Origin of the sequence: Paenarthrobacter sp. NPDC057355 (assembly GCF_042667405.1) — a bacterium.
In the GTDB taxonomy this organism is placed as follows: domain Bacteria; phylum Actinomycetota; class Actinomycetes; order Actinomycetales; family Micrococcaceae; genus Arthrobacter.
On record NZ_JBHVAL010000003.1, the window covers coordinates 81,651 to 137,679 of the forward strand.

Below are 56,029 nucleotides of genomic sequence, written 5' to 3' on the forward strand. Positions count from 1 at the left end.
CCGAACCAGCCGCCCGAGCCGTTGCCGGGGTATAGCCAGAGGGCGCCTGCGGTGTCCCGGGCGAGCACGTCCATGGTTCCGTCACCGTTGAAGTCGCCCGGGCCGATGACGGCGGTCATGACGTTCCAGCCTTGGCCGACCTGGGCCCGGCCGAACCAGCCGCCCGAGCCGTTGCCGGGGTATAGCCAGAGGGCGCCTGCGGTGTCCCGGGCGAGCACGTCCATGGTTCCGTCACCGTTGAAGTCACCCGGGCCGATGATGGCGGTCATGACGTTCCAGCCTTGCCCGACCTGGGCCCGGCCCAACCAGCCACTCGAACCGTTGCCCGGGTACAGCCAGAGGGCTCCTGCGCTGTCGCGGGCCAGCACATCGGCGGTGCTGTCACCGTTGAAATCACCTGAGCCGATGATGACCGTCATGACATTCCAGCCCTGTCCGACCTGGGCCCGGTCCAACCATCCGCCCGAGCCGTTGCCCGGGTACAGCCACAGGGTTCCTGCGGTGTCGCGGGCGAGCACGTCCGTCGTGCCGTCGTCGTTGTAGTCCTTCCTGGGTGTGGCCCCATCCAGCACCCTGACAGTATTGCTGAAGCTGGTCACGTAGATCTTGTTGGTCAACGGGTTCACTGCCACCGAGTGATGGCCTCCGGCGGCAACGATCGCCGAGGTATCTGTGGTCCCGTCGATCACCGTCACGGCATTGGGCGTGCTGCCATAGCTGTAGCCGGTGACGTAGATTTTGTTGGTCGCAGGGTTTACAGCCAGCGCGCTTCCACCGCCCCTTACGGTGGTTGGGGTGTTGGTGTCACCGTCGACCACTGTCACAGCGTCATCGCCGGAGACGTAGATTTTGTTGGTCCACGGGTTCACCGCCACCGCCGCCGGATGATTGGCTGTGGTGAGTTCCGCGTTGATGGTGTTGGTGGCGCCGTCGATCACGGTCAAAATGTTGCTGTCCCGATTGGCTACGTAAATTTTGTTGGTTTCCGGATTCACCGCCACGGACATCGGGTGGTATCCGGTGGTTATGGGAATGGTTGCTGTGGAGTTGGTGTCCCCGTCAATCACTGCCACGGTTCCCCCGTTCGAAGGGGCGACGTAGATGGTGTTGGTCACCGGGTTCACTGCCAGCTTGCCCACCCCGGTGGGTATGGGAATGGTTGCTGTGGTGTTGGTGTCCCCGTCGATCACCGCCACACGGCGGCCGTCACCGGCAGCGTAAACCTTGTTGGTCACTTCGTTCACTGCCAGCATCCCTGCGTCGGGGATGACTGCGAAGCCGATGTCAGCAACGGTGTTGGAGGCCCCGTCAATCACCCCCAGGGAGGCGCCGCACGCACAACCGGACCCGTCACCCTTTGTGAAGTAGATTTTGTTCGTCTCCGGATTTACAACCATCGACCGGCCATCACCGCTCCTTCCGGTCTGGATGGTCGCAGTGGTGTTGGTGGGCCCGTCGATCACGGTCACGGTGTCGTCATAGTTGTTGACGTAAATTTTGTCAGTCGCTTGGTTCACCGCTATTGCCGCCGACCTGGGCCCAGTGGGCAGAGTCGTATCTGCTCGCGCCGGGTGGGCGAGCCCTACGAGCAATAGAGAGCCCAGCATCACCGCAGAGGCTGATGACGCCACAACCCTCCGGTGGCCCAAGGCATCTTTGTGTTCCATGGCAGGTCCCCCCAGTCGCGTACGGCTTTTGCCAAATCTTGCCTGCAGACTACACCGCTGGAAGGTTGCCGTTCGGGATCCGGGGTGGACGCCCCAGGGTTGGACCCCCTCACGGATGAACGAGGATCTTCACCGCCGTGTCGTTGTGGTGGATCAGTGTGTTAAAACCCTTCTCCACCAGTTCCTCCAGTGCGATCCTGCCCGTGATGAAGGGCTTGAGGTCAACCTTTCCCTCCTGGACGAGCTTGATGGCCTCAGTGTGATCCCGGACGTAGGCGATGGTGCCGCGCAGATCGATTTCCTTCAGCACTATTTTCTGCATGTCCACCGTGGCCGGGTGGCCCCAAATGGACACGTTCACCACCACGCCGGCGGGCTTCACTGCCGTCAGCAGGGTGTCCAGCACCGCGTTGACCCCGGCGCATTCGAAGGCCACGTCCGCCCCAACGCCGTCGGTGAGCTCCAGGATCCGGGCCTGAAGATCTTCCTGGCTGGGATCAATCACATGATCTGCAACCCCGCTGGAGATCGCCTTCTCCTTGCGGGCTGCACTGAGTTCACTGATGACGGTGGTGACCCCCTGGCTTTTCAGAACGGCCGCCGTCAACAATCCGATGGGCCCGGAGCCACCCACCAGGGCGACATCGCCCGCTTTGGCCCCACTGCGCGTCACGGCGTGATGGGCTACGGACAGCGGCTCGATCAGGGCCGCTTCGTCCAGTGGAATGTCGCCGACCTTGTGGACCCAGCGGGTGTCGACCACCACCATGCTCCCCAGGCCGCCGCCTCCACCGGAGAGCCCAATGAAGCCCATCTTGGTGCAGAGGTGGTAGTTGCCGGCTTTGCAGGGCGGGCACTCATCGCAGACGAAGTAGGGCTCCACCACGACGTTGTCGCCGACTTCAAGAGCCTGAACGCCACCTCCAAGTTCCACGATGGTCCCCGAGAATTCGTGTCCCATGGTCACCGGTGCTTCTTCCTGTGACAGGGGATGGGGGTGCCCCGGCGAAGGCACAAAGATGGGGCCTTCGAGGAACTCGTGGAGATCGGTTCCACAGATACCGCACCATGCCACCTGGATCTTGACGGTGCCGGGCCGCACCTGCGGCTCGTCGACGTCGTCGATCCTTATGTCGTTCCGGGCGTGAAATCGTGCTGCTTTCAAGGCTGGCTCCTTAGCGCGTGTGGTGGGATGGCTGCAGGCTGTACACGGGGGTGGGCAGTCCCTCCATGCGGGCCTTGAGCTGCAGTGCGAGGTACTTGGAGTAGTGCCTGCTCTGATGCAGATTTCCCCCGTGGATCCAGAGGTTCTCGACATTGGTGGGCTTCCACATGTTGCGCAGTTCGCCCTCCCATGGGCCCGGATCTTTGGGGGTGTCGGAGCCGTAGCCCCAGCACTTGCCCACCTGGTCGGCGACTTCGGGGGAGACGAGGTCCGCGAGCCAACCGTTCATGGAGCCATAGCCCGTGGCGTAGATGATCACATCGGCTTCGAGTTCGTCGCCGTTGTCCATGATCACGGCGTTCCCGGTGATCTTGCTGACCTGGCCGTTGGCGAGTTTCACGCGACCGTCGATGATCAGCTGCGAAGCACCGACGTCGATGTAGTAGCCGGAGCCGCGTCGCAGGTACTTGAGGAACAGGCCTGAACCATCCACCCCGAAGTCCAGTTCAAATCCGGCGGCTTCGAGCTGGGAGTAAAAGTCGGCGTCGCGCTTTGCTATCTCTTGGTACACAGGCACCTGCGCGTCCGGAAGGATGCGGTACGGGAGCGAGGCGAACAGGAGGTCGGCCTTCTCGGTGGTCACGCCGTTGGCCAGTGCCCGCTCGGAGTAGAGATCCCCGAGGGCAAGGTCCATCAGCGATTCGCTGCGGGCGATGTGGGTGGATGAGCGTTGGACCATGGTGACGTCGGCGCCGTGCTCCCAGAGGTCCGCGCAAATGTCGTGTGCCGAGTTGTTGGAGCCGATCACTACTGCCTTTTTGCCGGTCCAGTCGCCGCCGCCAGGATGCTTGGAGGAATGGTATTGCTCGCCGAGGAAGGTCTCAGCGCCGTCGAAGACAGGGATGTTCGGATAACCGGAAACGCCGAGCGCGAAGACGAGTTGCCGGGGACGCAAGGTGACCCTTTCGCCGTCGCGAATGACATTGACCTCCCAGGTGCCGCTTTCCTCGTCCCAGCGCACCTTGGTGCATTCGGTGTTGGACCAGTAGTTGAGCTCCATGATGCTGGTGTAGTGCTCCAACCAGTCGCCGATCTTGTCCTTGGCTGCGAAGACGGGCCAGTCGTCGGGGAAGTTCAGGTACGGCAGGTGGTCGTACCAGACGGGGTCGTGCAGGTGCAGGGACTTGTACCGGTTGCGCCAAGCGTCGCCGGGACGGGCGTTCTTGTCGACGATGATGGTGGGCACGCCCAGCCGGCGAAGCCGCGCGCCGAGTCCAATGCCGCCTTGGCCGCCGCCGATGACCACCGCGTACGGCTGGTCCTCGTAGCCGAGGCGGGCGGCATCCTCCTCTCTGCGTTCCAGCCAGGATTTCCGACCTTTTTCGATATTGTGGGTGACCCCTTGTTCGCGGTTGGGGCCCTTCTTTTCTTCGAAGCCCTTGAGCTCCTGCATGGTTGTGAGGAGCGTCCAGCATTTGCCGTTGCGGAGCCGCAGGTGTGCATAGCCCCTGCCTTGCAGCGTTTCGAAGTTCACCCAGGCTTCGGGGTTGGCGGCGTCGCCCGTGGCGTCTTCGGCCAAGGTCCACTGGGCAGGCTGGACGTCTGCGAGTACGGCTTCCAGCATGTCCTTGATGGCGTCCTTGCCCTCGAGGGTTTTGAGATTCCAGGTGAAGGAGACGAAGTCGCGCCAATACGATTCGTCTTCGAAGAGTTCCAATACGGCGTGGATGTCCTGGCTGCGCAGAGCGTCGTCGAACTGCGTCAACCAGGCTTCCACCGCACCGTTGGCTGTGTCAGGCATGATTCCTCTTTCCGTTGCTGGCGAGGGGACACCATCCGGCACGTCATTGGCTGGAAAGTGGCCCACGTCACAAGTAAAGGGCGGAGGGGGTTACAAGAGGGTTACACGATGCGTCGCCTGTGGAAACTAGGCCCCAACAACCGAGTATTCACTCCTCAGTTTCGTGGACAGGCGTTCGATGTTCTTCGTTGAGGGACTCCCGGACGCGACGGCGCTGAAGTCGACCACCATCCAGTTGCTGCCCCGCACAATGTTGATGTCGCCCTGCCTGGAGCCGGCCAGGATCTTGTAACTCTTCTCAACGCTTTCCTGGTCCGGGTAGAGGTCCACCTGCACGTGCTCGGAACACAGCCGCTGGGCCGAGACCAACTTCACGCCGTCGCTCATGGGAACTACCGGATCGCCGACGGGCTGCGGATTGCACTCCAGGACGTCATCCACGGCAGCAAACGCCTCATCGATGGAGTTGAAAGAGTGAAGCTCAGAGGTGAGCTTTTGTTGCCCTGTGCACGCGGTGATGCCGGCAAGGACCAGGCACACAATTCCAATGGCCACTGAACGCTTGCGCTTCATCACGCATACCCCCCAAGGTTGTTGACGTCCTTTCAATGTAGCCGCAGGGGCGGACGTGGGTGCGGAAACGTTCGACGGCGCCAACGTACGACGGCGGTCGCGTCACCGTCCGCTGGTGCCCGCCGTTTAACCTGTGTGAATTGAGGGTGTCGCTGAGAGTTCGGCCCGATCTGTCCAACGTGCGTGGAACGCGCGATTGGATCAGGGACTTGCGGAGCTGCCTGACATTGCAGGCTCTTGTGCGCTTGTGCGTCTCTGCCTGAAGGCCAGCATGATGGCGGCGATGCCGAGAAGGCAAGCACCGAGGAGCGCGGGTGCTTGGACGGAGATCCCCACCAGCGTTGCTCCACTGGCGGATCCTGCCGCGATTCCTGTGTTGAACGCGACTACTGCGGCCCCGGAGGCTATGGTTTGGTTACCCAGGGAGCGGTCGAGGATTTCTGACTGCAAGAGCGTGGGCAGCAGCCCGAAGCACGTGCCCGCCAGTACTGCAGTTGCAAGCACAACGATGGGTGCTGAGAGCAGGGCGGCTCCAGCGAGGATGACAGCTTCGGCAACAATGACGATTAGGGCTCGTTGCAGGCGTCTGCTCCCTGCCAGCCGCCCGGACAGTGCTGTCGCAATGATGACAGATCCTCCGTAAACCCCCAGGACAAGGGACGGTTGGATTAGGACGTGGCCGGCCAGGGGCGCGATGAACGTGTAGTAGGCGAAGTGTCCAGCCAGCGCCACAGCGAGGATGAGGGCTATGGGGAGGAAGTGGCGGCTGGAACTTTCCATTGGCGTGGTCCCTGCTCGCGTCGTCGAGGTTTGCGGTCGGGGTGCGTAGATCATGGCCGCAAGGACGCCGCAGGATGCGATGGCAAGGGGGATGCGCCAGTCAAGGTAACTCAGCGATTCGGCTGCGGGTACACCGAGGGCAAGTGCGCAGCCGTTTCCAAGCAGTACCCTTGCGGTCGCTTTGCCGGTGTTATTGGGCGAGGCCGAGGCTGCAAGTGACAAGACCAGCGGGAAGAACGCACCGTGGGCGGCTCCTTGGATTGCTCGAAGGACCAGATACGTCGACATGTCCGGGGCCGTCGTCGTGGCGAGGCCAAGGGCTGCGAACGCGCAGGCTGTGAGGATCGCCGCCTGGCGGAGATCGAACCGTTGGGCGAGGGCGGAAAGGGGAAGCGCCATGATCGCCGTGCTGAGTGCGTAGAGGCTGGATCCGGCCGCAGCTGTTCCAAGGTCTGAACCAAATGCCCTGGCGATGTGTTCCAGCGAGCCGGTGGGGGCCATCTCGACTGTGACGGCGAAAAAGAGTGCGAAGGGCAGGGACCAAGCTGTTAGCAGCCCTGCCCTTCGCGTTTCAGATGGCACCTTCGCTTTCGGGCAACTCGGGAATCCTGGGCGGGAGGTTGCTGGTAACCGATTCAGGGTATGTTCTGACGCTTAGCAGGATCGTCTCCGTCTCGGCCCTCAGCGTCGCCTGTTCCTGAGCTGGTGCCAGCACCACGGACCCCGTTTCAAGCTTCCGGCCTTCGATATCGGCGTGACCGGAAAGGATGATGACGGCTTCGTGCACACCTTGGTCGCCTAGCGTAAGGCCTTGTTGGGGCGCCAAGGTCCAATGCTCGATGGTTTCTGTTTCGCTGTGCAGCATTCCGCGGCGGATCAGGCAGCTCCAGTAATCTTTCGTGTCTGGTGTATTGATGATCATGACGCCGGAGTCCTGAGCTCGACGGCAAACAGTTCCACATCGGAGTTTGCTGTCAGCCCGGCATTGGATCCGTTCGGGACCAGGAACGAGGTGGGCGCAGCGATGGTAGCGCTGGTGTCAGCGAAGGAAAGTGTGGCGCTGCCGTTATTCAGGAACCCTGCAATTTCCGTCCCCGGTTTTCCTAAGTTCAGGCTCTGTCCTTGGCTGAGGGTGTGGCGTTCGATGGCGGCAAGAGGGCCGTCAAAAGTCCCGTGTGTGCTGACGCGGGGAGTGGAGTGGAGGTCGTGGATGCTGGCCGGCATGGGTGATCTTCCTTCGAGCGGGCCGCCTTCGAGGCAGCTCTGAGTGTGTGGTGTGAGGGTTTCAATAACCCACCAGTTCAGGGTTGTTGTCCCGGTGTTACGCAAGCCGTGGGTATTTCCAGGTGTGGTCAGTGCGAGGGTTCCCGGACTGACTTGGTGCGGTGTTCCGTTGAGGAAAAACTCGCCGGTTCCATCCAGGACCAGGTAGATCTCCTCGGTCCGCGTGTGATGGTGTTCCCCGCTGACACCGCCGGGAGGGAGTGTCGCCCATTCCACGGCCTCTGTCGCGGATTCGAGCTCGCGCCGCGTATAAAAGGCTTTCCATCCGGTGGTGCCTGCAGCCCCGTGGACACCCAGGACGGTGGCGTGGCCGGAAGGAGTGCGGGGCCTCGGTGGCACTTTGGTGAGGATATTCATGCCGCGGAACCTGCCAGGTCGCGGGTCGTGGCATGGATGAGGACTTCCAGCGCAGCTTCGATGTCCCCGGATGTCAGGTCGTTGACGAAGGTCGCCGATCCGATTCCGGTGGGCAGGGGCAATCGCTGGAGTCCATTGCGGTGCCTGGTTGTGTCTATGAGGGCCGTCACCAGAACTTCGACGCTCATGGAGGGGTGGGTTACAGGCAGACCAAGCGCGCGCATGACGCTGAAGATCCGGCTGGACTGCTCGGGAGCCACGAGGCCACGGTGGACGCTGATGGCGGTCGTAAGGGCCATGTCCAAGCACACGGCTTCGCCGTGCAGAAGTTCAGGCAAGGCAGTCATTTCCACCGTGGGGGAGAAGGTATGGCCGTAGTCGACCAAGCGTTCCAGGGTCTGTTCCCAGAGGTTGGGTTCCAACTCCTCGAGCATCCCGGTAATGGCCTTGTCGATGATCTGCTGCTGGGCCTCGGTGTTCTGTTGGAACCGGCCAGTCAGTGCTTCGGCGCCATGCTCTTCGAGCAGGTTGAATAGTTCTTCGTCCTTGACCAATGCAATTTTAAGGATTTCCGCCAGCCCGTTGGAGACATGGCGCTGGTCCAGGGAGGCGAGGAAGGAGGTGTCGAGGAGGTTGCGGGAGGCGGCGAAGTAGGTACCGATTTTGTTTTTACCGGCGTGAAAGTTCACACCGGTTTTGACTCCGACGCTCGCGTCAACGATTCCGATCAGCGTAGTGGGCACTCTGACGAAGGGGGTGTTGCGGCGGTAGATGCTGCAGGCGAAACCAACGATGTCGGTGAGGACTCCACCGCCGATAGCGATGACGGGTTCCCGTCGGCGATCGAGCTTGAAGGTCTCGATGGCTTCGAGGACCGTTTCCACGGCGCTCCAACGCTTGTTTGTTTCGCCGTGTGGCAGGACCAGGATTCGGTATTCGGAGAGGTTCGCAGCGGCGTAGGCGCGGATCTTCTCGCCGTAAAGGTCGTTGACGGTGGTGTCGGTGACGATGAGCCGTCGTGAGCCGTGTTCTCCATCTACCAATGTCGGGTTGGCGGGGTCGAGGATGTCAAAGGTGGTTTCGACGCGGTACTGCACGTCCTGCTGGGCGGAGACGGTCCATGCGCGGTTGATGGTAGTCATTTCAGGCCTCTCGGGAGATGGTGGGTCGTGCGGGAAAGGGGTTACGGGAACGCAGTGCGTTGTTGGCCGGGACTTCGACCAGCCGCCACAGCAAATAGGCGCAGCCGAGGCTGAGCCCAAAGGCAGCGAGAATGGTGATGACGGCGGGCAATGGCGGAAGCGGGGCCGGACCGAGGATCTTGCGGGCCAGGGTCAGAACAATGTCGTGAACCATGTAAAACGCGAAGGACAACTCGCCTAAACGGACTGCTGCCGGGGAGGCCAGGACTGCCGGTGGGGAAGGGTCTTGTGCTGCGGCGACGACAAGCAGGAGCACGGGGATGACATAGGCTGCGTCCATTTGCCAGGTAATTGGCAGGAAAAGCGACCCTGCGTAGCCGAGGGCTGCGAGCAGGAGGGCAGGACCGAGCGGCACGGTCGGCAGGGTTTGCTCGCGAACCGCCCGGGCCGCGAGCATGCCCAGGGTGAATTCGAGCAGCCTGACCGGTGGGAGTGCGTAGACGGCCCAGATTTGCGGAATGGAGGCGCCGAACAACGGTGATTGGGCGTGGTTGGGGCCGAAGGCTTCTCCGGTGGGAAGGAGCCCGGCCGCCAACGGCGCCAAAGTGATCAGCCCGATCAGACCCACACCGATGAGAAGCACCCGGTGTCGTGGGATGCGGTTCACCATGGGCAGCACAAACGGGAACGCAATGTAGAAGAAAAGTTCGGCTGAGAGCGACCAGCTGGGGTGGTTGATGCTGAAGAAGGCAGTGTCGTCCGGTATCCAGGCGTGGACAAGCAGGAGGTTTGCGACAGCTTCACCCATTGTGGAGGCTCCAAGCCCGCCGATGGCCAGGGCAATGACAAAGGTCACGGCGTGGTTCGGAACGATCTTGGAGATTCGTCGCCAGATAAACCGTCCGGGAGTGTCCCCGGCGCGGGCAGACCACATCAGGACGAAGCCGGAAAGGATGAAGAAGAACGTGACGCCGAACCATCCGCCGTTTTTGAGAATGAACCGCAACGGTTCGACGATGTCTGAATTACCCAAGTAGAAACGACTCAGGCTGATGTGGAAGGCGAAAACAAGCAGCGCGGCGTAGAAGCGGAGCCCTGTTAGGGCGTCCAAGCGGCGTGCGGTTACCGGACGTGTTCCGGTCGGTTCAGGCAAGAGGGATGCTTTGGGCATGGGAGAACACTCCCTTCGGGTCGTAAGTGGCGCGTGCGCGTTTGAGCCGGGGCAGGTTGCCCTTGTAATAGAGGTCGAACGAGGTCAGTCCGGAGGTGTTCCAGTTGTTGTCATCCAGGTCGGTGTCCGCGTAGTTGACGAAAGCGCCATCCGCTGTGGAGCTCAGCGGGGGGACTCCGCCGGTGGAGGCGAACATGCCTTGGTAGGTGTTGCGGGTCCAGGTGATGTTGCTTTGGTCATCTTCAGGGTTGTCCCAGATGGAGACCACTTGAAACTTGATGATGGAGTCCCGTTGGGGAACAGCCGTCGCGTCCGGGGCAACGGTGTTGACGGCCCCTCCGTAGGAGGCGATCATCAGCAACGCTCCGGGGTTGGTGATGGCCGGGTCGTTCAGCCCGCGGTACGCGGCGGCAATCGCCTCAGGTGTGTAGGTACGACGCAGGTATGCGGATTTGCCTTTGAATCGTCTAGTGGAGTCCGGCCCGGTGAACCCGGTCCATTGCGTGGCCTGCATCCATGGCACGACTCGGCGCTGGACTACTTTTGCTGCAGGGACTCCCTCCGAAATGGCTGCCAGGTAGCGGTCCAGGACGCCTTTGGAATCCGGTGCTGCGGCATCGACGATGGTGTCCATGGTGATGGAGCCATTGCAGCGGTGCCAGGTTTTGAGCTGGGCAAAGAGGTTCGCCTCCGGCGTTCCGGCGGTCGCGTTCTTCTCGTGCCACTGACCGTGGTTGTTCAACAGACGGGTGAATGATCCTTCATCGATGTCATCCCAAGACCAGGAAATGGTGCTGAGCCAAACGTGACGCGGCGGTGATGGCAGAGCCTTTTCCGGCCGGCCTTCCTTGGCTGTGGGGCTGCGGAGCCAGTAGCGGGTTGCGACGCCGAAGTTCCCACCCCCTCCGCCGGTATAGGCCCACCACAGTTCATGGTGTTGGTCCTGCGCGTCCCGGGTTCCGCGGCTGACGGCGACTGAACCGTCCCGGCGGACGTGAACGGCTTCGACAGCAAGGAGGTGGTCAACGACGAGGCCGTCGCGGCGGTTCATCGATCCGTAACCACCGCCGGCGATGTGGCCGCCAGCAGCAACGGTGGGGCAATTCCCGGCAGGGACATAGACACCCCATTGCTTGTAGAGGAGTTGGTAGACCAGTCCCAGCTGCGCGCCGGCTCCTACCTCGAAGGCATTCATCTCCGGGTCCCAGCGGACTTGGTCCATGGCGGAGAGATCAATGATGGACTCCACCGCAGGATTGGCCACAAATCCTTCGTAGCAGTGCCCTCCGCTTCTGGCAGAAGGTTTCAGTCCCAGCCGCAGGACGGTGCGAAGTTCTTCGGCGACCTCGGCTGCAGTGCGTGGGAAGGCGATGCGCGTGGCCTGTCCTCTCCACCGCAGGTTTGTACCTTGTTGCAGGTCATCGAACTGTTCGGAAGCGGAGGTGATGACTTGATAGCCTCCGGCTCGGGCCTGGGTTTCGGCCGCTTCGGCGCGGGCAGGCGCGCCGCTTAGGGCGATGGCGCCCAGCAGTGCGCCGCTTGCGCTGAGTATCGACCGGCGGGAAGCGGTGAGGCTCAAGAGAACGCTCCGATCGCGATGGGGGTCCGGAGCGCGGCAGCGTCCTTTTCGTAGGGCAGGGCGCCGTCGGGCATGTTGATGATCTCGAGCTGGAGCCCGAAGGGAGAGTTGAGGTATACCCATCGGTCTCCGGCGATGGGTCCGTCGGTGATGGTCTCGGGTTCGCCCAACGTGGAGTAACCAGTGATGCTCCGGAAGAAGTTGACCGCCTGGTCCACGTCGTCGGCGTGGAAGGCAACGTGATGGCCGCCCACGTCGCTGTTTGCCGGACGGGGTGAGGGGGAGCTCCCGTGGAGTACTGCCAGCGGAAGTCCATGCTTGCTGCTGAAAAGGTAACCAGTGGCCCCGAACGCGGTGATGGCCTCGTCTTGGCCGAAAGCCAGCGTGGATGTCAGCTCGTGCTGGGCCTTTGCGAAGTCGTACCGGCCCAAAGCAACTGCTCCGAGGAGGCGCTCCACTGGTTTGTGCTGGATTGCCAGATGGATCCCGGAAGGAAGTGCGACCTCATACCCGTTGATGGGGTGCTCGATAGGGCGAACTGTCGCGTTTTCGTTGTAAAGTCTGGCGATCACGCGGTCAGGGTTCGGGGTCTGGAAGAGGAGGCAGAAGCTGCCTGCCGCTCCCGGGGGAGAGTCCCAGGAGCGGCGTTCGGCGCCAGCGTACTCGAAAAGTTCGAGGTTGATACCGCGAACGTTCATTGCGGTGACCGTCAATGATCAGGTTCCCCGTGCTCCCAGTTTCGCCGCCATCCATCCCGGTTCCCGATCAGTGATCGGGCCTTCCACGTAGCAGACCTCAGCGCCGACGGCGTTCTTAAGGTCATGGATCGCTTGGCGAAGTGATCTGACAGTGAGACCGAAATGGTCTATGCCACGAATTTGGGCACGGTTCATGATTCCCCCTGGATGTGATGCGAAAGAGGCCTAGTTTGGGCCCTGTGTGGTTGTGACGCAGATACGGTAAGCGTCTTGGTCGTTCTGGTGGGTTAGAGGTTGGTGCCGCCGGTCGCGTCGATCTTCTGCCCCGTGACCCAGCGAGCTTCATCGGACGCAAGGAAAGCGACGATGCTTGCGATGTCGTCAGGCTGGCCGACTCGGCCCAGGGCGCTGCTGGCAGCGACCCCGGCTTGGGCTTCTTCGTTGCCGCGCAGCCAACCAGCGTTAATGTCTGTGTCTACGACGCCAGGGGCGACCGAATTTACGGTGATTCCCTTGGGCCCGAGGTGCTTGGCGAGAGTCAGTGTGAAGGCTTCAATTGCGCCCTTGGTCAGGGCATAACCGATGATTTCCGGGAATGCGATGCGGGTGACGCCGGAGGAGATATTGATGATGCGGCCCCCGCTAGCGATCCGGGTCAGGCCTTCCTTGACGATGAAGTAGGGTGCGTTGACGTTGATGGCCTGCTGGGTAAGAAAGTCTTCCCGGCTGAAATCCTCGATGGCCCCGCGCAAGGTAACCCCTGCATTGTTCACGAGAACCTGAATCGGCTGGTTTAGAACTCCGGCTTCGGCAGCGGCTTTGTCGTAGGCGGCCCAAAAATCCTGTGCTGCGCTATCGCTTCCAAGGTCCGCCTGGAAAGCGAAGGCCTTGCCCCCGGCAGCCTCGATGGAGGCTGCGACATCGGCGGCTGCCTTCTTGTCCTTTCCGTAGTGGACAGCGACGATCAGGCCGGCTGTGGCAAGGCGGGCGGAGATTGCGGCGCCGATTCCGCGGCTGGCCCCGGTCACGACGGCGATGTTGTCTTTGTGTGTTTCGCTCATGGATGAGATACTTGCATACGTTTAGTGATCACTACAAGAAAGATGTCGGAAACTTATATGTGGCGCTCGCCACAGTATGAAAAACCACTCTCGTGGAGGCGGTCGGAATAGATACCGGCTGCTGGGGGCTCTTATTGAGAGGAACGACGAGAGGACGAAGATGTCAGGTAAAGCAGGCCAAGGCCGGAAATTTAGTATCGACGAAGCCCTTGAAGCAGCTACTTTGGTCTTCTGGGACAGCGGCTACGAGGGCACGTCTCTGGCGGAGCTCACAAAAGCCATGGGCATCAATCCACCCAGCCTCTACAAGGCCTTCGGTTCCAAGGAAGATCTCTTCTTCTCCGTCGTGGACCACTACAACGCAACCCACGGAAACTTCATGTCCATCGCCTTCGCAGAAGAAGACTCCGGGCTGAAGCTCATGCGCCGGCTGCTGATAGAAGCGGCCGACCACTACCCGTCAAAAACGTTCCCCGGAGGCTGTCTGGTGATCAGCTCCGCCGTCGCAGTGACCTCCGCGAACCGCCACGTCGCAGAGCGTCTGGCCAAAATGCGCAACGACAACATCATGGCCATGGCGGAAGTACTTACCCGCGACCGTGACGCCGGCAGGATCCCCCCGGACACGGACACCCATGCCATGGCTGGCTTTGTTGGAGCGACGCTGCAGGGAATGAGCCAGCAAGCCCGCGACGGCGCCAGTAAAGAGGACCTTCTCCGCATCGCCCACTACGCCATCAGCGCCATCGGAGCCTGATTAGCGACACAGGGTCGACGGCGGCAGCGTCCGACGGCGGTCGCGTCACCGGCCGCTTGTGCTTGCCCGGGGTTAGGCTGGGTTTTTGTAAGTTTTGGGGGAATGAATGAGACGTGGCTGGACGCTTTGCTGCGCAATGATCTTCCTGTTGGCTCTGTCCTCATGTGCACGGCCCAGCATCGAGGAACTGGGACGAATCGCCATCCGGGACCGCGCTGCAGAAGGCATGGACTGGTTCACCGGGTTCACCGCGGCCACGGATGTCTCCGACCGGGATGGGGTGCGCTCAATGTTGCAGGCAAACGACATCGCGTACTCGTTCGGTTGGGACGCAGATGGAAACTTTTACGCTGACCGGTACTACCGCGAACACTTAACCACCAGCGGGGGTTTGTGGGCTGAGCAGCGAACTGTCAACGCCTGTGTGCGATACACGGCAAAAGCCGAAGGTCCGGTCATGGCATCGGTTGCCTGTCCGGATGAGCCGCCGTTTACTGAGCGGGTCGACGAGCAGGTGGTCATTCCATGAGCCGGACATGTCGGGCTGCGCCGTGAAGAGGTCGTTGCCCGTCCGAACCGCGAGCAGTGACTTGGATGGGAACTCCGCCAGTCCTGGAGTGTCTATTCCCCGTCGGCCAGCTCTTGCAGACGTAGCTGCTGCTCTTCCCACTGACCCGGAGTGAGGTCGGGAATATTAGGTGCGGACGGACGCAGGCCTACGAAACCGTCCAACTGCTCGCGAACGATGTCCAGGTGTCCGGCGTGACGGTGGGATTCGGCGATCATGTGTACCAAAAGGCGTTCCACCGTAGTGTTCCGGTGCTTTATCCACCACTCCACTACGGCCGGTGAATTCAGCTCAACTTCGTCGAGCACCGCATCGGCCGCGTCGATCGTCTCGCGATAGATTTTTACCGCATCGGCAAGCGTCATACCCGGCGGCGGGAGGAAGTCTGCCTGAGCATCATCGGCTTCGATAACGTGCCTTATGACTGCGTTCTCAATCTCCCGTCCAAGACACGAAATGAAGTATTGGGATTCGGTGACGGCCAGGTGGAGCAGCAAGCCCATGACATGGGTGCCTGTTGGAGTCAGGGGAGTACGCGCCTGGGCATCACTCAGACCCTCGCATTTCCACAAGATTGCTTCCCGGGCGTCATTCAGATACTCACGAAGTTGTGCCCGTCTGTCATCCTTGCCCAGGTTTGAGCTGAAGTTGCCCGCAACCATCGCACCATCTTTTTCGGCAGTCATCTATGTCCTCGTCAGAGCGCTGGTTCCGTGTTGTCGTTGTCGTGCGGACGCTAGGTTAGCGGTTGGAAGGGGGAGTCTTCCTGCAGATTCATGGCCCTCCACAGGTCGTATGGCCGCATATGGGCGAAATAGGAAAATTCAACGAGGGTGATCATCCTACCGGTCCGTTCGGGGGTGTCGGCCGTGGATTGCAGCAGCCATGTGCCGTCCGGTGATTGCGAGACGGTAAAGCCTGGCGCTGCCTTGTGGGGACCTATAGGTACAGGTGTGGGAATGAGGTACGGCTGGTGCTCACGACGGCGGAAGAGATTGGTGAAACAATAGAGGAGTGCCAGCTCGATATCGACGATGGATTGAGACGTGAAGAATACGTCTTCTTCCCGTGATCGTTCTGCTCGGCTCACGATGAATCGGTTCCTCTGCCTGCCGAAGGTAGATCTTGACTTCTCCGCCGAGGGAGTACAGGCACCATGAGCCATCTTGTGATGTAACGATCGAATAGCCGGCGGCGTTGATCGTTTCCAGCAATCGATCAATCATGGGTTTTATGTCATTGCTCATAGATCAAGACTCCTGACTTTATGAGTTCTTCCACGGTCAGGAGGGAACGCCTGTCATCGAAGAAAAGTACTTGGACCGCGCCCCCGCTTCGTCCGAAATGGGGTGCCACGACGCAGGTTTCTACTATCCAACCATCCGCGCCTTCGGGCCAGGCGTCGGCTAGCCGGTACCGTGAGTAAGGTAATTCGAGATCACTGACCGGGAGCGAACGAGCTTCGAAGCTGTATGGCTCACCGCCGTTGAGTGCATAGAGGTGTGAACCGTCCTCGAATCCAACTCGGTCGAGAACGTGGCCGAATTCGTACCTGAATTGCAATAGGTCTCTTGTCTCGCGACGGCTCGCGCTGACGGCACCGTCATTTGGCGGATAGCTGTTCCACATGTGGGCAAAGGATCCTTTTTTAAATTGGACTCAAATATTACTATCTTCGACAAAAAATGGGCTCTTCCCATGCGGCGCCAAGCACGCTTCAACTAGATCATCGGGTGTCAATGCGGCATAGTGTGAGAATTCGACCAGATCCACATCATTTCCAAAGCTTATGGCGCCAGTGTGCTGGTCAATCAGCTGCGAGTTTCGGCCATGGCCTGTTAACACAAAGCCGGGTGCAACTTTTTCGCGAGTGACGGGAATCGGCACAGTAAGGAGCAGCGGTAGATTCTTGGAGAAGCGTGCATTCATACAAATCTGGTAGAGGAGATACTTCTCCATGTTTGATGCCAGTGATGTTACGAAGACATCATTTTCAGGCTGGCCTCTATGGGAGACGCCCAAAACGAAGGCTCCATTGCGAATCTTGAGGTGCTGACGAACATCACCCATGGTCAAGAACCAAGTTTTGTCCGAGGGGTTGGAACTCACCCCGATACCGGTGTCCCCGGCAAATTTCATGATGCGTGCAACAAGAGCTTCTAAGAAATCCATATGATACTCATTTTAACAAAACTCCTCTGCGCAATAGCTCAAGGACCGGCACCTCGACGCCCGTTGCATCACGAACCAGCACTTGGAGTGCTCCTCCTTTCGCCTGCAGCGGCGGCTTTGCTGCTGATGGACCCTGCTTTGAGGCCCGCGCCTGATCCCCCTCCGACCAGCATGGAGGCGACATCGAATGTGGTGGCGCCCGCGGCGTGCCACGGGTCGGTGCCCCATTCGTCGTAGTGGATGGTTTCTTTGATAAGGCTGGTAGTGGTTTGCAGGGCTTGGACGTCGTTGGCGGTCATGTCTTTGCCGCCGCTTGCGATGACGTTTTTGGTGGTCAGGACAGCACCGCCGAGCGCGAACAGGCTGTGCCAGGCCATGGCTTGCTTGTTGCGGTAGGTGGTGCCAAGGAGTGTGTGCAGGCCTTGGCCGGCACCGATCAGGGAGCTGACGAATCCTTGGCCCGCCGTCGCAGTGACCTCCGCGAACCGCCACGTCGCAGAGCGTCTGGCCAAAATGCGCAACGACAACATCATGGCCATGGCGGAAGTACTTATCCGCGACCGTGACGCCGGCAGGATCCCCCCGGACACGGACACCCATGCCATGGCTGGTTTTGTTGGAGCGACGCTGCAGGGAATGAGCCAGCAAGCCCGCGACGGCGCCAGTAAAGAGGACCTTCTCCGCATCGCCCACTACGCCATCAGCGCCATCGGAGCCTGATTAGCGACACAGGGTCGACGGCGGCAGCGTCCGACGGCGGTCGCGTCACCGGCCGCTTGTGCTTGCCCGGGGTTAGGCTGGGTTTTTGTAAGTTTTGGGGGAATGAATGAGACGTGGCTGGACGCTTTGCTGCGCAATGATCTTCCTGTTGGCTCTGTCCTCATGTGCCCGGCCCAGCATCGAGGAACTGGGACGAATCGCATCGCATACTCGTTCGGTTGGGACGCAGATGGAAACTTTTACGCTGACCGGTACTATCGCGAACACTTAACCACCAGCGGGGGTTTGTGGGCTGAGCAGCGAACTGTCAACGTCTGTGTGCGATACACGGCAAAAGCCGAAGGTCCGGTCATGGCATCGGTTGCGTGTCCGGATGAGCCGCCGTTTACTGAGCGGGTCGACGAGCAGGTGGTCATTCCATGAGGGTCCGCTTCACGCAGCCGATTTTGGCCTGTATGAATGTTACTGCGACCCGATTTTTCGCCTTATCGAACCTATCCGGTAGTTCGGTCGTTCGATATGCCTGTGTTGAGTGCTCGGAGTGCGGTTTCGTATTTTTGAACAGCGTCCAAAGTCCAGTTCTTCAGGACCGCCAATGTTCCCCCTCGTAGCGGGCGCAGGTCGACAAGGGGGCCTTCCGGGAGGACGTAGACAGCCTCGTTGGCAAAGTAGGTGACAACCCCAACTGGTGGATACCAGGTGGGCTGGTCCCGGTTTTTCTTGGATATTGCGGAGCTGAAGAGGCCACCCCTCTCGGGGTGCCAGAGGTCGAAGAGAAACACCAAGCAGTCTACTAGGGCTTCCCTGTTCGGAATCGTCGCCTGCCTGAAGGTGAGTTTCAGAGAGTTGCTGGAAGGGGAGTCACTCGCTCCATCACCAATCGATAAATGAAAGGGGCTTACACTGCGCTTACTCCCTTTTAGAAAAGAGATTAACTGAAGGAAGTAACCTGACCCCTGATAGAATTTTCCCGCATCATCCTTGCGGGCCCCGGATTTCACTAGGGAAGTTGCTTCATCAATGTTTCGGGGTAGAGTGTCTCCGCCCGCGGTGGCCGGAGCAGTTCGGGTGACAGTGATCCATTCCATAGGCCTTGGATCGAGCCGCTCCAGGACCGAAACGCAGGCAAGGATTGTCGCAGCAATCTCATGTGCCGAATCGGCCCTTATGCCCAACTGGAGCCTGAGACTCAGCGAGCCCAAGGCTGGATCAAAGATCGTATGACCGTCCTCTCGCAGTGTATTGCCCTCGTCGTAACCCATTGGTCTAGCCTTTCATTGGTATGAACTTTAGAGGGGTCGATGATTCCGGCTCCACGGAGAATACGTGCTGGCGGCGGTGACGCACAAGATGCCAGATATATCAAGACTTTGATTTCAAATTCAAGCCACTAGTTTGTGCGCCACCCTCCTGCAATTTCTGCTTTAGCCAATCTGGAATCATATCCTCACAGCGGGGTTCTTTTCCTGATCCCGGACGTAGGCAGCGCTACCGACGGGGAAATCCCACTCAGGCTTTTCGTCATAGATTCATGCTGACTGGAAGGCATACTTGCCATCCAAGTTGTTTTCGACGAAGGGTCTAGGGTCGTCGCTCGGCATTCAGGGACGTCATACGACTGCCCGTGATTTCAAGTCCGCGCTGCAGGGTTCCGCCGGTCAGTGAACTCCTGGATCCACTCGACAGTCTCGCTAGGATCGAAGAACTTCTTGCCGATTCATGCGAAGACGCCGGGTGGTGCCCCTTTTTACTGTCATCGCCGGCGCGAACTCAGCCCGACGCGCGGCCGTTCGGGATGCCTGCATTGACCTTCCTGAAGGCGGCCTCGTACTCCTGAACGGCTTCCAGGCTCCATGTCTTCAGGACTGCCAGGTTGCCTCCCCTCAGCGGACGCAGATCAACCAAGGGGTCTTCCGGGAGGACATAGCCGGCGTCGTGGGCAAAGTAGGTAAGCACTCCGACTGGTGGATACCAGACGGGCTGATCCCGGTTTTTCTTGGTTATTGCAGAGCACGAGATACCGCCACGGGTGGGTTTCCAGAGGTCTATGAGTGCTGCCACGGAATCAACGAGGACCTCACGCCCGGAGACCACCGCTTCGTCAAATCTGAGGGACAGGGGGTCACTGGATTTTACATCTTGCTCACCGTCGCTCGCCGAGATCTGGAATGGGCATACACGTCGGGCACTTCCCGCGAGAAAACCGAGTACTAGTATGTAATAACCCCAGCTTGGGCTGAAATGGCCCGCATCATATTTACGGGCTCCGTCCTCCACGCTCAGTGCCAACTCCCTGTGGGTGCGGGGTAGAGTGTTGTCACGGCCAAGCCGCTGGTCGGAATAGTTGACATGAAGCCATTCCATCGGGCGCCTATCCAAGCCCTCCAGGACCTCAAGGGTGGACATTAACCTCGCCGCGATGTCGTCCGGACCCGCCTCACGTCCACCCAACTGGAGCCCAAGAGAAATTCGCTTTAGAGCGGGATCGAACAAGCCAGCTGCAGCACTACCTATCGCATCGTATTCTTCGGCAATCATCTATGTCATCGTCCTAGTGGCAGGTAGTTGAGCTAGTCGGAGCTTATGCTCACTTCTTCCCGCTGTAGGCGTCGCTGCGTGGCATGCCAATGTTGACGGCCCTGAACGCTTCGCCGTACGTAAGGACGGCTTCCAAGGACCATTCCTTGAGTACGGCCAGCACCCCATGTGGCAGCTGATGCAGGTCAACGAGGTCGTCATCCGGAAGGTTGTAGCCACTGCCTGTTGCTGTGAACGTTAGAGCGCCTATAGGCGGGTACCAGTTTTGTTCCGTGCGCCTCCGCCGGCTTACTTCGTAACCGAAGATGCCGCCGTGGGTGGGCCGCCAGACCTCCACCAAAGAAGCAAAACAGCTCACGAGGGCGTCCCGACCGAGAATTTGCGCGTTCTCAAACGTCAACGTGAACGAATCGCTGGAAGGCCCGTCGTGCGTTCCGTCACTGATGGCGGCGTGAAAGGGGCTTGAACGCCGTTGGGTACCTCTGACGTAGGAAATGAGTTGCACGAAATAGCCCCAGCTTGGGTGAAAGTTCCCAGCGTCATCCTTCCGTGCCCCGGCAGCAACAAGCCGTTCCAGCTGCTCGATATCCTGCTCCACATAGACTTTCCCGGGAAACTGCTGACCGGGCTGGGGGAGCCCAACCCACTCTATTGGACGTGTATCGAGCCGTTCGAGGATCGGGAATGTTGCTAAAATTCTTGCCGCGACATCCCGAGGGGACGCCTCCCGCCCACCCAATTGCAAGTCGAGATCGATATCATCCAAAGCTGAGTCGAAGAGATCTGTCGAAACGGTGCCTGCCACGTCGCCCTCCTTATGTTGAATCAAAATTAGCCCTCCCTTGGAGCGAACGTCACGTCTACTGTGACACTAACGCGGTTACGTTCGAGGTACCGTGTCACGGCTTTTTCCATCATCAGGGCAAGTTCCTTGTTCTGAGTGAAAAGCCATTCGAGGTGGGCACCCGGAGCCTTCGCCTCCAGCACTTGGATCTGACGTCGGGCAGTATTCTGGACCCAGTCGTTGATTGCCGTTGTAACGGCCTGGTCCCGAAGATAGAGACCGTCATAGACTCCTTTAAATAGAAGGTCGTAGTTGCCCTTAACTTCTTGGAATACTTCCACAGGCGGGTGCCCGCGCCACAGGTGTCCGTCGAATTCAACCTTTCCGACTGAACCATCTGACTTGATGTAGTCCACAACATATTCGAGAAGGTAGCCCTTCGGGCCAGTGGCCGTGACACCGGTTCCGAATATTTGGTCCGGGACGCCTTTGTCGTTTCTTCCCCCCGGTTCAGCCCAGGTACCCGGTCCTCCGTCGGTGTCGCCGATGGTTGGTTGGAGGTCGGGGTGGCGTCCGGGGAGGGAGTGGTCTCCGAGGGTGTGGTCGAAGATGCTGGGGACGGGTTCTGGGGCTGGCTGGGCCTTGGCGCCTGCTGCGCTAGTCTCGTCGACCTTGGCCAGCCACGGGGTTTCTGCCGCTGGTGTGGGGGTTTGGTGGGGTATTCCGGCGTGGGCGGGTTGTGGTCCGTCGAGGGTTTGGTTGAGTTTGGCGAGTCCGGTGTCGAGCTTTTCGAGGGCGGCTCCGATGCCGTTGTTCCAGAGGGCGGTACGGGCTTTGGCCAGCTTCGCGGTGACCGCTGCGGTGGTTTCGCCAAGGGCTGCGCGGGCGGCGCCGGTGAGTTCTGCCGCGCTTTTGGACAGGACGAGGGCCTTCTCGCCGGCAGCGGCGGCTTTGCTGCTGATGGACCCTGCTTTGAGGCCCGCGCCGGTGCCGCCCGCGAGGAGTGAGGCGACGTCGAAGGTCGTGGCGCCCGCGGCGTGCCACGGGTCGGTGCCCCATTCGTCGTAGTGGATGGTTTCTTTGGCCAGTCCGGCGGTGGTTTGCAGGGCTTGGGCGTCCTGGGCGGTCATGTTTTTGCCGCCGCTTGCGATGACGTTTTTGGTGGTCAGGACAGCACCGCCGAGCGCGAACAGGCTGTGCCAGGCGAGGACTTGCTTGTTGCGGTCGGTGGTGCCCAGAAGGGTGTGCAGGCCCTGGCCGGCGCCGATCAGGGCGCTGACGAATCCTTGGCCCGCTGATCCGAGGCCTCCCAGGCGCAGGGACACGTTCGGTGGTCCCCACGGCAGGTCGGGGAGTTTCTCGTCGGTTCCGAAGAAGTGCTGGACGTGGTTGAACGCGTTGGAGAGCAGGTCGGTGGAGTTGTTGAGGTTGGACCGTGGGATCCTCGCGGCGGTGTAGCTTTGCCCGCAGGTCAGGGCGCTGAGTTCGGTGGCGCAGGCCGCGTCGGAGTCGAGGATGGCTTGGGCCAGGGCGCTGGCTTTGTCCATGGTCTCGCGGTGCCGGTCGACGATGTTCAGGTTTGATTGCCAGTCATCGTTGGCCAGGATGGTGGCGTCCAGCGCCTGGATGTCGGCGCGGAGGGTGTTGATGCGTTGTTTCAGTTCCCGGGCCCGGTCCGCGTACGCGGCCAGGGTGGTCGCGGCTTTCCCGGTCAGGGCGGCCAGGTCGCGGGATTGGGTGAACACCGGCCCGAAACCGGCCAGGACTTGCCCGGCTTCGGGGGCTTCGTAAGCGCCGGAAAGCCCGGCCCAGGACCGCGCGGCGTCATTGATCCCGGAATGGACCGCTTCACCGGAGGTGGCCAGGGCACGGGCCTGGGTGTCCAGGGCCTCGGGGTCCGGCAGGGGAGGCAACCCGTCCATGCTGATCCCCGACGGCCCCGCAGTAGAGGTGCAGACATCGGTGAAATCCACGCTCATGAGGCGGTGCCAGTGGTCGATGTTGCGGGCGCACGGGCAGGCAGGTGTTCAACGGCCATGGATTCTCCCCCAAAACGAAGTACTCGATTGGGCCAAACCGTAAGCACGGAAAACACGGTCTAGGTGCTCAAAGAGCCCACACCTAGTCCCATTCGCACCAAATTAGGTGGTGGAAGCACCAACACTTAGTCCTGGACCGGCTCATCTAGGTGGTGAACCAGTCCGGCCGCCAGGTGGCATACGACGGCGGCCGGCTGACTCCGCAGGGCGGCCGCGCCTCAGGTGCGGGCCGTCTCAGACCCGCGGGCCGCCGTCGTCAACTTGCCCCAAGGGATTGACGACAGTTTCCCCAAGCTTGTACCGTTTAGTACAAGCTGTACCAAGTGGTACAACTTGAATCTTCCGAAGGAGATCCGTCATGTCTCGTCCCCCTTTCCCTCCGTACACCGAAGAGACCGCTATTCAGAAGGTCCGTGCAGCTGAGGATGGCTGGAACACCCGGGACCCTGAGCGCATTTCCCTCGCGTACAGCGAGGACAGCTGGTGGCGTAATCGCTCGACGTTTGTGCAGGGTCGGGCCGCTATCGTCGAGTTTCTCGCCGATAAGTGGGAGCGCGAGCTCGACTATCGGCTCATCAAGGAGCTGTGGGCCTACACGGATGACGTCATCGCCGTCCGCTTCGCGTACGAGTACCATGACTCCACAGGCCAGTGGTTCCGCGCTTACGGCAACGAGAACTGGCACTTCGACAAGGATGGACTCATGACGCACCGGCACGCGAGCATTAACGACCTGGCCATTGACGAGGCCGAGCGTAAGTTCTTCTGGGACACCTCCGGACCCCGTCCTGCGGATCACCCTGGCCTGAGCGAACTCGGACTGTAATGCCACGCACCCTTCTTGAACGCTCGGATGCCGTCCGCGCCCTCGCCGGTGTTTTCCGCCGGCGAGGGTTTGAGAGCAGCTCGCTGTCTGTAATCCAGCAGGAAGCCGGCATCGGGCGGGGCAGTCTGTACCACTTCTTCCCGGATGGGAAAACAGACATGGCCAGGGCGGTTCTTGACCAGGTGAGCGACTGGTTCGAGGATGAGGTTTTCGCACCGCTTCGCTCCTCAACTGACGCCGCCGAAGCGGTCTCTGCGATGACGAAGGCGGTCTCTGACTACTTCGCTACCCGCGAGAACGTCTGCCTGTTCGCCGCAATGACACTCGGTGAAGAGAAGGAGACGTTCGCCGGCGAGGTCAGGACATATTTCGCGGATTGGGTCGACGCGTTGACCGAACTGCTTCAGCGCGGCGGGCTCAGCCCCCGGGACGCTCATGCGAACGCATTGGACGCCGTTGCGGTGATCCAGGGTGGACTAATCCTTACCCGCGCCTACAGCGACGAAACTACATTCCTGGGGGTCATGGAGCGCGTCGAGCGTCGCCTCCTCGCGCAGCTCAGCTGACCCCCGGACGCGCAGCCAGATCTCAATTCTTGTAACCAACGTGAGGGTCAGGGCCTATGAGACGGCGGACTAGGTCCTACTCTTCTTCGTTCTCCTGCGCTGCACGCTGTCGAAGAACCTGCCGATCTTCCCAGAGCCTGGCGCCCATGAAGGCGCCTCCACCAATTCCAACGAGGGCAGTCACAGCCAAGACCACCAGACTTGAATTTCCTTTTCCGAGAACCGAGAGCACCAACCACGCGGCAGGCACACCAGCAGCGGTAACTCCGGCCGCAAAAAGGAAAACAAACAATGGCTTCTTCATGCGTAGATCTCCCTGTGTCATACCAGCCATCGAGTCGCCATAGTCATGTTGTGCAGCCTTTTGGGTCGCCTCTTTAGGGAAACTCTCAGCCATCCTCTGATCGCGCTGCCCTCTTCAGCTCAGCGATCCGCAGCCTTAAGAAGATGATGGTCAAGACCAAGGCATACAAAGCCAGGACGGTTACCGCGATTGCGAAGACAACGTACAGAATGCCGATGATTCCGAAGGCTGGACTTAAATTCATTGATTCCCCCAAGAGTCGTTGGTGCCTAATGCTAGGCAGGCCACCAGTCGTTCTGCTGGACGCAGGAAGGTGTGTCAGCAGACGGCAGCCGAACGGAAGGTCCGTCCGCCCCTAAATGTTGAACGGCCGCATCACTACCAGCATGAAAATCGCCAGCACAATGTCCAGCACCGCCAGCACGATCCCGGGGGTAGCTTTGACTCCCTGGACCTCCGCCTTGCGGGCAAAGATAAAGGCCGCGATTCCCAACGGAATGCCCAGGATGAACAACCCAATGACGCCCAGGATGATCGACGTCTTCTTGTATGACCGGCCGAGCCTTCTTTGAATTTCGATCTCAGTGGAGTCTGTTGCAGTCGTCATGGTTTCCCCCTGTTTTCTTGGTATTCGGCTTGAAGAATAACCCGCGAAGCCCCAACTCATGCAGCCCGTGTCCCTAAGCAGCCTTACCACCCCCACCCAAAACCGCCCTATCCTTAATTGATGAGCCACTCCGCCGAATCCACCATCGCCTTCGAGGGTCAGTTCGCCCGCGACTTCCCCGAGCTGGCCATTCCGTGGCGCGCGGAGGAGGCCCCGGATCCTCAGCTCCTGCTGCTCAACCAGCCACTCGCCGTCGAACTTGGTTTTGATCCTGACTTCCTGCGGAGCCCGGAGGGTGTGCGGCTGCTGATCGGCAATGACCTCCCGGAGACTGCAACCCCTGTTGCGCAGGGTTATGCGGGCCACCAGTTCGGCTGGTATTCGCCGCGGTTGGGCGATGGGCGGGCTCTCCTTCTGGGTGAGGTTGCCGGTGCTGACGGGAAGCTGCGCGATATCCACCTGAAGGGTTCCGGCCGGACACCGTTCGCGCGGAACGGTGATGGCCGGGCCGTCGTCGGGCCCATGCTGCGCGAGTACATCGTTAGCGAGGCGATGCACGCCCTGAACATTCCCACCACCAGGTCCTTGGCGGTCGTTGCCACTGGCCGATCCGTCCCGCGCGAGACGGTCCTGCCAGGCGCGGTCCTCACCCGCGTGGCCAGCAGCCACATCCGGGTCGGCAGCTTCCAGTACGTGAGGGCCAGCAACGACATCGAACTGCTGCGCCGCCTTGCCGACCATGCAATCGAACGCCACCACCCGTCGTCGAGCACTGAAGAGAACCCGTATCTCGCCCTCCTCAAGAACGTCATAGCGGTCCAGGCGCGGCTCGTGGCCCAGTGGATGCTGGTCGGATTCGTCCACGGCGTGATGAACACGGACAACATGACGGTGTCCGGCGAAACCATCGATTACGGTCCGTGCGCCTTCATCGACGGTTTCGATCCCGGGGCGGTCTACAGCTCCATCGATGAGCAGGGCCGCTACGCCTACCGCAACCAGCCGCTGGTGGCCGAGTGGAACCTCGCCCGGTTCGCCGAGTCGCTGGCGCCACTGATCCACGAGGATGAGGAGCAAGCGGTGGCGCTCGCGGTGGAGGCGCTGGGCGGCTTCCGTCAGCAGTACAGCGCAGCCTGGTTCAGCGGCATGCAGGCCAAGCTTGGGCTGCCTGAGGGGATGGACGACGCCGGTGCGTCGCCTTTGGTGGATGACCTCCTTGAGTTGGTGAAGGAGGCCCGCGCCGATTACACCTCGTTCTTCCGTAACCTCAGCAAGGCTGCCCGGGGCAACGCGGAACCCGTCCGAGGCGCGGTTCTTGACCTCCCTGCCTTCGATGACTGGCTGCAGCGGTGGCGGGCTGTGGGGCCGGATGCTGATGCCATGGACCGGGTGAATCCCATCTACATTCCGCGCAATCACCTGGTGGAAGAAGCCCTTGACGCTGCGACGGCCGGCGACACAGGCCCGACGGCGGCACTGCTTGAGGCGCTCGCTTCACCTTTCGTTGAACGCCCTGGTTTGGAGAAGTTCGCGACTCCGGCGCCGGAGAGCTTTGGTCCCTACCGGACGTTCTGCGGCACCTGAGTTAAATGCCAAGGGCAAGCGTCCCGGACGGGATCGCTTGCCCTTGGTGCGTCTATTGCCTTAGCTCCAGACGGCCCGGACCACCATGTCTGCACCCGCAGCAAGGTGGTTTCCTGTGTGCCCGGCGTCGAGGACGCAGACGTCCTCGGACTCGGGTGGGCCGGTGGATACCAGGCATTCTGATGCCTGGAAGCTGAGAAGGTCTACGGGGAGGCTGTCGCCTATGTTGAGTTGAGTCATGATGCCCTTTTTTGCTTGTCCGGGCATCGCTCTGGTTCGCTGGCCCGGGATTTGGAGAGAGTTCTCCTGTGGACGCCGGACTTCATCAGCGGATAACTCCATACTGCCTTGTTGGGCGACTCACGTCCACGTGGGCTGCCACTTGGCCTAGCCGATCTCGGTTTCCCGCACGATTGCCATCAGTTCCTTGCGCAAGGTTTCGGAGTCCAAATTGACGTTTTCCAGTACTGCATTCTCCAGGCCGTGCGATTGCTCCAGCAGCTCCTTGCCCCGGGCGGTGATCGAGACCAGCTGGCCGCGGCGGTCGAAGCGGTTGGCTTCCCGGACAACGAAGCCCCGTAATTCGAGCCTCGTGAGAAGCGGCCCGATGGTCTGGGCCTGGACGCGGATGTTCTGGGCAAGTTTCCCGGGCGCGATTGGCCCCGCGGAAGCAACGGCGTCGAGTGTCAGGACCGCCGGATAGGTCAGTCCCAGTGGGCGTAGTTTCTCGTTCCAAGCAAGTTCCACCAGCCGTGCCGCAGTGGACAGCAACCGGCTGGTCGGCCAACGTTCCATATCAGGCATTCAGGCACCCCCGGCCTTGTCGCTAATGATCAGGTTGCTTATTACATTACATGAATTGCAGCCCGGGGGGAGTTGTTCAGCTCACGTATGCGCTGGTGGGCGGGGGTTACTCGGCGTCGGCCCAGCGCGCGAGCGCCTCAATCGCCTCGCGCAACGCGAGCCCGCGTTCGGTCAGCGCATAGGCGCGGGTGTTGTGCTTGAGGGGCAGGCGGGACAGGACGCCGGCAGCCTCGAGCTCACGCAGCCTGGTTGCGAGAATGTTGGTGGGCACGCCGAGGTCGCGCTGCAGATCGCCGTACCGCTGTGGCCCGTCGAGCAGTCGTTCCACGATGAGCAGGGCCCAGCGTGCTCCGACTTTGTCGAGTGCCGCGGCGAGGTCGCTCACGCGGTCGGTTCGGTTTCCGGCTTCATCCAGAAAGGCGAGTAGTGGTAGCCGTCGGGGTCATCGAATTGTCGCTGGTACATGAAGGGGTAGTCGTCGGTGTCGCCGATCCGGCCGCCGGCAGATCCGGCGCGTTCGGTGATTTCGTCGACCGCCTCGCGGCTTCCGAGGTCGAAGGATACGGTGACTTTCGACGGCGTGTCGGGTCCGCCGACCAGTTCCTCGAAACCGCCTACGCTCGCGTACATCTCGCGGCTTCCCAGCATGACGTACTGCTCGGGCGCGATCTCGAAGCATGAGACGTTGTGGTCTGACATCTTGGCGTTGAGGGTCCAGCCAAGGGCGGTGTAGAAGGCAGTGGAGCGTTCAACGCTCTCAACGGGGCAGGTGATAAAGAGGCTCATGCGGCCCATACTTGCAAAATGCAAGTGCTCCGTCAAGGGTTGGTCGCCAAAAGAAACCCTGAGTTTCCCTAGCCGCCGCCCCCTCCCGTTGGGCCTCCCCACGAGCTGAAGTCGCCGTGGATTCCTGTGCTGCGTTCGTCGTCATCCTTGCCGCAATGACGGCAACGTACATACCGGGTTCCGTCGTCGGCGTGCTCGGTATGCCATTGGTGGCGAATATTCAGTTTGCAAAGCAGGGTCTGGATCATGACGCCTCCGATTCAATCGCAGGACTCTGTACATCCAATAGTGGCCCTGCGTACACCGGAACGACATAACAATCTCAGTGTGCCCCTGGGAATCAGGACAGTTCGTACGCCGGCCGTCCGCCGTTTCGCTCGCCACTGTGCACCTGCAGCGCCCGGCGCATGGCTTGGCGGTTTTCTTCCACGGCTTCCAGTTGGCCGGCGACGCGGTAGAGGTCAGCGGCCCATTGGAACTCGTCGGCCGCGGACCGGAAGCGGGCTTCGTCAAAGAGACGACGGCCAATGTGGTGGCGTACGTACGCTTCCTCTTCAGGGTTACGGACAGTCCGCAGTGCCTTTTCGTGAAGCACTGCGGCGTCGTGCCAGTGGTACTGCCGTTGGTAGATCTGGGCAAGGACCAGGAGCAGCTCGCGGCGATCTGATGAGTCGGAGTCGGGCAGCAGCTTGAGGCCTTCGTCCAGGGCTTGGCTGTCACGTCGCAGCAGGCCCAGGTACCTCACGCGCTCCACAGGTGGACAGTCGCCTTCCAGTGCAGCTTCCAGTGCGGCGCGGTTGATCACCACGTCGCGGAATGTCGAAGGGTCAGTACGCCAAAGACTTGCAGTATCTTCCACCGTGATTTGCCCCCCATAGGACTGTTACGGAGCCGACTGGTTCGCAACCGCCGTCGACGGCAAGTTGCGGAAGTCTCCATAATCTCATGAAGTCCCCACCCCGCAAGTCAGGCGTCAGTGAAGCTGGCTGTCCGGGGGAGAAGCGCGCCACGAATGGAAGGGAACGGTCAGGCCAGCTCGCGTGGGGGCGCAGACGAGAGGCCCGGCAAATGCGGTCAGTTCAGGTGCGAAAGGCACCACACGGACCAGCTGAAGTTCGCCAGACCCTGCGGCTGCGCGGATGGTCAGGGCGTCACCGGAGCGGCTGACGCGCACGCGGACCCGGCCACCATTCCACTCCGGGACAGGTGCCAGCGACCAGTCCGAGAAGCGGTTGGTGACCACCGCGCCCAATTGAGCGGCGCCGTCGGCAAATTCCACGCCCGCCTTGACCCAATGTTCGGCACTGACGCGAACGAAAATCCCCGCCTGGTCGAACTGCTCCGAGAACGCGGCGGTGAACTCAACCTCCATGGCGCTGTCCTGCGGAAACGGGGCCAGCAGCGCGTGTTCGGTGTCGTGCACGAAACCGTAGGAGGTGACACGCCAGGCGTCGCTGCTTTCAGCTGCGGTCACCAGCAGGTCTGTTTCATGCTCGACGACGGCGGCTGGCTGGTTGGTCCACTCGCCGCGGTTCCACGGGATGTCGGTACTCACTGTGCTCCTTCATGTGCGGAATCGGGCAGGTAGTTCGCTCGTTGTCATAGGCAAAAGGTGAGTACAGGCTACCCGTGCGGAAGCCGGACAATTGCCCTTTACTGAGTTCAGTGGATCCACGCCGCAGCAGGACGCAAGGAGGTGCAGGATGGACCGGATCGAGTTGGACGACAGTGTCCTTAGTCTCGAGCACGGACTCCTGCATTTGGTGTGGAACCACGGTGTGAGCATCGACGGCGGCAATGCCCGGGCGGCCATGGATGCCGTCAATAAGCTTGCCCATGGCCGGTCGTTGCCGCTGCTGGTGGACATGGCTGCCACGGCGTTCTTGAGTCACCAGGCGCGGGAGATCTTCGAAGAACCGTGCGCCGCGTCGAGGATTGCACTGCTTGGCGAGAGCCCCGTGGACCGAACCGTGGTCCAGTTTCAGCTCCAAACCAGCCACATCCCGTGCCCCACCAGGTTCTTCAGGTCGCGGCCTGAGGCCTTGGCCTGGCTTACGGAAGCGGTGCAAGCAATCCCGGGCTAGTCCTCGAAGTTCATCTTGGCGTCGGCGCTTCCGGCCACCTTTTCCACAACTTCCTCGGCCACCGTGCGGAGCTTCTGGTTGCGGTGGCTGGAGGCCTGCGTCAAAAGCCGGAATGCTTCGTCTTGGCTGATGCGGCTTTGGGCCATGATCACACCACAAGCCAAGTCAATTGCGGTCCTGCTGGCCATCGCAGCTTTGAGGTCTGCATTGAGCTGTTCCATGGTCTCGATCCGGATGGCGAGGCGCAGGGTGCTCCCGGCAACGGCGGCGAATGCTGCTGCTTCCTTGATGACATCGTCAGTGAAGAGGCCCGGCGCCGGGGCGAAGAAGTTCAGCACGGCCTCGGACGTTTCTCCCAGCAGCAGGGGCACGCCAAGGGCACTGCGGCAGCCGTGTTGGGCAAGGAGCTTGCTGTATTCGGGCCAGTTCGTGTCAGTTTCGACGTCGGCAAGGAGAACCGGCCGCCCTTTGTCCAGTGCTTCCAGGCACGGGCCTTCCCCGATGGACTGCTCGAGGTTGTCCAGCTCCACCGCCTTCGCGCTGCTGCCGGCAACAGTTGCAGTGCGCTTACGACGGCGAAGGGTCACCGCGCAATCGATGGCAACCCCGATGCTGTGGCTGATGGCAGTTGCGGCGAATCCGGTGAGGCCATCGAGGGTCCCTTTGATGTCCGCGGAGCCGGCTACGAGTTCGTGCAGCCCGCGGATGTGCTCCCCATGATCAAAGGTCTCCATGGGGCCAATGGTAGGCCTATCTTGGCGAGAGTGAACCGTGTTGCCCTGCTAGATTGACGGGTCCGTTGGGCTCAGGAGCCCGTGTCTTCCGCAGGTGCACAGGCCGCGGGTGCGGCTGCAAACTTGAACCAGTCAGGCAAGGCTGACGTGTAGGCGGCACGCACCTCGGGATCCTTTGTCGAGGTCCAGTCCACCACGCCCTTGACCTCTACCTCGTTCTTGTCCCACTCGAACCAGTTGATCATTTTCAGTTCGGGGTAGTCCCGTGGAATCGCGGGGTCGAAGAGCTGGCCCCACCACGCTTCCTTGATGGCCAAGGGGTTGGCCCCCACTCCGGAAGCCGTGGTGAGCGCCGCAGTTTCGGGGATGGCGACGGGCTTGTTCCGCTTGGCTCCGTACTCCGTGTAGAAGTCGGGGACGGCAAGGTCATTCCCGCCGGCGCCGTTGTAATTGCCGGTGAGCTGCTGGATGAACTTCCCCGGCTCGGGAATGACGTTGGCGCCCCAAGGGTAGGTGTTGCCCCAGTGATAGAGGGACATACCAACCCAGTCCACTGCTGCGTCGCCGGGGTAGTAGGGGGCGTACGGGTCATCAGAGCCGGTGACTTCGCCGTCTTGGTCCGTGTCCAGCAGCGCATAATCCGGCGTTCCGGCCACTGCTTCGTATTTACCGCCGCTGAAGGGGTACCCGCCCCCGTAGTTCGGCGCCCACATCATGGCACTGCCCGGAGCCTTCGCATGGATTGCGGTGGCCACGCGCTGATAAGCGGTTACGTAGGCGGTGGGTTGCTGGCCCCAGGCGTACCAGGAGCCGTTCATCTCATGTGCGAACCTGACGATCACGGGAACTCCGGCCTTGTTGAAGCGTGCCAGCATCGATGCAAGTTCTTCGGCGACATCGGGCGTGACAGTGGCCAGTCCCTGCTTGGGTTCAAGGGTGAGGAGCATTGTGCCGCCGTTGGCGCGGATTTGCTCGTATGCTGCGTCCACGTTCCGTTTGTCGGTGTCCGCCATGGGGAAGTCGGTAAAGGTCACGGTGACTGCCGGGCGCTCGCCGAGATTCTTGGCGTATTGCTCCAAGGTCTCGTGTTCCCAGTCGAGGTTCACGCCGGCCAGGATGCCGTCCGTGGGCGCCGACGGTTGGGTGGGCTGGCAGGTGGGCAGCGGGGGAGGGGTGGCACCCGGCTGCGACCCGACGCAAGCACTCAAGCAGCTTCCCAGCACAATGCCCACAGCAATGACGGCACCGATCTTTTGTGGACCCCAAGTCATGGGTTTCAATGTAGCAGTGCAGCTGTAGCATCATGACTATCACCGCATTCCCGCGTAGAGGAGCCGGAAGTCATGCCTGAAATATCCGATGGAATTGCCGCCACTACCAGCAAGACTTTCAGCCGGGAAACACGGGTCGCCACTACTATCGACGCATCTCCGTCCACGGTGTGGGGGTTGTTGACTGACGCCAGGAACTACCCGAACTGGAATTCGACAGTCGTCTCCATTGATGGTGAAATCGGCCCAGGTTCCAAGATCGCTTTGGGCTCCACTTTGGACTCAAGCCGCACGTTCAAACTGAAAGTCAAGGAATTCCAAGCGCCCACCAAGCTCGCGTGGGGCGACGCACTGGGAACCCGGACGTACACCATCACGGAAACCAACGATGGCCGGTCTCGGTTCGAAATGGTCGAGAAAATCGGTGGCCCGGTCTTTCCACTCTTTGCCAACAAGATCCCGTCTTTTGATGACAGTTTTACCCAGTTTGCTGCCGACCTGAAGGCCGCTGCCGAAAAAGCTTGAGTATCACGACGGCGGTGCTGCCGCCCCGATCTCGCCGACATCTGAGGCCCTGTGTGCTAACGATGGACCATGAGCGAATATTCAAAAGAAATAGAAGACACCTCGACTGCTCGGGGAGTCCACTATGTTTATGCCCTGGTCCGAACGCCTGGTGCCTTCCGCATGGAGGACATCTTCTACATCGGTAAGGGCAAGGGCCTTCGCAGCCGTGCCCACTTCAAGGAGGCGCAGGAGGCCTTCCGAGGAACTGCAAAGCAGGCGCTACTTCGCTCAATTCTGGAAATGGACGACAGCTTGGAGAACATCGAGCGTCATGCTTATGTCTTGGTGGGCGGCCTTTCAGAACAGGATGCCTTCAATGTTGAGAGTGCGCTTATCAAAATGCTGGGCGGCCCGATGGGTCCTCAGCTCTTCAACCTCCAGTCTGGCCACAGTGGACAAGATGTGCCCCAAGTTGTCCCTCTGAATGAGGCCCGGATCTATTTTGATGCGTTGCCGCAGGTGGTGGAGAAGCTACCCGTGGCTAGTCTCGCGGACTACGAACCGATGCGGGCAGGTCGAGCTGTTGTTGTAGTGAAGGGAACGCATCTTCCTATTGCTGAGCCCATGCAGGAGTCGACGGGCGAGCAGGGACCTGTGCCGCAGTCGGAGATTTTCAGAGAAACTGAGCAGCTCAGGAATCTGCGAGGTTGGGACCCGACGAATCCGTGGACGGATGCGGAGGCAAGGGAACGTGCTTCTGTGTGGTGGGCCATATCGGCTCAAAATGTTCTTGCTCTCCAGGCTCTTGCGGCGGATAAGCAGGTCTTGATTGCTCTGTTGGTTAGGGATCCGCGGAGTGGCAGTTCGGTAGTTCGGTATGTATGGGAAATCGACCCGGTAGGCACTTGGCAATTTGCCGGAACTCAGTGGGGCATACCCCTTGGGCGTGCGGTTGAAGAGCATCCATGGCGTGGAAGCAAGCTTTTGGCGCCCAACAACAGGCAGGTCTTACATGGGCATTCCACTGGAATTGGTTATGTCTCTGAGGGCTCAGCGCCCTAGCGGCCGTTGCCTTCCCCCATCGGAGAGGACGCAGATCGACTCGCCATCCCACTTCTCATCCTGAGGGCTGTCTCCACGTACCTCGAACGGCGTACCCAAGTCAGAACCCTGGGGTGACGCGCTGCCGGCCGGGAAACGCGAGGCTGGATACAGGGCGCACGGCGCGTGCTGGAAAGGGATGCTTGAGAAGGTCAGTAAAGAAGTTGCTCGTGGCAGCCGCCGTCGTCGTCGCGGTTCTGGCAGCGGGACTGGCCACAACCACGGTGGTCAATGTGGTGGCGAGCAACTCCGAGAACAGCAGGATCGAGTCGTACGGTCAGCGGGTGGACGTGGATGGCCGGAAGATCAACGTACTCGTGACCGGCAGCGGACTCAAAGACGTCGTCCTGCTGCCCGGGTTTGGAACGGCGTCGCCTGTTCTGGACTTCGCACCCTTGGTGAGGGATCTGTCGCAGGACCACCGGGTGATTGTGGTGGAACCGCTGGGGTATGGACTGAGCGACGGCACTGACCGCGAGCGGACCACCGAGAACATCGTCCAGGAAGTCCATGGCGCACTGCAGGCCCTGGGCGTCAAACGCTACATCCTGATGGGACACTCGATTGCCGGGCTTTACGGGATCGACTACGCCAACCGCTACCCGGAGGAAGTGAGCGCGTTCGTTGGCATCGACACTTCTGTACCCGGCCAACCCGGGATGGATACGGAGTTCCCTACGGGCCTGATGTCAGCGGCGAAGAACCTTGGCCTGCTCCGACTGCTCACGGCTTTGACCTCCGCGGACGACAACCCCGCCTACACCCCCTACGCCCGTGAACAGATGCAGCTGCTCAGCAACCGGAATTCCATGTCGCCCACGTACCTCAACGAGATGGCGCACATTCCCACGAACTTCCAGCGTGCCCTGGGAACCAGCTTCCCGAAGGATCTACCCCTGCTGCAGTTCGTTGTGGCGGAGAACAAGCAGAACCCTGAATGGCTCGAGCTGCACCGCCGCCAGGCCTCAAGCGTCGCCGACGGCACGGTGGTGCCTCTCGCCGGCGAGCACTACCTCCACCACACGCACGCGGGGGAGATCGCCGATGGGGTTAGGGCGTGGGAGGTCGGGCGAGTTTAGGTCCAGCAGTGGAGCTGTAAGGAAGCGTACACGACGGCGGTGCTGCCGCCGCCTCAGACGTTGGCGGATCGTGTTGGTTCAAGAAGACAGCACACCGATAGTTTGTATGGCGCAATCTAGCTCATTCGCAACTCATGGCGCATAATGCCACTTATGTCGGACTCACTCAGGCCGCCAAAAATCCTGATCTGCTGATCACTGGGGCAGTTGCATTGGACGGCTCGGATCAGGTAACAAGCGCCGCCGTGCTGTGGCCGGATGGAAAGCCGGGAACACTGACGATCACCGCCAGGCATTCCACTGGCGCGGTCAACGCCTACAACATCACATACGGCTCACCGGTTACCAAGACCTTCAGGCAGCCGGCCATCACGCGGAACGCCAACGGCGCCGCCACCAACGTCCCCCAGATTGTGGGTGAGCTAACTATGGGCATCCTTGATGTACCCGCAACTTCACGCGCCGAGCTGAAAGCAACCTTCGCCCCGCGTGCCGGCCTCCCGGATCCTGCTGGCAAAGTAATCGGGATGCGCATGCTGGACCGTTGGTGTCAGACGCTTTCGCCCCACCGCCGACGGCTGACATACCGACCATCACTTTTGATGCCACTGGGTATGGCACTCTCGTTGCACCTAAACGCGTGGGCAATGTCTCGACGGGCGACCTGGACATGGACGGCGACACCCACTTCCGGTACTTCGGTTTTCCCAATGCCATCGCAACACCAGCGGCCCCTACCCAGTTCGTGCAGACAGAACTCAAGCCGGGTGGCGCCTCGCAGGCGGCCTCATGGCCGTTCTCCGTCGAATTCGAAACCACATCCGATGTGATCCAATTGAAGTCCCGCACAGGTTTCGCCAATCCCGATCAGGGAATCATCCTCGTCAACGGGCGCTGGGTGGCGGAAACCCGCACGCCGTCAACGACCGCCTCCGGTTCGTGGACACGGATGCGGCTGACGTTTCCCTCCACAGGGTTCCGGCGCATCCAGTTCATCGCATTAAACCCACCGAACGGCACTTTCGGCGGCGTGTAAGTAACCACCGGGCACAGCGTCATCCGACCAGCGAACGCCGTGAAGCGGCGCATCGCGATCATTGGGGACTCCTTCACCAACGGGTCAGGATTTTCGCCAGACGGCGCCACATACTCCGAGACGTACGCGCTGCGACTGGCCTACCTGATGGGCGCCGATCAGGTGATCCTTGCAGGCATCGGAGGCACCGGATGGGTGGCTCAGGCGGCAGGCGAAACCACTTCACACTTCGGCGCCCGCGTCCCAGCGGTCATGGCAATGAACCCTGACATAATCATCTTCATGGGCTCCCGGAATGACCCGACCGCCACCGGCGTTCAAGCGGCTGTGGAGTCCGCATTGGATGCCTGCGCGACTGTGCCGGAGGTTTATGTCACTGGGACCATGACAAAGACTGGGTTCACTGCACAGAACGCAGCCGTCAAAGCGGGCACAGAAGCCAAGGGACGTAAGTTCGTGGACCTTGCCGGGATTATCTACGGCAGTGGAAAGGCTGGCGCCCTCACGAACGATGGGAACGCTGACTTCGTCATCGGAACGGACGGCATCCACCCAACCCACGAGGGGCACAAGTACATCGCCCGGCGATTGTTCTAAGCCATCGCGGGCGCTTACGGGTTGTCCTAGACGGCGGAGACGCCTAGCTCTTTCAGGCGGGCCGTAAACTTCTCAGCCAAGAGTTTATGGCCCGCCTCGTTCGGGTGGATTTTGTCTGTGTAGATCAAGGGGGCTGTGTTCATGCCGTTGAACCATCCTTCGGCCATGGGATCAATGACCAGCGCTCCGATGCGCTTGGCTTCCTCAGCGTAGAAGTTCGTGAACGCGCGGAATACGCCCTTGCCTTCGATGTAGTAGGGGACGATGAGGACGATGGTGGCGTCCGGCCACTTTGCCTTCACGGCATCAAGGTAGGACGTGACAGCGGGCTTCACGACGGTGTTGAAATCAGCGACGCCATCATTGCGTCCGCCGTCGATCACGACGAGCTTGGGCGTTGCGCTGGTCTTCTGCAAGCGGTCGGCCATCGGAACGTTGGTGGCGACATTCTTCTTGCCGTCATTGACGAATCCAGTACCGCCCTGCGCGTCGATGATCGGCATGTAGCCGAGGCTCCTGGAAGTCACCGAGGGGTATGCCTGGCCAGCTTCGCGCACGCCAGTACCTTCTGTGTAGCTGTCACCCACCCAGAGAGCCATGGGAATGGGCGGGATCTCAGTGTTTGGCGGTGGGGTGAATACCGCTGTGGACTTAGCCGATTCCGTCTTAGCAACAGCCAGCCCGACCATCCCAACGGACGCCAAAGCAAGGATAGCTACCAGGATGATGGCGAGAGTCTGCTTCTTCTTCCGAGCCACGGCGTGGTTCCCCCAAATTCGTGATACGAGTCAGCTAATAATACTGGCTCCACCACACTCAAACGCATCCAGCAAGTCACAGAAGCGCACCCCTCGCGTTAGGGCAACATAAGACCGGTTTTGTTCCATCTCTAGAAAGTACTTCAACCTCAACGAGACAGGATTTCCAGAAGCCAGTCGCAAGAGATATCTGTGCTGGAACGGCCGGGCGAGCGTACGCTGAGGCCATGGAGTCCGAAGTCAGGACCGTGTCTCTAGATACCGGGATCAGCGTGCCTTGTTTTGTGCAAGGGAACCTGGAACCAACAGCCGACGACGGCGGCGCCCCACTGCTGCTCCTGCACGCCTGGGGCGAATCCTGGCGGAGTTTCGATCGCCTCATTGCGGCAGTCCCGGATTTTGTGATTGTGGCTCCTGATTTGCGAGGTCATGGTGCGGCCGATAAGCCGGGAGACGGCTACTCGCTTTTGGAAGTTGCTGAGGACGTCGCGGGCGTGCTGTCTTCACTCGGCGTGAAGCAGGCACACGTCCTGGGTTCCTCCAGCGGTGGTTACGTTGCCCAGCAACTCGCTGTCTCGCATCCGGACCTTGTTGCATCCTTGACGTTGGTAGGCGCACCCCTGACGCTCCACGGAAGGCCACCATTTGCGGCCGAGGTCGAGCACCTCACCGAACCGATCTCAGAGAACTGGGTTCGCGAATCATTGGCCTGGTACAGAATGCTGCACGCAGTGCCAACCTCATACATTGAAGATCGGGTACAGGACGGTCTCGCTATGCCAGCCTCGATTTGGAAGGCTTCACTGCGGGGATTCTACGAGGCCGCCCCTCCAACGGAGACCGGCGAAATATCGGTCCCTACTCTCATGCTTTGGGGCGCCCACGATCACCTTGTGCCGCGAATGCATCAGGAAACCCTGGTGGACCGTATTCAGGGCGCACGACTGCAGATCTACGAGGGGACCGGCCATCTGGTGCTATGGGAGTGCCCAGAGAGCGTCGCCGAGGATTTGACGCATTTCCTCAGAGGGCTGTTCAAACGCGCGTAACTTCGCCGATCGTCTCGACGCAGCACTCGGTTGCTTCCCCGCACTATCTCCACCACACGCACGCCGGGGGGATCGCCGACGGAGTGCCGGCGTGGGAGGCTGGCCGGGACAAGGTTCGTGCGCAGAAACGAACGGAACCGCACGACGGCGGTGCTGCCGCAAGTCTGCTTTGAAATCCTCAGGCCAAGGCGATCCTTACACGACACGAGGGCAGCGGCGCCCAAGACGCTGTCTTACGCGTGAATTCCAGCCGCAGCCTTGGCCGCGACCTGTATGCTCTGCCATCCCCGTCTGGCAGCCGCCATGGTGGTGCCCTGGACAAAGATGCCCTTGTTGAGCAGGATGGCCACAAGTGTCGCATTGACTATGTCTTCGCGAATCTCGGTCAGCCAAGGGCCACGGATAGTCGGCATTACTGGCACTCGTGCCATCACGGTGAGGTAATGGCCCCCGACGAAAGCAGCGATCAAACAGACGGCACCCGTGACTACAAGTTTGACGAGGTCGTTTTGGTTCGTGCACACGATGTATGCCGGCGGAGCGATCAAGGCAATGATGAGTCCAACACGCAACAGAAGGATCTTGCGTGCACGTCCTGAAGCACGTCTCCGACCCGTCGTAGCTGCCAAGCGCTTATCGCGAATGCCTTCCGCTTTCAGCCGCCACTGACGTTGAGTCCCCAGATGCACGTTCACGAGGGCACGCGCGGCAGCCAGCTCCTCTGGATAATCATTCCTGAGTGCCGTTACTGAAGGATCTGGGACCTCTGCCCAGGCGCTCTCCAATCGGCGGTCGATTGCAGCAGCCATATCATCCAGACTCAAGCGCGCTGCGCCCTCGGCGGCTTCTTCGACTCGGGCTGCCGCACCTGATGGGCCCTCTCCAGGAGTAAACGCACGATCCCCATAGCGCGGTGGTCCATCGGGTAAATGGTAATCGTTGCTCATAGATGTCCTTGCCTCGATCGCCAGGATCCGAAGAGACGAGAGGTGACCATGGCGCGCGGCACCCTGCCGGCCATATACATTGTGAGCTACACGGCCAGCTGTAGCGGGAATCGACGAAGTCGTTACGGCCGCCCCGGAGTGTGCCCTACGCCCGTGCCGCCAACCGCGACTTCCGGCCCTCCATCGCATTGTTCAGTTTGGGCCCGCTATGCCGACAGCCTTGTGCTCTAAAGGAGCTACCCGGCGGAGGTGAGTGCATTTGTGGGCATCGCCACCTCCATTCCCGGGCAATCGGGCACCGATACGCAGTTCCCCACGGGCGTGATATCAGCGGCGAAAAACCTCGACCGGCTCCGGGTGCTGGCCACTATCGCATTCGCGGACGGTAACAAGCCCGCTTAGTCGGACCATGCAAGTGATCAAATGCAGATGCTCACCGACCGGAACTCGACGTCGCCCACGTACCTCAACGAGATGGAGCACATAGGCACCAACTTCTAGGGCGCCCTGAGAACCTGCTTCCCGAAGGAACCGCCGTTGCTGCTGTTCGCGGTGGGGGCAACCGACCTATCTGGTTGAATACACCAAGCCGCGTAGACGGCGCGTGTACGTTCTCAATGTTCGGGCGGCGTCCCACAAAGGGGCCGTCCTAACGGTCCACTTTAGGGCCTTAATTAGTTCCTTGTCGTTGATGCCGCTTGCTTTCATTGCTTCAAGGTTTTGCTTTGCGAAAACGGCCGAGCCGTGTTCAGCTCGAAATGATCGGAGGCGCTGAACGTCAATTTCGTCGGGAAGTGTACGGCACCTTCCCAGGGCATCCACAACGCGGAGGTTCACCATCGTGCGGATGCACTTCTCGCACGTTCCACAATTGAAAGCACCACCCGGGTTCTTCCAACAGATCCGCAGATGGTCCATGGCTGCATCGTTGCCAGCTATTCTCGCGACCTTTTCCGGGCGCGTGGCGAACTCCCCATGATGCTCGAAAGTAACCACTGATGAACTCCAAAGCGCATCAAGATCCGGGTGTGAGCCCCAAGGGAAAAGGTCGTCGACGTGGTAACTAGCCGGGACAATCACCCGCTCAAGCACATCGCCCAGCAGGAGTCCCACGGTAGCCATTGCTGCGCCGTGGTAGTGGGTGCCCCAGTCGAGAATACCTTCCGACATTTGGCGGATGTTAGTCCGCACTTCAATGAGTTCCTTGCCGAGCGATGCGGCCGCGGCTCGCGCTCCAGCCACTGCCTGCGACGCCAAAGCTTCATCCTCAACGTCAATATCAAAACCAGTTACGAAAATGAGGTGTGTTATGTCGTCAGACTTCTCAATAGCAGAAAAAAGGAGTCGGCCCCGCCGCTAAAGAAGCTTCCCACCCCCCTAGACCGTGTGCGGGTCGGCGAAGAAGCATGACCGCCGGCGTCGACGTTCACAACAGACAGATCGTCGTACCATGAAGCAAGAATCTGCTGGACTCCCACCGCGTTAGCAAGGGCAATAGAGTCGTGGCATCCGTCAAGCCGGAGACCAGCACCGTGTTTCATCGCCATTGGGAGAGCGGCAGGAAGCCACGCTCCGCCACTCACTTTGAGGGGAACGTTCGCCGAAACGTCGATTCGCACGGAGTTGTCGCCTAACCCGTGAATTAGGGCCGACGCGGACAACTCGTCGGTAGGCGACAGCGGCTCGACAGTGAGCGCGCGGATAGTACTAACAGTCACAATTTCCCCAAGGATCAGATTGGCATTTCCTTTGCAAGTATAGGAGAAAGTATGCCGGGTATGGTCTCCGCAAAGATGGAGTCCGAGAAGCCGACGGGAAGACTCCGGCCTTCACCCGAAAGGACAGGCGACAGTGAATGTCCTCGTTCGGAATGCCTAGCAGCGTTTGGTGGCGGCTTTTGATCTCCCACCCAACCATATCTTCTGTGCGCCAGCGGACCACAAGGCTCTGAAGTTCGAGGCCGTCGCTGACAGCATTGGGTGCCCTACGCGCAAACGCGCGCACAGGATATCCGCAAAATACGGACATCCTGTGCGTCTGTCTCAGACTCTTTGAGATTCGCCGCCGGGCCGCAGGTGCACAGCAGGGAGCTGCCCACATCACGTTTGGGCAGGAACGTGACGCGGACAGCCTGCGTCTTATACTAAGGCAACTTACAAAGACCCAAGTAATGGTCTGGATATAACCACCAATTATCTGCGAATTCTTTTGCTTTGTTCATGGCTAGGAGCAAAGCGGGCTTTCCGACGGCCGGGCTGGAGGCGTGTTTGTGCTCCCCGGCCGCTAGAGCATTCTGCGAAATGATACCGCTGAGTACGGTGCCCGGCAGTTCAGTCCAGGGAGCAAGAGGCGTTCAATCACCGGCGCCCAGATACTTGTAGACCGAAGCGAGAATGCCGTTGGAAGACCACTTCGATACAGCGCCCGATCTGGAGTAGACACTTAGAAGTGGGTGGTAGGGATAACCATTGCCGAGGAGCCAGCATCTAAATTGGTCTTCACCGAACGCTACGTCCTCAATCCGGCTGTTTACACGTCCTGGAAAAGTGCCCAATCCGGACGCGCTGGGTAATCGCAGGTGACCAAAGTGCTGCGGACGTACGCAATCTCTGAGGGTGGGGGCCTTGGCACCTACGGAGTAGATGGCAAGGCAGGAGCTAATAAAACCGCTGACGTGTCAGCTGCCTGACTCGCTATGACTCGCGCGTATCCGCTAGAAGAGTTGCTTCATTGTTGGCTGGACCCACCGTCTCCCTTGGTTGAACCTAGACACATCCACCGCGGATGTTCAGTTGAATATGGTGCGGTTAGCAGGCGCACAATAGAGCTTCCGATGACAGTTCCTAGCGTATTTGTGACAACGTCCATGAGGCTAGCAAAACGGGCAGCTAGAAACAGAAGCTGTCCCAGTTCCATGCAAGTAGAGGTCATCAAGCCTAAGCTAGCCAGCTGCCACCATGCTTTGGCGGGCAGCGCCATGGCAATCAGAATTCCAAATGGAATGAACATTGCGACATTTGCGGAAGTCTCGATGAGGTGGTAGTTGAACCAGCCGGGCGCGCCATGAGTATGGAGGTACTTGAGCACCGCCTCCAAAATGCCATGAAGGGATTTGTCTACAGGAGTTGGCCAAAAGCCAACTAATGCCAGGACTCCGACGTAGACCGTGAGGACTCGTCGCCAAGGTAGAGGGTTCTTCAAGCACGCCTTCACTAGGTTCGAATCAAGGCCCAAGCGCTGACGCCTATCGATGCCGCCGCAAGAAGCCCTAGAAGGACATACTTCGGGAATCCTTGAGGTACTGAAGCAGATCCCGGGATAGGGAGGCGCAGCTCGGTGAGCCACCTGCGTCTTCTCCAATGTCGCCCCATAGTCCCTATGGATACCACAGCGAACCTGTTAGAGGAAACGAAGCCGAAAAAGAAGGGTGGTTTGCCAACAAGAAAATCTTGCCGACAAACCACCCTCGGTGGTTCAAACCTATCAGGCAGAAACCTCGGTGCTCTTCGCACGGCGGCGAGCTACCACGACGGATGCCGTGCCGGCTGCCAGTGCACCTGCGCCCACCAGGGACCACAGGATGAGGCTAGAGTCAGCGCCGGTGTTGGCCAGAGGCACTCCCCCTGTGTTAGCCAGGCCCGTTCCAGTACCGGTTGTGCCGCCCGTGTTAGAAAGAGCGGCGCCTCCGACAACCACTGTGACAGGGCCGACAGTGACGCCGGAGGTGTTCCCGGTGGCGGTGATGGCATAGGCGCCGGGCTCGTTAATTACGATGGAGATCGAGAATGCGCCGTTTCCATCGGCGACCGCAGACAATGTAGACGGTGCCAGTGGAATGCGTGCTGCCACCGAAAGGCTTCCAGCGGAAACACTACCGCCACTGGCGGCCGGCGTCCCCGTGGGTGTAACCGTGATGGTGATACCTTCGCCCGGTGTAAAGCCCGTACCGCTGAAGACAAAAGCTTCACCCGGCGCCACGGAGGCGTCGGAGACGGCAACGCTGGTGTTCGGCGCTGGGTAGTTGGCGTTGCCTGCTACAGCCGGTACTGCGCCGAGAAGTGCAATAGAACCTGCGAGCGTGAGTGCTGCAAGAGATTTCCTCATGTGTGTCCCCCCTGAGACCTTTTGGTACGACGTGGTGTTTGGAGATTTCCGAGACCCTACGAGACCGTAAGTGAAATCCCATGTGCTGCCCACATAGAACTTACCATTCAATACCTGCAAGCAGCAAAGAAAATCCAAACCCGTTACAAAGGATTAACGTCGGCGCCTCATCTTATTCACAGGGGGAGGAGCTTGAGGCTTGCAGTAGCACATCCTTGACAGCCTGGGTTGTTGGTGTGACAACCAGCATCGGGTCTGCATGTTGAACGATATGTCCGAAGTTGAAGTCCAATACAGTACTCTCGCCTGGGGCGAGCTGGATGGTGGATGTGCCTACCGCGCGTTGGCTGTGTCGCTGCGCTGCGAACGGTATTTTCCCCCCATCCTTGACAACTGTGTCAATATTCGACTGAACGGGGCCATACGCAACGATGTTTGTCTGAACAGAGCCGGGAGGTATTCCGAACTCGCCGTCACCCGTCACGTATCGAGGCAGACTTACGGCCGCGTCCGAGGGAGCTGTGTTTGTGCTGGTGACCCGGACACTGACTTCACGGTAGCCATCTCGTGTGCAATCCTTCACGATTTGTACGCTGCGTTTGATCCAGTAATCCATCTTGGCGCCCGTGCCATCATTGAAGTACACGCCGAACTGGGCAGGTGATACAGCAGTGCCTGAGATCATTCCGCCGATGGGGTAAGTGCCAATGACTGACTGCTCGGCAGAAGAACCGGACCACAAGAGGATGCGCCTCTCCTCGACGCCCCTGGAGAGTGCTGCTATGAGTTTTTTGGAATCTGTATTTCCTGAGGCCACTGCGCCAAATATTTCCTTCGCAGCCCCGGCGAAGTAAATATCCTGAAGTTGAGGTTCGGTGATTCTTGCGTATGTATTAGACAGCAGAGTCTGGACGACGTTTTTTTCCGTTAACTGGGCGGGCAATGCGCTGCCGATCTGCTGCATCGCGGGGTCTTTGATCTCTACAGGGCCAGTTGCTTCCAGTATGAAGCTCAGTGCGACTGCATCAACCGAGATGACGCCGTCGAGCCTTTCACCCTTGGATTTCTCCCACATTGCATTGGCCGTTTTGGCTGTCGTTGCGAAATCTGGAGTCAGGTTGACGTCTTGCATGAACTTGCCCACGCGTGCCGTGTAGATCGACTTTTGCTCAGCATCCACTGGCATAGGGGGCACGAACGCCCCGAGAGAAGTTGCGCTCGTCTGCGACTCGAGTGTGAGATTACCCTTGTTCACGCTAAGAACGGCCAAGGCGCCGGGGATGCCGCCAGTGGCCCGCGACTCTGCATTGTTTTGCATCAGCAGCAAATAACGTCGCGGGGTATCCGCGCCCAACATTGACGGAGCAAGAGTGGCTGCATCGGCGGCAGTCTCAAGATCACCGTTTAGATCCGACAGTTTGCCGATGGCTTCTCTCAAGGGACCCGATACCTGCGGCAGTAACTGCTCGGAATCAATTGCTTGTAGACGCCGAGACGATTCGGTAACGGCGTGGGATGCGGATTTGACGCTAGGTGCTGCGGCTTGAATGGACGCCAGATTCATGGTGCCCGGGCCAGGAGACAGCGTCTCCCAGTTTAGGGATTGGAAAGCATTAACTAGAGGAGTTGCTCCGAGTCGAGCAACGTCGTCCGCAGATGTTGCCATCTCGGTGCCGGCCTGCAGATTAGGACCCATCCAAGGAACTAGGGACGCTGCCTTCCACAGTGGGTCATTCACGGCGTCTCGTGCAAGGCCAGTATGTTGGGTGAGTCTACCCACGGTGTCTGCTGCACCGTTGGCATCATTGGCAGCAATCTGATGTTTGAGGTCGGGCAGCAAGGATATGGCGGACTGTAGCTCCGTCTTGACTGTCGCAGCTTTGAATGCGACCCAGGTGACCGCGCCTATCAGGATTGCAGCTAGCCCAGCTGTACAGAGTAGCCAAGCAACTAGCCGGCGACGGCGGGGACCGCGGGATCTGCTGGGACGGTCAGGTCGCCGGCTTTGTGTCACGGACGAGTTCGAGATTTTCTTGACCATTTGGTGTTGCCGTCCTAGTCCCTCTTTGCAGCCGGTAGTTTGCGGCGCTCAATTCGTTCATGACTAACCTTGCTGCTGGTCCCGTTGAAAGTACTCTACTTGAACCGTGTACGTGAACCATTGAAAAGCATGGCACGGGGCCAATGTTTGACTGCTGAATACACAGAGGCTTCCACATGCGGGTTCGAAATCTGAGGCTTGCCCGTCACGCACTCTCTAAACTGCTCCGCTGCTTGTAAACACAGCCTTGAAGGTTTTGAAGAGAATTATGACGTCACCCATCAACGACCAGTTTTCAACGTAATAAAGGTCAAGCCGGATGCTTTCTTCCCAAGTCAAATTTGAGCGTCCACTTACTTGCCAGAGCCCGCTCATGCCTGGGCTTACGTACAAGCGTCTGTGCGCCGCGTCGTCATACAGGGCGACTTCTCCATGCCGCTGGGGGCGTGGGCCGACCAAGCTCATGCTTCCGCCGAGAACGTTAAACAGTTGTGGCAACTCGTCGAGAGAGTACTTACGCAAGCTTCGGCCAATGCTGGTGATACGTGGATCATTCTCCACCTTGAAAAGGGGCTTGCCCGCGGTGCCCTGGGCCTCCAAGAGAGCATGCAGCTCCGCATCAGCATTAACCTTCATCGAGCGGAACTTGTACATATCAAATGTAGTTCCCCGAAGACCGATGCGTTCCTGCCGGTAGAGGATAGGTCCCGGGCCGCTGAGTCGAACCAACAGGGCAATAACCACGAGCAGGGGAGAGAGCGCCAGAATGAGAAGTCCCGCAATCGTGATGTCGAAAGATCGCTTTGCTACTCGCTTTCCCCCTGTGAGTTTGGGGGTTGAAACATGTATGAGGGGGAGCCCGGCGACGGGCTGAGTGTGAATACGCGGGCCAGCGACATCGGTTAGCGCTGGTGCCAAAATCATTCCAATGTCCCGAGCAGAGAGTTCCCACCCCAAGCGGCGTAGGTCCTGGGGGTGAATGTTAACTCCGGCTGAGATCGCCACGGCATCGACTTCGGTGTCAAGAATGGAGGTCAAGATGGAGTCGAAGTCACTGCCGACACCAGCCAGAGGAACTCTAAAACGGCCCGAGTTTGCCCTATCATGAGGCGCCCCTGGAACATGTGCCGCGACCGGCAGATAACCGGCTTGGGGGGCGCGAAACAGGGACTGAACCAGATGCTGGGCAGACGAAGGCCCCCCAATTATTAGCACGCGAGACATGCTCTGTCCGCGTTGCCTGTCTAGGCTAAGGTGTTGCCGAACTAGCCATCTTGCGGCCAAGAGAATCAATGCCCCTGCTGGGAACGCCAAACCAACATATCCTCGAGCAGTATCGATCTTGAGTGCATAGGAGAAGACTGCAACGAATCCGAACAGCCAAGCCGAAGCCGCAATTACACGTTTGTACTCCTCGCTGCCCGAGCCAAGAATTTTCGCCTCTCGGCTTCCCCAGATCTCCAGCATTAGCCACCAGGCCACGGCGAGGACTGCGGAGAGAACTATGTAGTCTGCGTCACGGACATCTTGGGTGCTGATGTCGCTGAAACCGAAGCGAACGCCAAAGGCTCCAATGACGGCCCATGCGATCACCGCTGCGTCCACAAACCTGAGGCGCCTCGCGTATTTTCCACGCCACTGCGGCAGTCGCACCGCCGTATGTTCGACTGACGAAGTTCCAGATCTGGACACGCTTCCCCCCATTCAGTTGCAGATCTCTAGTTTCGGATCTGTCCGACGTTTTTCCTGTACCAAGCCACGGTCGAGCGTATCCCTGAACGTAGATCAATGGACGCATTCCAACCCGACCCTGAGAGTTTAGAAACATCCAACAGCTTTCTAGGTGTGCCGTCAGGCTTCGAAGTATCCCACTGGATGTCCCCTCGGTAACCCACAGCATCAGCCACTATCTGGGCGAGTTCCTGAATCGTGACGTCTTCGCCAGTACCGACGTTCACCTGCTCAGGGCCATCGTAATTCTCTAAGAGGTGCAAACAAGCTGCCGCCATGTCATCGACATGAAGGAATTCCCGACGCGGGGTCCCGGACCCCCAGTTAGTTACCGTGGCCGCACCCGAGATCGCTGCCTCATCGTAGCGGCGTATCAGGGCCGGGAGTACGTGTGAGCCTGAAGGCGAGAAGTTGTCACCTGGCCCGTAAAGATTTGTCGGCATGGCTGAAATCCAGGACAAGCCATATTGGCGTCTTATAGACTGAACGTGCATTATTCCGGCAATCTTGGCTATTGCATATGCATCGTTTGTTGGTTCGAGGTGACCTGTAAGCAAGGAGTCTTCGCGAATGGGCTGGTCTGCAAACTTTGGATAAATGCAGGAGGAACCGAGGAATAGCAAACGCTCTGTCCCATACTCGAGCGCGGCATCCAAGACATTGACCTGAATCCGCAGATTATCACTTAAGAAGTCTACGGGGTACGAATTGTTCGCCAAGATTCCACCCACTTTTGCCGCTGCAAGAACCACATAACGTGGTCTTGCCTTGGCAAAAAAAGCGAATACGTCTTCCCGGTTCTTGAGATCCAGCTCAGACGATGTTTGACCAACCAAACGGCTGAAGCCCTCGGACTGAAGTTTGCGCCAGATTGCGGACCCCACGAGACCTTTATGCCCAGCTACGTAGAACTGCGCGTCGCGATCTAGCGGTCGTGGTTGGAAGCCAGTGGAAGTCGTCACTAGTTTTTCCAGCTTTCTAAGTCAACGGCATCGATCCAGTGGTTGCCAGCGTGCTTCAGCGCTTCAATGTCGGCATCGACCATTATGCGAGCGAGCTCGGGCGTAGCGACGGTGGCCTTCCAACCCAACTTCTCCTGGGCCTTAGAAGCATCCCCGACGAGGGCGTCTACCTCCGTTGGACGAAGGTAGCGCTCATCGAATCGAACGTGTTGTTCCCAGTCGAGGCCAGCGTGATCGAAAGCAATCTGAAGAAAGTCGCGGACTGTGTAATCACCGCCAGTGGCAAGGACAAAGTCGTCAGGTTCGTCCACCTGAAGCATCCGCCACATACCCTCTACGTATTCCGCTGCGTAGCCCCAGTCTCGAACTGCGTCGAGATTGCCCATGTAGAGGAGGTCCTGTTTTCCTGCCTTTATCGCCGCCACCGCTCTGGTGATCTTGCGTGTGACGAATGTTTCACCACGACGCGGTGACTCGTGGTTGAAGAGAATGCCGTTGACCGCAAACATGCCGTATGCCTCGCGGTAGTTTTTGGTCACCCAGTAGCTGTATACCTTTGCTGCGCCATACGGCGATCGCGGGTAGAAGGGTGTTTCCTCGTTCTGCGGGGGAGGGGTGGCGCCGAACATCTCCGAGGACGAGGCTTGATAGAACTTCGTGTCAATTCCAGACATTCGAACTGCTTCGAGAAGGCGGATGGAACCAACACCAGTCGTGTTTCCTGTGTGTTCTGGCTCGTCGAAGGACACCCGAACGTGTGACTGAGCGGCCAAGTTATAGACTTCGTCGGGCTTGATCTCGGCGAGCAGGGTGACCAGTCGTGCGCCATCGCTCAAGTCGCCGTAGTGTAGAAAGAGCTTGGCGCCAGCGTCATGAGGATCGACATAGAGGTGATCGATTCGAGCGGTATTGAACGTTGAGGCCCGGCGAATAAGCCCGTGGACCTCATAGCCCTTCTTTAGCAGAAGTTCTGCCAAGTAGGAACCATCTTGTCCCGTAATACCTGTAATTAGCGCGCGCTTAACCATGCATGCCCCCGTTTTAAGATTTTAGTGATGTGTGGCAGACCTATTGGCTTCGAGCCGAGACGATGGTCGACAGGAACTCATCATAGTGGGCAATCGCTGTGTCTTCAGACAATGTGACACTTCTGAACCTCAGGCCGTTAGCAGCTAGACGGCGGGTCAGGTCAGGATCCCGGCTCAGGTTCTCAATTGTCTCCACCAGGAGAGCAGGATTAGCTGCGTCAACGCGAACGCCGCCGCCGGACGCGGAAATCTCAGCTGCGGTTACGCTCTCGCGATCGGTAGCTGCCACGACAGGGACCCCGGCATTAAAGTAGGATGTCAGTTTACTTGGGACGGCCATATCCTTGACATCCGGAAGTTCGTTGACGAGCAGAAATTCTGCCGCTGAGAGTGCGATCTGGAAGTCTTCGTCCGGGAGCGGATCAACAAAATCTATCTTGGTCAGCCCGGCAGCCAATTCTTCAAGCTTCCGTCTCTGGTTTCCGTCACCCATCAATACGAAGCGAAGTGGGCTACTTCGCTCTTCCGCGATACGAGCAGCATTTACGACGTTTTCAAGGCCCTGTTTCATGCCCATGTTTCCGGCGTGAAGGACCACGACCTCGTTTGGCTGCCACTGAAATCTGTCCCGCATCTCCCTTTGCCCACCCGTCGGCGCGGCGGGCAGGTGCGTCCAATTGCGGATGACTTGGACACGATCGGGTGCAACCGACAATGAGTCCACCATGAACCGCCGGAATCGATCATGGATCGCTGCAACACCATCTGCAGCCCTTAGAACTTCCGACTCGACGCGCCTCATGCTGGCGCCCATGAGACTTCCGCCGGACTTCGTTTCCACGATGCCCTGGCTGTAGATGTCCTGAACCCAAAGAGCGACCGCTGGTCGACGGCGACTGAGCTTGGCCCGCGCAATAGCCATGCCACTTGAAAACAGAGCAGGACTTACCGCAAGCACTACGTCAGGCCTCCCCCATCGTGAAAACAGAAGCCTAAGCCCGAAGCTCAATTCCATATGAACCCGGTGAAGAAGTGAGGGCTTCCGAGGGATGTAATGACGGAGTCGCTTTACAACTACACCATTCACTACGGAAGTTGATTTCCAGCCTGTAAATTCTGGGTTTCGCTTCCATTCCGGGTAGTGCGGGTAGCCGGTGAGGACCGTAACCTGGTGTCCTGCGGAGGCGAGTCCCTCTGCCAAGCTTGTAGTGTAGGGTGCGTTGCCCGTTGGCTCCGGGGCGTAGTGGAGACCAAGTATCGTGATGCGAAGTGATGAGTGATTCACAGGGCCAATGCTAGCGTGCGAAACGAGGGGGATCTGAATGGGCTTCAACAAACCAGTCAAGGTGATAGACGATTCAGGTCACCAGCCGCCGCCTACTAAAATGTCTACAATGAACCCACTGAACTGCCTGCAGGACGAAGCTCGCGGCGTACTAACATCCATATTGCCCGCGGGCACTCGCGTCGCTCTCTTGGATTTTCCAAGGCACCAGAACGCGGGTGATTCGTTCATTTGGCTTGGTGCGTTGGCCTACTTTAAACAACTTGGTGTGAGAGTTGACTATGTGGCGGATATCTTCTGCTTTGATCCCTCCGACCTAAGAAAGCGGCTCCCAAAAGGGCCGATTCTGATAACTGGGGGTGGAAACTTTGGAGATCGTTGGATGGAGCACCAAGCCTTTCGAGAGCGTATCGTCAGTGAGTTTCCTGACCGCCAGATTATTCAGCTACCGCAAAGTCTTGACTTCGAGTCAAAACGAGGGCTTGAACGCGCCCAAAGAGTTCTAAATGCTCACGAAAACCTGACGCTGATGTTTCGTCAGACTGCTGACATGGAGCGCGCAGCCAAATGGTTTCCCACTTCGCGTCACGTATATTGCCCAGACCTTGCACTCGGACTTGGTCAAATTGATCGCCCACGACAAGCGAGCTGCGACGTATTGTTATTGTTGCGAAATGACTCGGAGTCGATAACTCGACACAACCTTGATTCTTTTGCCCAGCTTGCGCATGAAGTAACCGACTGGAGATTGAGTGGAATCAGCCAACTCCTGTGGTTAGCCTACCGGCTCCCGGAGAATGTTGCGAGAGTCTTGAGTCCGTTCCGTTACACCTTGCAGAGCGTTATCGCCTGGACATATCTGCGGGCAGCGAGGCTGAATCTTGAGGCTAGCGCAAAGACGCTTTCTCGGGGTCGTGTAGTAGTTACCGACCGACTCCATGGTATGTTCCTCGGCGCCCTTCTGGGTATTCCTACCATTGCCATGGACAATGCTAACGGTAAAGTCGCTGCAATATTTAGTGACTATATGAGTAACTTCGACAACATTCATATGGTTGATTCGTTGGATGAAGCTGCCGAGAAGGCGACAGAGATACTAGTCTCCGAACAGCGATATTTGCTTCCGTGATCGGAGGGCCCGTGGCTGAAGAAGCTTTACTTACGACACCGCAGCTACGACCGAGACGACGCCGCCGGCGCATGCGGCGTGGGCCGTTGGTCGTCCTGGGTTATGGCCTAAATGTTGCAGCGACGGGCATAAGCACTATCATTGCGATTCCGCTGATGGTCTCGATTGGAGGTGTTTCTTCTTGGGGCGCGGCGGCCGTGGGCCAGTCGATTGGCATTATCGTGACAATTGTTGTTGGCTACGGCTGGGCCCTTTCGGGACCTGCGATAGTAGCGAGAGCCTTTCCCGGCGATTATTCTACTCTGCTGACTGAGTCTAGAAGAACAAGACTCTTTCTCCTATTACCTACTCTCGCCTTGGCGGGATTGTTTTGTTACTTCCTAGTCCCTAATGGTGCTAATATATATGCTCTTTTGGGAATCGTCTCAACTGGGCTACTGGGCCTCAGGTTGAATTGGTTCTTGATTGGCAAGAGCAGGCCTTTTATTATGCTCATTGCCGAGGCGACACCCCGTTTGCTGGGAATAGCTCTCGGTCTCTATCTAATGTTCGTTTTCCGAGACATGTCTTTTGCTCTCCTCGGACAGATTGCGGGGGTTCTAGCGGGTGTCCTCGTGTGTTCGCTATGGATCCGCCGCTTTATTCGCCCCTACTCTGACCTCCCGCATCGACCTGTAAACAGACTTCGGGAAAACCTACTCGAGCATCGGTTCGGCATGGCCGCGGCCATTGTTTCAGCAATATACAGTAGTGGTCCGCTTCTGATGTTGGGTTACACCTCGCCTTCATCGGTCGGCCCCTATGCCGTGATGGATCGACTTTCTAAGCAGATGTTCACCGCAGCTTCCCCCCTTGTAGATGCCCTACGGGGTTGGGTGCCGCACCGTGACGGCGTCGTCAGGCGCAGTCGAGCTCGTGCCACTTTGCTTGGCTCACTGATTGCTTCCGCCGCAGCTGCGGGGGTCCTTGCTCTGTGGGGTTCGACGTTCGTGAACATCCTTAGTGCAGGACAGGTACATCCAGATGGGTGGGCCGCCCTTCTGTTCGGACTAACGTTCGCCTTGTCGATATTTTCCATGGTCTTAGGACAAGTCGTCCTGGTCTCACTGGACATGACAAGACAGCTTTTTCACAACGGACTCATTGGTTCTGTAATTGGATTGCTACTTGTTGTACCCATGAGTCTCATTCTCGGGATGCACGGTGTGTTCGCTGCCCTCTGCTGCGGCCACATAGTCGTAATTTCTTGCAATACGATCGCCTTCAAGAGATCTTTACGGGAGTCAATAAGATGAAAATAGGACGAAGCAGGCCGCGGACGGTGTCTAATTCCATAGCCTCGGCGGGAAAGTGGGCCAGCAACGATGTTGACAGGCCTGCGCCTACTACGCCTGCTACGAGGGTAATTCCTCTTTCCGAGGCTCCAGGGGAGCGGGAGGCATGGAACAGGTCTTCTTCGGTAATGTACCTGTGGGCGGTGGCGGAGCGCCTATTCGTCACAAATTCGTGGCAGCCTAGTTCAAAGCTGCGGACCGCAATCCTTCGTCTTTTTGGTGCTGATATTGGGGCGGGGGTTATCTTTCGACCTCGCACCAGAGTTGCGTTTCCATGGAAGCTGGTCATTGGAGCGAACTCGTGGATAGGCGAAGGTGTGTGGATCCATAACCAGAATCACCTGACTATTGGAGCAAATGCAGTTATTTCTCAGGACACATTCCTTACAACTGGAAGTCATGCGCTTAGGAGGGATATGGCACTCATAACCAGTCCTATTGTCATCGAAGATGGGGTATGGGTGACTTCGCGTTGTGTTGTGCTCGGTGGATCTCGCATCGGTACTTCGGCCGTAATAGGTCCAAATTCAGTGGTGAAAGGTGAAATCCCGCCCAACACAATTTGGTCCGGGAATCCACTAGCAGAGCAAGGGGTCCGATTTCCTGCCGCCTTGAAGGAAAAGGGACTGTCTTGAGAATTCTTCAAGTAGTAACGTTACTGACACCTGACAACGCCTACGGTGGCCCTCTCAGAGTAGCTGTAAATCAGGTCCGTGAGCTGCGAGCTCAGGGTCACGAAGTTGACCTAGTAGCCGGCGTGTCTGGATTCCCCCGAACACCGGAGACGGTCGATGGGGTGGAGATTCGCCTCTTTCCGGTCGCAAATTTGGTGCCAGGCACGGGTTTCGCCGGACTCTTTTCTTGGAGGATGCTTTGCCACCTGATCGTCAACATGGGGACCTATGATGTCGTTCACGTTCATCTGGCGCGTGACCTTGTTACTCTCCCAGCCGCTGCCCTAGCTTTACTGTGGCGTAGAGCCTACGTTTTGCAGACTCACGGAATGATAGATGCTTCAGATCGTCGGTTGGCGAAGGTTCTGGACTTTTTCATCACCAGAGCCGTTGTGGGTCGAGCAAAGGCGGTCCTGTATCTTACCGAGTTAGAAAAGGACTCGTTAGCATCGCTATTCGCTTTGTCTTCGACTACCTTAGTTCCACTTCCAAACGGCGTCCCTCTGCCTCAGTGTCGCGGAACAAAGTCTGGGGTCCTAGATGTCTTGTATCTAGCGCGGCTTCAAGCGCGCAAGCGGCCCATGGAGTTTCTCAGAGCAGCAAAAGAGATTGGGCCGGGAATGTCCGAAACTACCACGCGGTTCTCATTGGTAGGGCCAGATGAAGGCGAAGGCAATAGCGTCAAAGCTTTCATCGCAGCCTTGCCGAAGTCGCCGCCAGTGGTACTTGAAGGGCCTCTAGGTCCTGACGAGACGCTAACTCGCATGGAATCGGCTGCTATATACGTACTTCCGTCAGTGGACGAGCCGTTTCCAATGTCAGTCCTCGAAGCAATGTCGGTTGGCCTTCCTGTGGTCATCACTAAATCGAACGGACTGGCGCCGTTTGTTGAACGTCATGCGGCCGGGATCGTCATTGATGTAAACGAGGGTGCGCTTGCGGCACCGCTTAAGATGCTGATGCAAGACGCTGAATTGCGAGAGCGTATGGGAGAGAATGCCCGTCGCGCAGCGTCTGAACACTTCTCAATTGCAGCTGTTACCAAGCGACTTTATTCTACTTATATGGATGTCGGTGAATCTACTAGAGGAATTCGTCGTTCTAGGATTGGTACCGACTCATGACTGTTCGCTTTGCGGTTCTGGCACACGATGATGCTGAAATGCTACGGTTACTATGCCTGAAACTTCAGCCATTTTCTGTTTGGGTTCATTTGGACAAGTCGGTCCCCATGGGTCGATATATTGCTTCCGCCAACGGGCCGATGCCAAGTAACGTGGTGTTCGTTTCGCGGCGGTACAGTGTCAATTGGGGCGGATTCTCGGTCGTGCGGGCGATGAACTCGTGTGCCAGTGCCGCCATTCAGCATGCAGAGCCTGATGATTACGTTGTGTTTCTTAGCGGCCGCTGTTATCCGATACGACCAGTTACGGAATTGGCGGAGCTCCTGTCCAAGAGCGCTGGGCAGCAGTTCGTACGGGCGTACAGGCTCGATTGGCAAACCTCGTCATGGCACGTGGATCGCTACGCTCGTAGGCATTGGTTTGACCTGCCCTTCCCACGAGGGACGCGAAAGATCGTGAAGCGCCTCACGCGGTATACGGTGAAAAAATTCACTACCTGGCCGCCGCCGCGGCCGACGAGCTTGAAAGTGGTTGCTGGCTCTCAGTGGATGGCGTTGACCGCTGAATGTGCGCGCGACGCCTTATCGGCCCTTGAGACGACGGAGTATGCGGTATTTCGCAATGCATTCGCTCCGGATGAAATGGCAATTCAGACATTTGTTTACAACTCGAAGTGGGCATCTTGTGTTAGTTCAGGTGGACCTGAAGCTCTTCCTGGCGAGGACATATCTAGCCTTCCGAACTTCCACTACCTGAGACCCGCTCTGGAAGGCCTAGCCACGGAAGGCGATTTCTACGCTGCCAAGTTGAGCGGTGCTTTTTTCCTACGAAAACTTGATTCAAGTTCCCCTGTACTAGAAATTATTGATGCCTCTTTGAAGTCGTCCACAGCCGACGAAAAAGGCGGTTCTTCCTCAATGTAACCCTATGTGTAGCTGGGTTCCGACATGCGTAAAGGCTTGGGGAGCAGGGCTCGAACATTCCGCTCTTTGAGCGCATCTTCGGCTAGCCTCTGTTGCTCGTTGACTGATCCGGCGGTTTCCACGACGGATGCAGGCCTGCTGTGAACACTTATGCCGCTGTAGGATGACGTCCGAGTCCACACTCCGTCTCCTCAACTG

59 protein-coding genes are annotated in these 56,029 nt (G+C 59.1%); 17 read left to right on the forward strand and 42 right to left on the reverse strand.

The genetic code is table 11. The annotated features are described in order from the left end of the window. From ACFUOZ_RS05885 to ACFUOZ_RS05940, 12 genes are all read right to left on the reverse strand, one after another. Positions 1-1,667, reverse strand: a 1,667-nt coding sequence (locus ACFUOZ_RS05885) for an FG-GAP-like repeat-containing protein (protein WP_377545702.1), incomplete at its 3' end; no start/stop codon positions are given. A 109-nt stretch (positions 1,668-1,776) separates the two neighbouring features. Further along, a complete protein-coding gene (locus ACFUOZ_RS05890; RefSeq protein ID WP_377545704.1) occupies positions 1,777-2,832 on the reverse strand; it encodes a 2,3-butanediol dehydrogenase in 1,056 nt (351 codons plus the stop codon). Between the two features lie 10 nt (positions 2,833-2,842). After that, the gene (locus ACFUOZ_RS05895) at positions 2,843-4,633 is read right to left on the reverse strand and encodes an NAD(P)-binding domain-containing protein (protein ID WP_377545706.1); all 1,791 of its coding nucleotides are present in this window, start codon (positions 4,631-4,633) and stop codon (positions 2,843-2,845) included. 126 nt (positions 4,634-4,759) lie between these two features. After that, positions 4,760-5,209 (reverse strand): hypothetical protein, encoded by a 450-nt coding sequence (locus ACFUOZ_RS05900; protein WP_377545708.1) that lies wholly within the window; start codon positions 5,207-5,209, stop codon positions 4,760-4,762. Positions 5,210-5,407: 198 nt separating this feature from the next. Beyond that, a complete protein-coding gene (locus ACFUOZ_RS05905) occupies positions 5,408-6,568 on the reverse strand; it encodes an MFS transporter (RefSeq protein ID WP_377545710.1) in 1,161 nt (386 codons plus the stop codon). Beyond that, positions 6,558-6,908: a hypothetical protein gene (locus tag ACFUOZ_RS05910; protein ID WP_377545712.1), complete on the reverse strand. Its 351-nt coding sequence runs from the start codon at positions 6,906-6,908 to the stop codon at positions 6,558-6,560. Before ACFUOZ_RS05910 ends, ACFUOZ_RS05905 begins: the two co-directional genes overlap by 11 nt. Then, positions 6,905-7,627, reverse strand: a complete 723-nt coding sequence (locus ACFUOZ_RS05915; RefSeq protein ID WP_377545714.1) for a cupin domain-containing protein — start codon at positions 7,625-7,627, stop codon at positions 6,905-6,907. The genes ACFUOZ_RS05910 and ACFUOZ_RS05915 overlap by 4 nt, the downstream gene beginning before the upstream one ends. After that, a complete protein-coding gene (locus tag ACFUOZ_RS05920; protein ID WP_377545716.1) occupies positions 7,624-8,769 on the reverse strand; it encodes a sedoheptulose 7-phosphate cyclase in 1,146 nt (381 codons plus the stop codon). Before ACFUOZ_RS05920 ends, ACFUOZ_RS05915 begins: the two co-directional genes overlap by 4 nt. Before the next feature lies 1 nt (position 8,770). Beyond that, entirely contained in the window at positions 8,771-9,940 is a 1,170-nt protein-coding gene (locus tag ACFUOZ_RS05925) for an acyltransferase family protein (protein ID WP_377545718.1), read from the reverse strand. Further along, positions 9,915-11,519: an FAD-dependent oxidoreductase gene (locus ACFUOZ_RS05930; RefSeq protein ID WP_377545720.1), complete on the reverse strand. Its 1,605-nt coding sequence runs from the start codon at positions 11,517-11,519 to the stop codon at positions 9,915-9,917. Before ACFUOZ_RS05930 ends, ACFUOZ_RS05925 begins: the two co-directional genes overlap by 26 nt. Further along, a complete protein-coding gene (locus ACFUOZ_RS05935; protein WP_377545722.1) occupies positions 11,516-12,217 on the reverse strand; it encodes a hypothetical protein in 702 nt (233 codons plus the stop codon). Before ACFUOZ_RS05935 ends, ACFUOZ_RS05930 begins: the two co-directional genes overlap by 4 nt. Before the next feature lie 287 nt (positions 12,218-12,504). Continuing rightward, positions 12,505-13,278 carry an SDR family oxidoreductase gene (locus ACFUOZ_RS05940; RefSeq protein ID WP_377545724.1) on the reverse strand — a complete coding sequence of 258 codons (774 nt, stop codon included), beginning with the start codon at positions 13,276-13,278 and terminating at the stop codon, positions 12,505-12,507. 160 nt (positions 13,279-13,438) lie between these two features. Between ACFUOZ_RS05940 and ACFUOZ_RS05945 the strand changes: the two genes are divergently transcribed. Together ACFUOZ_RS05945 and ACFUOZ_RS05950 are read left to right on the forward strand one after the other, a co-directional pair. After that, the gene (locus tag ACFUOZ_RS05945; protein WP_377545726.1) at positions 13,439-14,035 is read left to right on the forward strand and encodes a TetR/AcrR family transcriptional regulator; all 597 of its coding nucleotides are present in this window, start codon (positions 13,439-13,441) and stop codon (positions 14,033-14,035) included. 148 nt (positions 14,036-14,183) lie between these two features. Continuing rightward, positions 14,184-14,564, forward strand: a complete 381-nt coding sequence (locus ACFUOZ_RS05950) for a hypothetical protein (protein ID WP_377545728.1) — start codon at positions 14,184-14,186, stop codon at positions 14,562-14,564. Positions 14,565-14,656: 92 nt separating this feature from the next. Here ACFUOZ_RS05950 and ACFUOZ_RS05955 read toward each other — a convergent pair whose 3' ends face one another. The 5 genes from ACFUOZ_RS05955 to ACFUOZ_RS05975 form a co-directional block, all read right to left on the reverse strand. Continuing rightward, positions 14,657-15,289, reverse strand: coding sequence for a DinB family protein (locus tag ACFUOZ_RS05955; protein WP_377545730.1), 633 nt, complete (start codon positions 15,287-15,289; stop codon positions 14,657-14,659). Between the two features lie 50 nt (positions 15,290-15,339). Continuing rightward, positions 15,340-15,693 carry a hypothetical protein gene (locus tag ACFUOZ_RS05960; protein WP_377545732.1) on the reverse strand — a complete coding sequence of 118 codons (354 nt, stop codon included), beginning with the start codon at positions 15,691-15,693 and terminating at the stop codon, positions 15,340-15,342. A 146-nt stretch (positions 15,694-15,839) separates the two neighbouring features. After that, positions 15,840-16,232 carry a TNT domain-containing protein gene (locus ACFUOZ_RS05965; protein WP_377545734.1) on the reverse strand — a complete coding sequence of 131 codons (393 nt, stop codon included), beginning with the start codon at positions 16,230-16,232 and terminating at the stop codon, positions 15,840-15,842. Positions 16,233-16,262: 30 nt separating this feature from the next. Continuing rightward, positions 16,263-16,775 carry an Imm61 family immunity protein gene (locus tag ACFUOZ_RS05970; protein WP_377545736.1) on the reverse strand — a complete coding sequence of 171 codons (513 nt, stop codon included), beginning with the start codon at positions 16,773-16,775 and terminating at the stop codon, positions 16,263-16,265. A 68-nt stretch (positions 16,776-16,843) separates the two neighbouring features. Then, positions 16,844-17,314 (reverse strand): hypothetical protein, encoded by a 471-nt coding sequence (locus ACFUOZ_RS05975; protein WP_377545738.1) that lies wholly within the window; start codon positions 17,312-17,314, stop codon positions 16,844-16,846. Between ACFUOZ_RS05975 and ACFUOZ_RS05980 the strand changes: the two genes are divergently transcribed. After that, positions 17,313-17,495: a hypothetical protein gene (locus tag ACFUOZ_RS05980; RefSeq protein ID WP_377545740.1), complete on the forward strand. Its 183-nt coding sequence runs from the start codon at positions 17,313-17,315 to the stop codon at positions 17,493-17,495. The genes ACFUOZ_RS05975 and ACFUOZ_RS05980 overlap by 2 nt on opposite strands. A gap of 494 nt (positions 17,496-17,989) precedes the next feature. Here ACFUOZ_RS05980 and ACFUOZ_RS05985 read toward each other — a convergent pair whose 3' ends face one another. From ACFUOZ_RS05985 to ACFUOZ_RS06000, 4 genes are all read right to left on the reverse strand, one after another. Beyond that, positions 17,990-18,757 carry a hypothetical protein gene (locus ACFUOZ_RS05985; RefSeq protein ID WP_377545742.1) on the reverse strand — a complete coding sequence of 256 codons (768 nt, stop codon included), beginning with the start codon at positions 18,755-18,757 and terminating at the stop codon, positions 17,990-17,992. A 508-nt stretch (positions 18,758-19,265) separates the two neighbouring features. Then, complete coding sequence (locus tag ACFUOZ_RS05990) at positions 19,266-20,033, reverse strand: hypothetical protein (protein ID WP_377545744.1); 768 nt, start codon at positions 20,031-20,033, stop codon at positions 19,266-19,268. 49 nt (positions 20,034-20,082) lie between these two features. Continuing rightward, positions 20,083-20,631, reverse strand: a complete 549-nt coding sequence (locus ACFUOZ_RS05995) for a hypothetical protein (RefSeq protein WP_377545746.1) — start codon at positions 20,629-20,631, stop codon at positions 20,083-20,085. A 233-nt stretch (positions 20,632-20,864) separates the two neighbouring features. Further along, the gene (locus ACFUOZ_RS06000; protein ID WP_377545748.1) at positions 20,865-22,796 is read right to left on the reverse strand and encodes a hypothetical protein; all 1,932 of its coding nucleotides are present in this window, start codon (positions 22,794-22,796) and stop codon (positions 20,865-20,867) included. Positions 22,797-23,214: 418 nt separating this feature from the next. On the opposite strand from ACFUOZ_RS06000, the gene ACFUOZ_RS06005 reads away from it, so the two are divergent. Both ACFUOZ_RS06005 and ACFUOZ_RS06010 read left to right on the forward strand, forming a co-directional pair. Further along, positions 23,215-23,682, forward strand: coding sequence for a nuclear transport factor 2 family protein (locus ACFUOZ_RS06005; RefSeq protein ID WP_262275810.1), 468 nt, complete (start codon positions 23,215-23,217; stop codon positions 23,680-23,682). Beyond that, the gene (locus tag ACFUOZ_RS06010; protein WP_377545750.1) at positions 23,682-24,248 is read left to right on the forward strand and encodes a TetR/AcrR family transcriptional regulator; all 567 of its coding nucleotides are present in this window, start codon (positions 23,682-23,684) and stop codon (positions 24,246-24,248) included. Before ACFUOZ_RS06005 ends, ACFUOZ_RS06010 begins: the two co-directional genes overlap by 1 nt. Before the next feature lie 76 nt (positions 24,249-24,324). Here the strand turns inward: ACFUOZ_RS06010 and ACFUOZ_RS06015 are convergent, their stop codons facing one another. The 3 genes from ACFUOZ_RS06015 to ACFUOZ_RS06025 form a co-directional block, all read right to left on the reverse strand. After that, positions 24,325-24,645, reverse strand: coding sequence for a hypothetical protein (locus ACFUOZ_RS06015; protein ID WP_377545752.1), 321 nt, complete (start codon positions 24,643-24,645; stop codon positions 24,325-24,327). Further along, positions 24,638-24,796, reverse strand: coding sequence for a hypothetical protein (locus ACFUOZ_RS06020; RefSeq protein ID WP_377545754.1), 159 nt, complete (start codon positions 24,794-24,796; stop codon positions 24,638-24,640). Before ACFUOZ_RS06020 ends, ACFUOZ_RS06015 begins: the two co-directional genes overlap by 8 nt. Positions 24,797-24,907: 111 nt before the next feature. Beyond that, entirely contained in the window at positions 24,908-25,159 is a 252-nt protein-coding gene (locus ACFUOZ_RS06025; protein ID WP_377545756.1) for a hypothetical protein, read from the reverse strand. A 120-nt stretch (positions 25,160-25,279) separates the two neighbouring features. Here ACFUOZ_RS06025 and ACFUOZ_RS06030 point away from each other — a divergent pair, with 120 nt between their 5' ends. Then, positions 25,280-26,743 carry a YdiU family protein gene (locus ACFUOZ_RS06030; protein ID WP_377545758.1) on the forward strand — a complete coding sequence of 488 codons (1,464 nt, stop codon included), beginning with the start codon at positions 25,280-25,282 and terminating at the stop codon, positions 26,741-26,743. A gap of 60 nt (positions 26,744-26,803) precedes the next feature. Here ACFUOZ_RS06030 and ACFUOZ_RS06035 read toward each other — a convergent pair whose 3' ends face one another. From ACFUOZ_RS06035 to ACFUOZ_RS06060, 6 genes are all read right to left on the reverse strand, one after another. Continuing rightward, entirely contained in the window at positions 26,804-26,983 is a 180-nt protein-coding gene (locus ACFUOZ_RS06035; protein ID WP_377545760.1) for a hypothetical protein, read from the reverse strand. 147 nt (positions 26,984-27,130) lie between these two features. Beyond that, positions 27,131-27,538, reverse strand: coding sequence for a MarR family winged helix-turn-helix transcriptional regulator (locus ACFUOZ_RS06040; RefSeq protein ID WP_377545762.1), 408 nt, complete (start codon positions 27,536-27,538; stop codon positions 27,131-27,133). A 115-nt stretch (positions 27,539-27,653) separates the two neighbouring features. Further along, positions 27,654-27,932, reverse strand: a complete 279-nt coding sequence (locus ACFUOZ_RS06045) for a winged helix-turn-helix transcriptional regulator (RefSeq protein ID WP_377545764.1) — start codon at positions 27,930-27,932, stop codon at positions 27,654-27,656. Further along, positions 27,929-28,333, reverse strand: a complete 405-nt coding sequence (locus ACFUOZ_RS06050) for a VOC family protein (RefSeq protein WP_377545766.1) — start codon at positions 28,331-28,333, stop codon at positions 27,929-27,931. The genes ACFUOZ_RS06045 and ACFUOZ_RS06050 overlap by 4 nt, the downstream gene beginning before the upstream one ends. Before the next feature lie 340 nt (positions 28,334-28,673). Then, positions 28,674-29,141: a hypothetical protein gene (locus tag ACFUOZ_RS06055; protein ID WP_377545768.1), complete on the reverse strand. Its 468-nt coding sequence runs from the start codon at positions 29,139-29,141 to the stop codon at positions 28,674-28,676. Between the two features lie 165 nt (positions 29,142-29,306). Next, positions 29,307-29,888, reverse strand: coding sequence for a DUF1349 domain-containing protein (locus ACFUOZ_RS06060; protein WP_377545770.1), 582 nt, complete (start codon positions 29,886-29,888; stop codon positions 29,307-29,309). Positions 29,889-30,036: 148 nt separating this feature from the next. On the opposite strand from ACFUOZ_RS06060, the gene ACFUOZ_RS06065 reads away from it, so the two are divergent. Next, positions 30,037-30,417, forward strand: coding sequence for an STAS/SEC14 domain-containing protein (locus tag ACFUOZ_RS06065; RefSeq protein ID WP_377545772.1), 381 nt, complete (start codon positions 30,037-30,039; stop codon positions 30,415-30,417). Here ACFUOZ_RS06065 and ACFUOZ_RS06070 read toward each other — a convergent pair. Both ACFUOZ_RS06070 and ACFUOZ_RS06075 read right to left on the reverse strand, forming a co-directional pair. Continuing rightward, positions 30,414-31,151 carry a GAF and ANTAR domain-containing protein gene (locus ACFUOZ_RS06070; RefSeq protein ID WP_377545774.1) on the reverse strand — a complete coding sequence of 246 codons (738 nt, stop codon included), beginning with the start codon at positions 31,149-31,151 and terminating at the stop codon, positions 30,414-30,416. The genes ACFUOZ_RS06065 and ACFUOZ_RS06070 overlap by 4 nt on opposite strands. A gap of 71 nt (positions 31,152-31,222) precedes the next feature. Beyond that, positions 31,223-32,422 (reverse strand): glycoside hydrolase family 26 protein, encoded by a 1,200-nt coding sequence (locus ACFUOZ_RS06075; RefSeq protein ID WP_377545776.1) that lies wholly within the window; start codon positions 32,420-32,422, stop codon positions 31,223-31,225. Between the two features lie 72 nt (positions 32,423-32,494). Between ACFUOZ_RS06075 and ACFUOZ_RS06080 the strand changes: the two genes are divergently transcribed. The 5 genes from ACFUOZ_RS06080 to ACFUOZ_RS06100 all read left to right on the forward strand — a co-directional run bounded on the left by ACFUOZ_RS06080 (position 32,495) and on the right by ACFUOZ_RS06100 (position 36,742). After that, a complete protein-coding gene (locus ACFUOZ_RS06080) occupies positions 32,495-32,947 on the forward strand; it encodes an SRPBCC domain-containing protein (RefSeq protein WP_377545778.1) in 453 nt (150 codons plus the stop codon). A gap of 69 nt (positions 32,948-33,016) precedes the next feature. Further along, on the forward strand, positions 33,017-33,991 hold the full coding sequence (locus tag ACFUOZ_RS06085) for a hypothetical protein (protein ID WP_377545780.1): 975 nt from the start codon (positions 33,017-33,019) through the stop codon (positions 33,989-33,991). Between the two features lie 209 nt (positions 33,992-34,200). Further along, positions 34,201-35,109: an alpha/beta fold hydrolase gene (locus ACFUOZ_RS06090; protein ID WP_377545782.1), complete on the forward strand. Its 909-nt coding sequence runs from the start codon at positions 34,201-34,203 to the stop codon at positions 35,107-35,109. 547 nt (positions 35,110-35,656) lie between these two features. Then, a complete protein-coding gene (locus tag ACFUOZ_RS06095; RefSeq protein WP_377545784.1) occupies positions 35,657-36,145 on the forward strand; it encodes a hypothetical protein in 489 nt (162 codons plus the stop codon). 39 nt (positions 36,146-36,184) lie between these two features. Beyond that, entirely contained in the window at positions 36,185-36,742 is a 558-nt protein-coding gene (locus ACFUOZ_RS06100; RefSeq protein ID WP_377545786.1) for an SGNH/GDSL hydrolase family protein, read from the forward strand. 26 nt (positions 36,743-36,768) lie between these two features. On the opposite strand, the gene ACFUOZ_RS06105 is transcribed toward ACFUOZ_RS06100, so the two are convergent. Then, positions 36,769-37,500 carry an SGNH/GDSL hydrolase family protein gene (locus tag ACFUOZ_RS06105; protein ID WP_377545788.1) on the reverse strand — a complete coding sequence of 244 codons (732 nt, stop codon included), beginning with the start codon at positions 37,498-37,500 and terminating at the stop codon, positions 36,769-36,771. A gap of 227 nt (positions 37,501-37,727) precedes the next feature. On the opposite strand from ACFUOZ_RS06105, the gene ACFUOZ_RS06110 reads away from it, so the two are divergent. Continuing rightward, positions 37,728-38,549 carry an alpha/beta fold hydrolase gene (locus tag ACFUOZ_RS06110; RefSeq protein WP_377545790.1) on the forward strand — a complete coding sequence of 274 codons (822 nt, stop codon included), beginning with the start codon at positions 37,728-37,730 and terminating at the stop codon, positions 38,547-38,549. A gap of 233 nt (positions 38,550-38,782) precedes the next feature. Here ACFUOZ_RS06110 and ACFUOZ_RS06115 read toward each other — a convergent pair whose 3' ends face one another. Next, the gene (locus ACFUOZ_RS06115) at positions 38,783-39,496 is read right to left on the reverse strand and encodes a hypothetical protein (RefSeq protein ID WP_377545792.1); all 714 of its coding nucleotides are present in this window, start codon (positions 39,494-39,496) and stop codon (positions 38,783-38,785) included. A 249-nt stretch (positions 39,497-39,745) separates the two neighbouring features. Between ACFUOZ_RS06115 and ACFUOZ_RS06120 the strand changes: the two genes are divergently transcribed. After that, positions 39,746-39,898: a hypothetical protein gene (locus ACFUOZ_RS06120; RefSeq protein ID WP_377545794.1), complete on the forward strand. Its 153-nt coding sequence runs from the start codon at positions 39,746-39,748 to the stop codon at positions 39,896-39,898. Between the two features lie 165 nt (positions 39,899-40,063). On the opposite strand, the gene ACFUOZ_RS06125 is transcribed toward ACFUOZ_RS06120, so the two are convergent. The 8 genes from ACFUOZ_RS06125 to ACFUOZ_RS06160 all read right to left on the reverse strand — a co-directional run bounded on the left by ACFUOZ_RS06125 (position 40,064) and on the right by ACFUOZ_RS06160 (position 50,647). After that, a complete protein-coding gene (locus ACFUOZ_RS06125) occupies positions 40,064-40,753 on the reverse strand; it encodes a hypothetical protein (RefSeq protein ID WP_377545796.1) in 690 nt (229 codons plus the stop codon). 1,470 nt (positions 40,754-42,223) lie between these two features. Continuing rightward, entirely contained in the window at positions 42,224-42,841 is a 618-nt protein-coding gene (locus ACFUOZ_RS06130) for a VanZ family protein (protein ID WP_377545991.1), read from the reverse strand. Positions 42,842-42,979: 138 nt separating this feature from the next. Continuing rightward, positions 42,980-43,600, reverse strand: coding sequence for an LPXTG cell wall anchor domain-containing protein (locus ACFUOZ_RS06135; RefSeq protein ID WP_377545798.1), 621 nt, complete (start codon positions 43,598-43,600; stop codon positions 42,980-42,982). 172 nt (positions 43,601-43,772) lie between these two features. Beyond that, complete coding sequence (locus tag ACFUOZ_RS06140) at positions 43,773-45,440, reverse strand: DUF4012 domain-containing protein (RefSeq protein WP_377545800.1); 1,668 nt, start codon at positions 45,438-45,440, stop codon at positions 43,773-43,775. A 417-nt stretch (positions 45,441-45,857) separates the two neighbouring features. Then, entirely contained in the window at positions 45,858-47,345 is a 1,488-nt protein-coding gene (locus ACFUOZ_RS06145; RefSeq protein ID WP_377545802.1) for a sugar transferase, read from the reverse strand. 14 nt (positions 47,346-47,359) lie between these two features. Further along, positions 47,360-48,334: a GDP-L-fucose synthase family protein gene (locus ACFUOZ_RS06150; protein WP_377545804.1), complete on the reverse strand. Its 975-nt coding sequence runs from the start codon at positions 48,332-48,334 to the stop codon at positions 47,360-47,362. Continuing rightward, a complete protein-coding gene (gene gmd / locus ACFUOZ_RS06155; RefSeq protein WP_377545806.1) occupies positions 48,334-49,362 on the reverse strand; it encodes a GDP-mannose 4,6-dehydratase in 1,029 nt (342 codons plus the stop codon). Before gmd ends, ACFUOZ_RS06150 begins: the two co-directional genes overlap by 1 nt. Positions 49,363-49,402: 40 nt before the next feature. Next, the gene (locus ACFUOZ_RS06160; protein WP_377545808.1) at positions 49,403-50,647 is read right to left on the reverse strand and encodes a glycosyltransferase family 4 protein; all 1,245 of its coding nucleotides are present in this window, start codon (positions 50,645-50,647) and stop codon (positions 49,403-49,405) included. 37 nt (positions 50,648-50,684) lie between these two features. On the opposite strand from ACFUOZ_RS06160, the gene ACFUOZ_RS06165 reads away from it, so the two are divergent. The 3 genes from ACFUOZ_RS06165 (at position 50,685) to ACFUOZ_RS06175 (ending at position 55,831) form a co-directional block, all read left to right on the forward strand. After that, positions 50,685-51,776 carry a polysaccharide pyruvyl transferase family protein gene (locus tag ACFUOZ_RS06165; RefSeq protein ID WP_377545810.1) on the forward strand — a complete coding sequence of 364 codons (1,092 nt, stop codon included), beginning with the start codon at positions 50,685-50,687 and terminating at the stop codon, positions 51,774-51,776. A gap of 1,965 nt (positions 51,777-53,741) precedes the next feature. Then, positions 53,742-54,908 carry a glycosyltransferase gene (locus tag ACFUOZ_RS06170; protein WP_377545812.1) on the forward strand — a complete coding sequence of 389 codons (1,167 nt, stop codon included), beginning with the start codon at positions 53,742-53,744 and terminating at the stop codon, positions 54,906-54,908. Next, positions 54,905-55,831 (forward strand): beta-1,6-N-acetylglucosaminyltransferase, encoded by a 927-nt coding sequence (locus tag ACFUOZ_RS06175; protein ID WP_377545814.1) that lies wholly within the window; start codon positions 54,905-54,907, stop codon positions 55,829-55,831. Before ACFUOZ_RS06170 ends, ACFUOZ_RS06175 begins: the two co-directional genes overlap by 4 nt. Positions 55,832-56,029 lie beyond the last annotated feature (198 nt).

Coding starts and splice junctions, on each gene's coding strand:
- ACFUOZ_RS05895 (WP_377545706.1), bottom strand. CDS start 4,633: ATGCCTGACACAGCCAACGGTGCGGTGGAAGCCTGGTTGACGCAGTTC.
- ACFUOZ_RS05910 (WP_377545712.1), bottom strand. CDS start 6,908: ATGATCATCAATACACCAGACACGAAAGATTACTGGAGCTGCCTGATC.
- ACFUOZ_RS05915 (WP_377545714.1), bottom strand. CDS start 7,627: ATGAATATCCTCACCAAAGTGCCACCGAGGCCCCGCACTCCTTCCGGC.
- ACFUOZ_RS05920 (WP_377545716.1), bottom strand. CDS start 8,769: ATGACTACCATCAACCGCGCATGGACCGTCTCCGCCCAGCAGGACGTG.
- ACFUOZ_RS05925 (WP_377545718.1), bottom strand. CDS start 9,940: ATGCCCAAAGCATCCCTCTTGCCTGAACCGACCGGAACACGTCCGGTA.
- ACFUOZ_RS05935 (WP_377545722.1), bottom strand. CDS start 12,217: ATGAACGTTCGCGGTATCAACCTCGAACTTTTCGAGTACGCTGGCGCC.
- ACFUOZ_RS05940 (WP_377545724.1), bottom strand. CDS start 13,278: ATGAGCGAAACACACAAAGACAACATCGCCGTCGTGACCGGGGCCAGC.
- ACFUOZ_RS05945 (WP_377545726.1), top strand. CDS start 13,439: ATGTCAGGTAAAGCAGGCCAAGGCCGGAAATTTAGTATCGACGAAGCC.
- ACFUOZ_RS05955 (WP_377545730.1), bottom strand. CDS start 15,289: ATGACTGCCGAAAAAGATGGTGCGATGGTTGCGGGCAACTTCAGCTCA.
- ACFUOZ_RS05965 (WP_377545734.1), bottom strand. CDS start 16,232: ATGTGGAACAGCTATCCGCCAAATGACGGTGCCGTCAGCGCGAGCCGT.
- ACFUOZ_RS05970 (WP_377545736.1), bottom strand. CDS start 16,775: ATGGATTTCTTAGAAGCTCTTGTTGCACGCATCATGAAATTTGCCGGG.
- ACFUOZ_RS05980 (WP_377545740.1), top strand. CDS start 17,313: ATGGCGGAAGTACTTATCCGCGACCGTGACGCCGGCAGGATCCCCCCG.
- ACFUOZ_RS05975 (WP_377545738.1), bottom strand. CDS start 17,314: ATGGCCATGATGTTGTCGTTGCGCATTTTGGCCAGACGCTCTGCGACG.
- ACFUOZ_RS05985 (WP_377545742.1), bottom strand. CDS start 18,757: ATGGGTTACGACGAGGGCAATACACTGCGAGAGGACGGTCATACGATC.
- ACFUOZ_RS05990 (WP_377545744.1), bottom strand. CDS start 20,033: ATGATTGCCGAAGAATACGATGCGATAGGTAGTGCTGCAGCTGGCTTG.
- ACFUOZ_RS06000 (WP_377545748.1), bottom strand. CDS start 22,796: ATGAGCGTGGATTTCACCGATGTCTGCACCTCTACTGCGGGGCCGTCG.
- ACFUOZ_RS06005 (WP_262275810.1), top strand. CDS start 23,215: ATGTCTCGTCCCCCTTTCCCTCCGTACACCGAAGAGACCGCTATTCAG.
- ACFUOZ_RS06010 (WP_377545750.1), top strand. CDS start 23,682: ATGCCACGCACCCTTCTTGAACGCTCGGATGCCGTCCGCGCCCTCGCC.
- ACFUOZ_RS06015 (WP_377545752.1), bottom strand. CDS start 24,645: ATGGCTGAGAGTTTCCCTAAAGAGGCGACCCAAAAGGCTGCACAACAT.
- ACFUOZ_RS06020 (WP_377545754.1), bottom strand. CDS start 24,796: ATGAATTTAAGTCCAGCCTTCGGAATCATCGGCATTCTGTACGTTGTC.
- ACFUOZ_RS06025 (WP_377545756.1), bottom strand. CDS start 25,159: ATGACGACTGCAACAGACTCCACTGAGATCGAAATTCAAAGAAGGCTC.
- ACFUOZ_RS06030 (WP_377545758.1), top strand. CDS start 25,280: ATGAGCCACTCCGCCGAATCCACCATCGCCTTCGAGGGTCAGTTCGCC.
- ACFUOZ_RS06035 (WP_377545760.1), bottom strand. CDS start 26,983: ATGACTCAACTCAACATAGGCGACAGCCTCCCCGTAGACCTTCTCAGC.
- ACFUOZ_RS06040 (WP_377545762.1), bottom strand. CDS start 27,538: ATGGAACGTTGGCCGACCAGCCGGTTGCTGTCCACTGCGGCACGGCTG.
- ACFUOZ_RS06050 (WP_377545766.1), bottom strand. CDS start 28,333: ATGAGCCTCTTTATCACCTGCCCCGTTGAGAGCGTTGAACGCTCCACT.
- ACFUOZ_RS06065 (WP_377545772.1), top strand. CDS start 30,037: ATGGACCGGATCGAGTTGGACGACAGTGTCCTTAGTCTCGAGCACGGA.
- ACFUOZ_RS06070 (WP_377545774.1), bottom strand. CDS start 31,151: ATGGAGACCTTTGATCATGGGGAGCACATCCGCGGGCTGCACGAACTC.
- ACFUOZ_RS06075 (WP_377545776.1), bottom strand. CDS start 32,422: ATGACTTGGGGTCCACAAAAGATCGGTGCCGTCATTGCTGTGGGCATT.
- ACFUOZ_RS06080 (WP_377545778.1), top strand. CDS start 32,495: ATGCCTGAAATATCCGATGGAATTGCCGCCACTACCAGCAAGACTTTC.
- ACFUOZ_RS06085 (WP_377545780.1), top strand. CDS start 33,017: ATGAGCGAATATTCAAAAGAAATAGAAGACACCTCGACTGCTCGGGGA.
- ACFUOZ_RS06110 (WP_377545790.1), top strand. CDS start 37,728: ATGGAGTCCGAAGTCAGGACCGTGTCTCTAGATACCGGGATCAGCGTG.
- ACFUOZ_RS06115 (WP_377545792.1), bottom strand. CDS start 39,496: ATGAGCAACGATTACCATTTACCCGATGGACCACCGCGCTATGGGGAT.
- ACFUOZ_RS06135 (WP_377545798.1), bottom strand. CDS start 43,600: ATGAGGAAATCTCTTGCAGCACTCACGCTCGCAGGTTCTATTGCACTT.
- ACFUOZ_RS06145 (WP_377545802.1), bottom strand. CDS start 47,345: ATGGGGGGAAGCGTGTCCAGATCTGGAACTTCGTCAGTCGAACATACG.
- gmd (WP_377545806.1), bottom strand. CDS start 49,362: ATGGTTAAGCGCGCGCTAATTACAGGTATTACGGGACAAGATGGTTCC.
- ACFUOZ_RS06165 (WP_377545810.1), top strand. CDS start 50,685: ATGGGCTTCAACAAACCAGTCAAGGTGATAGACGATTCAGGTCACCAG.
- ACFUOZ_RS06175 (WP_377545814.1), top strand. CDS start 54,905: ATGACTGTTCGCTTTGCGGTTCTGGCACACGATGATGCTGAAATGCTA.